Source organism: Pseudomonas sp. KCJK9058 (assembly GCF_046230975.1).
GTDB lineage: Bacteria > Pseudomonadota > Gammaproteobacteria > Pseudomonadales > Pseudomonadaceae > Aquipseudomonas > Aquipseudomonas alloputida.
The window spans coordinates 1-56,052 of the sequence record NZ_JBJJLR010000014.1; the positions used below are offsets into that span (position 1 = coordinate 1).

Genomic DNA, 56,052 nt, shown 5'->3' on the forward strand with positions numbered 1-56,052 from the left:
CGCGCTTGCTTGAATCCCTGTGGAGCGGAGATGGCACCGGCGTTGCCGGTGTTCGCGGGTAAACCCGCTCCTACGGGGAAGGGGGCAACGCCAGGCAGGGGCGCACACTCTCCAGGCCACCAACGTCGCCTCCCCTATGGATCGGGAGTGCCACGCTGCGGATGGCACCGCGTTGAAGTGCCCGCTCCCACAGCCTGATGGCATTCGGCCGTTTCATGTGCGCGTGATATCGTTCCCCTCTCAGTCATCAGCGCCTCCAGAGACCTTCCGATGCCCAACACCGCCCATCTCCACCCAGGCTTCATGATCGTCCACGGCAACCGCCTCGACGACCTGCGTAGCCTGGTAGTGAGCTGGATGCGTCGCTACCCGCTGGCGCCTCTGGAAAACGAAATTGCCCTGGTGCAAAGCAATGGCATCGCCCAATGGCTCAAGCTGGCCCTGGCTGAAGATCCGCTGGAAGATGACCAAGGCGGCTGCGGCATCGCCGCTGCCATCGATGTGCAACTGCCCGGTAGCTTTATGTGGCAGCTCTACCGCAGCGTGCTTGGCCGTAGCGAAATTCCCGAAGTGTCTCTGCTCGACAAGGCACCACTGACCTGGCGGCTGATGCGTCTGTTGCCAGCGCTCATCGAGCGTCCGCATTTCGAGCCACTGCGGCGCTTCCTCACCGACGACAGTGACTTGCGCAAGCGCTACCAGCTAGCCGAGCGCCTGGCCGACCTGTTCGACCAGTACCAGGTCTACCGTGCCGATTGGCTCAAGGACTGGGCCACTGGTGAGCACGTCATCAACACGGCCCGCGGCGAGCGCAAAGTTCTGCCGCCAGGCAACCGCTGGCAAGCCGAGTTGTGGCGAGCATTGCTGGAGGATGTTGGCGAGCAAGGCATGGCGCAGAGCCGCGCCGGAGTACACCAACGTTTCATCGAGCGCATCAACAGCCTGGAGCAGGCACCTGCCGGGCTGCCACCGAGGGTGATCGTGTTCGGTATCTCTTCGCTGCCGGCCCAGGCCCTGGAAGCACTGGCAGGCCTGTCGCGTTTCAGTCAGGTATTGCTGTGCGTACACAACCCATGCCGCCACCACTGGGCCGATATCGTTGCCGACAAGGACCTGTTGCGCCACCAGTACAAACGCCAGCAACGCAAGCAAGGCATGCCCCTGCAACTGGACGACCAGACGCTGCACCAGCATGCCCACCCGTTGCTGGCAGCCTGGGGTAAACAAGGCCGCGACTACATCAACCTGCTCGACAGCTATGACGACCCGGGCAGCTACCAGGGCGTGTTCAGCGACGGCCGCATCGACCTGTTCAGCGACGGTTCGCCCACCACGCTGCTCAACGAACTGCAGGACGACATCCTGGAATTGCGCCCGCTCGCCGAGAGCCGCGAACGGTGGCCGGCAGTCGACACCACAAAAGACCGCTCGATCCGCTTCCATATCGCGCACAGCCCGCAACGTGAAGTGGAGATCCTCCACGACCAGCTGTTGGCCCGCTTCAGCGCCGACCCGACTTTGCGCCCGCGCGACGTAATCGTCATGCTGCCGGACATCGACACTTACGCGCCGCATATCCGCGCCGTCTTCGGCCAGTTGCAGCGTAACGATCCACGCTACATCCCGTTCACCCTGACAGACCAGGGCCAGCGTGGTCGCGAGCCTTTGCTGATCGCGCTTGAGCACCTGCTCAAACTGCCTGATAGCCGCTTCGCGGTCAGCGAAGTGCTCGACCTGCTGGACGTGCCGGCAGTCCGCGCCCGCTTCGGCATCCGCGAAAACGACCTGCCCACGCTGCACCGCTGGATCGAGGGCGCTGGCATCCGTTGGGGCCTTGACGCCGCGCAGCGGGCGAGCCTGGGCTTGCCCGCCGGGCTCGAACAGAACAGTTGGCGTTTCGGCCTGCGCCGCATGCTGTTGGGTTATGCCGTGGGGGTGGGTGAGGCCTGTGATGGCATTGAACCCTACGATGAAATCGGTGGCCTGGACGCGGCACTGATCGGCCCGCTGGTCGCGTTGCTCGATGCGCTCGAAGTCGCCTGCCAGGCTTTGTCCGAGCCTGCCACCGTCAGCCAGTGGGGCGAGCGACTGCATGCCTTGCTGCACGTGTTCTTCCTCGCCGAGGACGAGGGTGATGAGTTCCTGTTGATGCAGTTGCAGGATCTGCGTGATAGCTGGCTTGAGGTGTGCGAGACCGTCGGCCTGCACGACCCGCTACCGCTTACCGTGGTGCGTGAAGCCTGGTTGTCGGGCCTTGATCAGGGCAAGCTGTCACAACGTTTCCTCGCCGGCTCGGTCAACTTCTGCACACTCATGCCCATGCGCGCGATCCCGTTCAGGGTGGTTTGCCTGCTGGGCATGAATGATGGCGATTACCCGCGTGCGCAGCCACCGCTGGACTTCGACCTGATGGCCAGCGACTATCGCCCCGGCGACCGCTCACGCCGCGAAGACGACCGTTACCTGTTGCTTGAAGCGCTACTGTCAGCACGTGACCAACTGTATGTCAGCTGGGTCGGGCGCAGTATCCGCGACAATAGCGAACGCCCGGCCTCGGTGCTGATCGGCCAGTTGCGCGATCACATCGCTGCGGGCTGGCATTTGGCCGACGCGCAGCAGGGCCAGCTCGCGAAACCGGGCGAGCAACTGTTGCACGCACTGACCCAGGAGCACCCGCTGCAGCCGTTCAGCCCTCGGTACTTCCAGAAGGGCAGCCCATTGTTCAGCTATGCCCATGAATGGCAGGTGCTGCACCAGCAAGGTGAGGCAGACGAGCAGAGCGAGCCGGGCCTGCCGCCTTTTGAGGACGCTGAAGCCCTGAGTTTGCACCAGTTGAATGACTTCTTGCGCCACCCGGTACGGCACTTCTTCAGCCAGCGCTTGAAGGTGTACTTTGAGGCGCTGGAAGCGCCGACCCCGGACGAAGAGCCCTTCGTCCTCGATACCCTGCAACGTTACGGCGCCAGTGAAAGCCTGCTTGGCGCCGCCTTGGCCGAACCGGACAACGCTGAACAGGCCTTGCGCGCCCAGGCCCGACGCCTGCAGGCCTGCGGTTTGCTGCCGCTAGCCGGTTTCGGCGAACTGCTGCAAAACGAATTGATCGAACCGCTGCCGGACCTGCTGCAACGTCACCAACAATTGCTGCAACGCTGGCCACAGCTGGTCGAGGGCGCTTTACCGGTGCATTTCGAGCACGGTCAGCACCGTCTGGAGGGCTGGCTGGGCCGGGTGTTCCAGGCGGAAGATCAGAGCCTTCTCAGCATCACCACAGTACCCAACACCATCAGTGCCGGGCGCAACAACCTGAAGTGGCACCGCCTTATCGCGCCCTGGGTTACGCACCTGGCGGCCTGTGCAGCGGGCTACCCCTATAACAGTGCATTGGTAGCCAGTGACCTGACCCTGTTGCTTGCACCGCTGCCGCAAGCGCTGGCCGCGCAACTGCTGGGCGACCTGTTGGTGGCCCGTCAGGCGGCAATGAATGCGCCGTTGCCAGTCGCGGCCAAGACCGCGTTCGCCTGGTTGGCCCAGGACGATGCCGATAAAGCCATGGCCGCAGCAGCTCGCGCCTACGAAGGCGACGAACGCACCAGTTTTGGCGAGCGAAGTGAAAGCATTGCGCTGGCTCGCCAGTTCCGAGATTTTGCAGCACTCACCGCTGACGAAACGTTTGAAGGCTGGTGCGAGACCTTGTACCGCCCGTTGTTCACCGCCCCTTGGCAGACCTTGGGCAACCCGGAGAAAGGCGCATGACCCAGGACCGTCCTCTGGCACTGAGTTTCCCCCTGCACGGTAGCCAGCTGATCGAAGCCAGCGCCGGCACGGGCAAGACCTTTACCATTTCGGCGCTGTACCTGCGCCTGATCCTCGGTCACGGTGGCGAGCAGGGCTTCGAGCGCGAGCTGCTGCCACCGCAGATCCTCGTGGTGACTTTCACCGACGCCGCCACCAAAGAGCTGCGCGAGCGTATCCGCGCCCGCCTGGCTGAAGCCGCACGGTTCTTCCGTGGCGAACTGGAAGGGGCCGATCCGCTGTTGCACCAACTGCGTGACGATTACCCACAAGAGAACTGGCCGCGTTGCGCCGGCCGGTTGGAAATCGCCGTGCAGTGGATGGACGAGGCTGCGGTATCGACCATCCATGGCTGGTGCCAGCGCATGCTGCGCGAGCATGCCTTCGACAGCGGCAGCCTGTTCACCCAGACCCTGGAAACCGACCACAGCGAGTTGTTGGGCCAGGTCATGCGCGATTACTGGCGGCGCTTCTGCTATGGGATGCAAGGGGACGCACTGGCCTGGGTGCGCGGCAACTGGGGGAGCCCCGACGCTTTGCTGCCACGCATTCGCCCACTGTTCGGCCGTGTGCGCGCCCAGCAGGATGGGCCTGAGCCCGCCGCATTGATCCAGGCATCGCTGCAGCAACGTGGTGCACAGTTGGCCCGGATCAAGGCGCCATGGGCACAGTGGGCCGAGGAACTGCGGCAAATCTGCCGCGATGCGCTGGCCGCCAAACAGGTCGACGGCCGCAAGATGCAAGCCCGTTACTTCGAGCCCTGGTTCGACAAGCTCTGCGCTTGGGCCAGCGATGAGCAACTGGTAGAGCTCGACTTGGGCACCGGCTTTACCCGGCTGACCCCGGCGGGCATGGCCGAGGCCTGGAAGGGAGAACCTCCCGAACACCCAGCCCTCAACGCCATGCAGCACTTGCAGCAACAACTACAGGCCCTGGACAGCCCGGATGCCCCTCTGCTCGAGCACGCGGCCAGTTGGGTATCGGCACGTTTCGAAGTGGAGAAGCGCCGGCGTGCAGAAATGGGCTTCGACGACATGCTCGTGCGCTTGCAGCACGCACTCGCCAGCGAGGCCGGCGAGCGCCTGGCCAGCCTGATCCGTGAACAGTTCCCGGTTGCGCTGATCGACGAATTCCAGGACACCGACCCGGTTCAGTACGGCATTTTCGAGCGCATCTACCAGATCAGTGAAAACCGCGCCGAAACCGGTCTGTTCATGATCGGGGACCCCAAACAGGCGATCTACGCCTTCCGCGGTGCCGACATCTACACCTACCTTGCGGCGCGGCGCGCCACCAGCGGCCGTCTGCACAGCCTGGACACCAACTACCGCTCCAGCAAAGCCATGGTGGCGGCGGTCAACCAGGTGTTCCTGCAGGCCGAGGGGCGTGAAGCGGGGCGGGGTGCATTCCTGTTCCGCGAGGCCGATGACAACCCGCTGCCATTCATCGAGGTGCGCGCCAAGGGGCGTGGCGAACAGCTGCTGATTGACGGTGAAGTCAGTGCAGCCCTGCAATGCTGGCAGCTGGAAAGTGAAGAGCCAGTCTCCAGCAGCGTTTACCGCCAGCAACTGGCCGCCAGTTGCGCCAGCCATATTGTGGCCTTGCTCAATGGTGGCCAGCAGGGCACGGCGGGTTTCCAGAATGCCGAAGGCGAATTGCGCGCCTGCTTGCCCTCGGACATCGCCATCCTGGTGCGCGATGGCCATGAGGCGCAGATGGTCCGCGCCGAACTGGCCGCACGCGAGGTGCGCAGCGTCTACCTGTCCGACAAGGACTCGGTGTTTGCCGCCCAGGAAGCCCACGACCTGCTGGCCTGGCTGAAGGCCTGCGCCGAGCCTGACTCAGAGCGCCTGCTCAAGGCTGCTCTGGCCAGCCTTACACTGGGCCTGTCGCTGGCTGCGCTGGACCGGCTTAACCAGGACGAGCGGGTCTGGGAGAGCTGGGTGATGCGCTTTCGCCTTTACCGCGACACCTGGCAGCGCCAAGGGGTGTTGCCGATGTTGCGCCACCTGCTGCATGACTTCCAGCTACCGCGTACGCTGATCCGCCGCAGTGATGGCGAGCGGGTGCTGACCAACCTGCTGCACCTGGCCGAGCTGCTGCAGCAGGCCGCTGGCGAGCTGGACGGCGAACAGGCGCTTATCCGCCACCTGGCCGAGCACCTGGCCAGTTCCGGTCAGGCCGGTGAAGAGCAGATCCTGCGCCTGGAGAGCGACGAACAGTTGGTCAAGGTGGTGACCATCCACAAGTCCAAGGGCCTGGAATATCCCTTGGTCTACCTGCCATTCATCTGCACCAGCAAACCGGTGGATGGTAGCCGTCTACCGCTGGCCTGGCATGACAGCGAAGGTAACGCCCACCTCACCCTCACACCTGACGAGGAGCAGATCGAGCGCGCTGACGACGAGCGCCTGGCCGAAGACCTGCGCCTGCTCTACGTGGCCCTGACCCGTGCCCAGCATGCTTGCTGGCTGGGTGTCGCCGACCTCAAGCGCGGTAATCTGAAGAGCTCGCAGCTGCACCGCTCGGCGTTTGGCTACCTGCTGGGGGGCGGCCTGGCCCTGGCTGGCTCGGCGCAGCTGACGGACTGGTTGCAGGCTTTGGCGGCAAGTTGCCCGCACATCACTTGCCCAGGCCTGCCGCAGGCGGATGAGCAGATGTATCGCATGCCACACGCCGAGCGTGAACTGCTGCCGGCACGCAGGCCACGCCATGCGGCTGCCGAGCACTGGTGGATCGCTTCGTACAGTGCCCTTCGTGTTGGCGATCAGACCCTCGGCGCCGACAGCTCGCAGGCCCAGCAACTGCTGGATGACGAGGTGCCCGATGCCCAGGTGTTGCGCGAGGTCCCGGCCGACAGCGGCGATATCCATCGCTTCCCACGGGGGCCTAACCCCGGCACCTTCCTCCATGGTTTGCTGGAGTGGGCAGGCCGTGAGGGCTTCAGCGAGGTCAGCGGTAACCCTCAACTGATCGAGCGTACCGTTGGCCAGCGCTGCAATCGCCGTGACTGGGCCGGCTGGATCCCCACCCTGAGCCACTGGATGCAACGTTTGCTGGGCGAGGCGTTGCCGCTGCCGGGCAGCGACCAGAGCGTAACGCTGGGCCAACTGCGTCATTACCAGATCGAAATGGAATTCTGGTTCGCCAGCCACCGGGTCGACGCAGAACAACTCGATCGCCTGGTGGCACGCCACACCCACCCCGGTCTGGCGCGCCCAGCTGCGCAGCCGACCGTGCTAAACGGCATGTTCAAAGGGTTCATCGACCTGGCGTTCGAGCTGGACGGGCGTTACTACGTGACCGACTACAAGTCCAACTGGCTGGGTGCGGACATCCAGGCCTACGATCCCATGGCCATGGAAAAGGCGATTCTTGAGCACCGCTACGACCTGCAGTATGTGCTGTACCTGCTGGCCCTGCACCGCCAGTTGCGCGCGCGGCTGGCGGACTACGATTATGACCGCCATGTTGGCGGCGCCCTGTTCATCTTCCTGCGCGGTGCCAGCAGCGGCCACGGCGTGTACCACGCCAAGCCACCGCGTGAGCTGATCGAAAGCCTCGATGCACTGTTCCGTGGCGAGCACGCGCCGGTACAGCAGGACCTGTTTGCCGGAGTTGCGCCATGAGCCGAAGCCTTGTCGACCTGTTGCCCACCCCGTTGCACGCAGAGCACCTGCTGGCGCTGGCACCGCAGCACAACAGCGCTGACCTGCTGCAATTACTCGACCGTTGGGTTGAGCGGGGCTGGCTACGCGCCCTGGACCGCGCATTCGTGTCGTTCCTGGAAGAGCGTGCCCCCGGCAGTGATCCCTTGCTATTGCTGGCAGCGGCGCTGGCCAGCCACCAACTGGGGCACGGACATGTCTGCCTCGACCTGCAACAAACCTTGGCCGAGCCGGATTTCGCCCTGTCGTTGCCGCCGGAAGGTGACGCCCTTATCGGCCCTCTGCTACTGCCATCGCAACTGCTGGCCAACCTTGACTTGAATGCCTGGCTTCAGCGCATCAGCGCCAGCCCGCTGGTGGCCGCAGGTGATACGCCTGGCCAGCAAGCGCGGCCACTGGTACGCAGTGGCGAGCGCCTTTACCTGCGCCGTTACTGGCGTTACGAGCGGCGCATCGACCAGGCCCTGCGCCAGCGCCTGAGTCAGGCCGAAGCACCGCCTGCGGACCTGCCAGAGCGCCTGGCGCAACTGTTCGAGGGCGGCGCGCCAGCTGGCCAGGTGGACTGGCAGAAGCTTGCCTGCGCCTTGGCCACCCGGGCCGGTTTCAGCATCATCACTGGCGGCCCCGGCACCGGCAAGACGACCACCGTGGTGCGCCTGCTGGCGTTGCTGCAGGCGCCGGCAGTGGAGCAGGGCAGGCCACTGCGCATCCGCCTGGCTGCACCGACCGGCAAGGCCGCTGCGCGCCTGACCGAATCAATTGGCCAGCAAGTCGAGCGCCTGCAAGTCAGCGCCGAAGTACGCGGGCAAATCCCCACTGAAGTCAGCACCGTGCATCGCCTGCTAGGCAGCCGCCCTGGCTCGCGGCACTTCCGCCATCATGCTGGCAACCCGTTGCCGTTGGATGTGCTGGTGGTCGACGAAGCGTCGATGATCGACCTGGAAATGATGGCCAACCTGCTCGATGCCTTACCGCCGCGGGCGCGTCTGGTGCTGCTGGGCGACAAGGACCAGTTGGCTTCGGTCGAGGCCGGCGCGGTGCTGGGTGACCTGTGCCGGGATGCTGAGGAGGGCTTTTACTCGCCGGCGACTGCAGCGTGGCTTCAGCAGGTCAGTGGCGAGTCGCTGGCCGGCAGTGGTCTCAAGGTCGGCGATGAGCAGCGCCACCCGTTGGCTCAGCAGGTGGTGATGCTGCGTTTTTCACGGCGATTCGGTGAAGGCAGCGGTATTGGCCAGTTGGCCAGACTGGTCAATCGTCAGGATGCTCACGCGGCGCGCAACATGCTGGCCGCGCCGCCTGCTGACGTGCACAGCCTGTCGCTCAAGCACGAGCAGGATCGTGCTTTCGACCGCCTGTTACTGGACGGTCTGAACCGCGGTACCGATGGACCGCACGGCTACCGCAGCTACCTGCGCACCCTTGGGCGTTACCGGCCAGCACTTGATACCGCCTTTGACGACCCCGCCTGGGAGCAATGGGCGGGCAAGGTGTTGCGCAGTTTCGAGGATTTCCAGTTGCTGTGCGCGGTGCGCCGGGGCGCCTGGGGGGTCGAAGGCCTGAATGAACGGGTGGCGCGGGTGCTGCACAATGCCGGTCTGATCGACAGCCAGCAGCCTTGGTACGAAGGGCGCCCGGTGCTGGTGACCCGCAACGACTACGGCCTGGGCCTGATGAATGGTGACATCGGTATAGCCCTGCGCTTGCCGGATGAGCAGGGCCAGCCGCTGCTGCGTGTGGCCTTCCCGCGCAACGACGGCAGTGGTGGTGTGCGGTTCGTTCTGCCGAGCCGGCTCAACGAAGTGGAAACGGTATTCGCCATGACCGTGCACAAGTCCCAGGGCTCGGAGTTCAGCCACACTGCCCTGGTGCTGCCGGATGCGCTCAACCCGGTGCTGACCAAGGAACTGGTGTACACCGGCATCACTCGGGCCAAGCACTGCTTCAGCCTGGTCGAGCCACGCCAAGGCATTTTCGAAGAAGCGGTGGCGCGCAAAGTACGGCGTATTTCCGGGTTGATGCTCGAGCAGGTCTAGGGCCATGACACCCATTACACGTGGCTGCAGGCTCATACAATAAAGCGGCCATGTGCTATCGTTGCGCCGATATCGGAAGGGGCTTAAAGGGATTTCCCACATGAACGTGGCCGCAAGGCGAGTGACAAGCTGTGCGCTTTCGCTATTGCTGGCCGTCCTGCTCCTTTCTGCAGGCGCTGCCCGGGCAGACCCCGGCACAACCGCCGCCCAGGCACAGCAACGCGCCAAGGCAGTCACCCAGGTAGTACTGGGTATCTTCAGTTACGCCCGCTGGCCCGTCGAACCCTCTCCTTTGCGCCTGTGCCTGGTCGGCCCGACCGAGTACGCCGACGATCTCATCAAGGGCCATGTCCAAGAGTCCGGCCGGCCGCTGCAGGTGCGGCGCTTGCTGGCAGAAGACACCCAGGTCGCCCAGGCCTGCGATGCCCTCTACATTGGCAAGCTTGACCAGGGCCAGCGGGATCGGCTGTTCCAGCGTATCGGCGGCCACCCGGTGCTGAGCATCAGCGAGGCGGATGACCCCTGCACGGTCGGCAGCCTGTTCTGCCTGCGGGTCAGCGACCAGCAGGTGGCCTTTGAAGTCAATCTCGACTCGGTGGCACGCTCTGGCGTGCGTATTCACCCTAGCGTGCTGCAATTGTCGCGGCGCCGGGCGGAGCAGCCATGAAGCCGACCCGCAAGCGTACCGTGCGCCCGACCCTGCGCTCGGTGCTGGGCCGTGGCCACCTTAGCGTCGCCTTGCTTGCCGTTGGCCTGGCGGGTATCTCCCTCACCCTGCTGGGCGTGCTCGCACTGCGTGTCTATGCCAACCATAACCTGCAGTTGATCGCCCGCTCGATCAATTACACGGTAGAGGCGGCGGTGGTGTTCGATGACAGCGCCGCCGCCAATGAATCGCTGGCGTTGATTGCCAGTACCGAAGAAGTGGCCGAGGCCAAGGTCTTCAACAACGAGGGCGAGCAACTGGCGCACTGGCAACGCGACAATACCGGCATGCTCGCGCAGCTGGAGGTGCAGGTTGCCAGCGCCTTGCTGGATGAGCCGGTCATTCTGCCGATCGTGCACCAGCAACAGCAGGTCGGGCACATCGAGCTGGCAGGCCAGGGCAGGAGCCTGTTGCTGTTCCTGCTCAGTGGCTTGGCCGGTATCCTGTTCTGCACGGTCCTCAGCGCCTTGGCTGCCCAGTATCTGTCGCGGCGCCTGCTCAGCGATATCACCCGCCCGCTGCGTGGCCTGGCCAGTGTCGCCCATGCCGCCCGCCGCGAGCGCAGCTTCGACCGGCGCGTACCAGAAGCGCCGATTGCCGAGCTGAACGAGCTGGGTAACGACTTCAATGCCCTGCTGGATGAACTGGAGGTGTGGCATAGCCACCTGCAGAGCGAAAACCAGACCCTTGCCCATCAGGCCAGCCACGACAGCCTGACCGGCTTGCCCAACCGCGCCTTCTTTGAAGGGCGCCTGAGCCGCAGCGTGCGGAATGCGGCGCGTCAGCAGGACCACCTGGCACTGCTGTTCCTCGACAGCGACCACTTCAAGCAGATCAACGACACCCTCGGCCACGCCGTGGGTGACGAGGTGTTGATCAGCGTGGCCGAACGTGTGCGCGCCCAACTGCGCGAGCACGATCTGGTGGCGCGCCTGGGGGGCGACGAGTTTGCCGTGCTGTTGACGCCGTTGCATACGCGCAAGGACGCCGAACACATTGCCGAGAAGATCGTTGCCAGCATGAAGCTGCCGGTGCAACTGGACAGTGGCCGCAGTATCTCCACCTCGCTGAGTGTCGGTATTGCCTATTACCCGGACGACGGCGCTGACCCCGCCAGTCTTCTCAATGCCGCCGATGCGGCAATGTACCAGGCCAAGCGCGAACGCCGTGGCCATTGGCAACTGGCGCAGACGGAACGGTCCGCCAACGAAATCAGGAACAGGAGTTGAACCCGTGATGCAAGCTTTACGTTTTCCGCTTTGGGCCTTGTTGCTCGCCATGCTGGCGCTGACGGGTTGCCAGAGCGCGCCCCCGAAAGGCCTTACCCCAGAACAGATTGCCGTGCTCAAGCGCGAAGGTTTCACCCCGACCGATGAAGGTTGGGCCTACGACTTGTCTGGCAAAGTGTTGTTCGGCAGCGATCTGGACAGCCTCAATGGCCAGAGCCAGGCGATTGTCGAGCGCATCGGCAAGGCGCTGCTCGGCGTTGGCATCCAGGGCGTGCGGGTGGACGGGCATGCCGACTCGTCGGGCAAGGCGGCGTATAACCAGCAGCTGTCCGAGCGCCGCGCGCAAAGCGTGACCAAGGCGCTGGTGGGGATTGGCATGCAGGCGCAGAACATTCAGAGCCGTGGCCTGGGCAGCAGCCAGCCGGTGGCGGACAACCGCACCAGCGCTGGGCGTACCGAGAACCGTCGGGTGTCCATCGTGGTAGCGTCCTACTGATCGTTGACGCTCGGGCTGTCACATATCCCCTGTAGGCGTGGGCAACGCGGCCCGGCACCGGCTTTGCCGGTGTTCGCGGGCAAGCCCGCTCCTACAGGGGCTGTGTTGCCTTCGGAAATGCGCAGGCCCATCAGTCCTGGGCAAAGCGCATCTCGCGGGTTTGCCCCATCAACAATGGCGCATTCGCCTCGGTCACCGCCCGGATGTAATCCCACAGCAGGGTAATGCGCTTCAACTTGCGCAAATCCTCCCGGCAATACATCCAGAACTGCCGCGTCACCTCGATCTCCTCCGGCAACACCGTGACCAATCGCGGGTCCTGCGCGGCGAGGAAGCACGGCAATATTGCCAGCCCACGCCCCTGCAGTGCTGCCGTGTACTGCGCGATCACGCTGGTACTGCGCAAATGTGCGCTGGCGTTGGGGATCAGGTTGGCCAGGTACAGCAGCTCGGAGCTGAACGCCAGGTCATCCACGTAACTGATGAAGGGGTGTTTGGCCAGGTCCGTCACCTGGCGGATCGGCGCGTGGCTGTCCAGGTAGCCCTGGGTGGCATACAGCCGCAGGCGGTAGTCGCACAGCTTGCAGCACACATAAGGCCCGTGCTCGGGCCGCTCCAGCGCGATGACGATGTCCGCCTCACGCTTGGACAGGCTGATGAAGTGCGGCAGCGGCAGGATGTCCACCGAAATCGCCGGGTAGGCGTCGACGAAGTGGCTTAGCTGCGGCGTGATGAAAAAGCTGCCAAAGCCCTCCGTGCAGCCCATGCGCACATGGCCCGACAACGCCACCCCCGACCCGGACACCTGCTCGCACGCCATGTGCAGCGTGCTCTCGATCGATTCGGCATAGCCCAGCAGGCGCTGGCCTTCGGCGGTCAGCACAAAGCCGTTGGTGCGCGACTTTTCGAACAGCAAGGTGCCCAGCGCACCCTCCAGCGAGCTGATGCGTCGCGACACGGTGGTGTAGTCCACGCTCAGCCGTTTGGCGGCACTGCTGGCCTTGCGGGTGCGAGCCACTTCGAGGAAGAACTTCAAATCGTCCCAGTTGAGCGCGCTCAGGGATGTGAGGTCTTTTTGCATGATGATCCGGTTTTTTTGTGCGTTCTTGTTGGATGTTTGCACATCTATACTCGAAACAAGCCTCAGGACGCCACCCCGCGTTTGCCCGGCGCTGGCGATCTCGTCCCGACAACAATTCCAAGGAGAACGCAGATGAACGCACCGCAATCCCCTAACAGCACCAAGGTCGAGCAGGTCAAGCTGCTGATCGACGGCCAGTGGGTCGAGTCCAAAACCACCGAATGGCGTGACATCGTCAACCCGGCCACCCAAGAGGTGCTGGCGCGCGTACCGTTCGCCACCGTCGAGGAAGTCGATGCAGCCGTGGCCGCTGCTCACCGCGCTTTCCAGACGTGGCGTAACACCCCGATCGGCGCGCGCATGCGCATCATGCTCAAGCTGCAGGCGCTGATCCGCGAACACACCAAACGCATTGCCCAGGTGCTCAGCGCCGAGCAGGGCAAGACCCTGGCCGACGCTGAAGGCGATATCTTCCGCGGCCTGGAAGTGGTCGAGCACGCGGCGTCCATTGGTACCCTGCAGATGGGCGAATTTGCCGAGAACGTCGCCGGCGGTGTCGATACCTACACCCTGCGCCAGCCGATCGGCGTATGCGCTGGCATCACCCCGTTCAACTTCCCGGCAATGATCCCGCTGTGGATGTTCCCCATGGCCATCGTCTGCGGCAACACCTTCGTGCTCAAACCGTCCGAGCAGGACCCGCTGTCGACCATGCTTCTGGTCGAGCTGGCGCTGGAAGCCGGCGTACCGGCCGGTGTGCTGAACGTGGTGCACGGCGGCAAGCAGGTGGTGGATGCCATTTGCACCCACCAGGACATCAAGGCGATTTCCTTCGTGGGCTCTACTGAAGTCGGCACGCACGTTTACAACCTTGGCAGCCAGCATGGCAAGCGTGTGCAATCAATGATGGGCGCCAAGAACCACGCGGTGGTGTTGCCTGATGCCAACCGCACGCAAACCATCAATGCGCTGGTCGGTGCTGCCTTTGGCGCGGCGGGCCAGCGCTGCATGGCGACCTCGGTGGCAGTGTTGGTGGGCAAGGCCCGCGAATGGTTGCCGGATATCAAGGAGGCTGCCAGCAAGCTCAAGGTCAATGCTGGCTGCGAGCCGGGCACCGACGTTGGCCCGGTGGTTTCCAAGCGTGCCAAGGAGCGTGTGCTGGGCCTGATCGAAAGCGGTATCAAGGAAGGCGCCAAGCTGGAACTTGACGGCCGTGACGTCAAGGTGCCGGGCTACGAGCAAGGCAACTTCGTCGGCCCAACCCTGTTCTCGGGCGTGAAGACCGACATGCAGGTGTATACCCAGGAAATCTTCGGCCCGGTGCTGGTGACCCTGGAAGTCGATACGCTCGACGAGGCCATCGCCCTGGTCAACGCCAACCCGTTCGGCAACGGCACCGGCCTGTTCACCCAGAGCGGCGCTGCGGCCCGCAAGTTCCAGAGCGAAATCGATATTGGCCAGGTCGGCATCAACATCCCGATCCCGGTACCCGTACCGTTCTTCAGCTTCACCGGCTCGCGTGGCTCCAAACTCGGTGACCTCGGGCCGTACGGCAAGCAAGTGGTGCAGTTCTACACTCAGACCAAGACCGTCACGGCTCGCTGGTTCGATGACGACAGCGTCAACGACGGTGTGAACACCACCATTAGCCTGCGCTAAGGAGTACGTCATGCGTATCGCATTCATCGGCCTGGGCAACATGGGCGCGCCCATGGCCCGCAACCTGATCAAGGCCGGACATCAGCTGAACCTGTTCGACCTGAACAAGGCCGTGCTGGCCGAGCTGGCAGAACTGGGCGGGCAGATCAGCCCCTCACCCAAGGACGCGGCGGCCAACAGCGAGCTGGTGATCACCATGCTGCCGGCCGCAGCCCATGTGCGTAGCGTGTATTTGAACGAGGACGGCGTACTGGCTGGCATTCGCCCTGGCACGCCGACCGTTGACTGCAGCACCATCGACCCGCAGACCGCACGTGATGTGTCCAAGGCCGCAGCGGCCAAGGGCGTGGACATGGGTGATGCGCCGGTTTCCGGTGGTACTGGCGGCGCGGCGGCCGGCACCCTGACGTTCATGGTCGGCGCCAGTACCGAGTTGTTCGCCAGCCTCAAGCCGGTACTGGAGCAGATGGGCCGCAACATCGTGCACTGCGGGGAAGTCGGTACCGGCCAGATCGCCAAGATCTGCAATAACCTGCTACTCGGCATTTCGATGATCGGCGTGTCCGAGGCCATGGCCCTGGGTAACGCGTTGGGTATCGATACCAAGGTGCTGGCCGGCATCATCAACAGTTCGACCGGGCGTTGCTGGAGTTCGGACACCTACAACCCGTGGCCGGGCGTCATCGAAACCGCACCGGCATCGCGTGGCTACACCGGTGGCTTTGGCGCCGAACTCATGCTCAAGGACCTCGGTCTGGCTACCGAAGCGGCACGCCAGGCACACCAACCGGTGATTCTCGGTGCCGTGGCCCAGCAGTTGTACCAGGCCATGAGCCTGCGAGGCGAGGGTGGCAAGGACTTCTCGGCCATCGTCGAGGGTTATCGCAAGAAGGATTGATGCAAGAGGTGGACTTCATCGCGGGCCAGGTGGCCTTCCCTCTGTAACTGCGCACCAGAGGGAAGGGCGTCTGCTCCGCGATTTTTTTGTCCACGCTTACAGGTATTGCGCGGCCGTTGTAGGCGCGGGTTCACCCGCGAATGCTGCAGAAGCCTCACCGCCGTATTCGCAGCTAAATCCGCGCCTGCAGGTCAGGCGAAGACGAAATACTTACGTACAGTCTCGACCACTTCCCACGTACCTTTCATGCCCGGTTCGATCACGAACACATCACCCGCCTTCAGGTGCTTGGGCTCTTCGCCTTCCGGGGTGATGATGCAATAGCCATCGAGGAAGTGGCAGAACTCCCATTTATCGTAGTTGACCTCGAACTTGCCCGGGGTGCAGATCCAGGTGCCCATGATCTTGCTGCCGTCGGCCGACAGGTAGGCATTGAGGTTGACGGTGTGCGGATCGCCGCCGATGCGCTTCCACTTGGTGGCGTCCACGACCGGCGTCGGGCAGGTTTCGCGCAGGACGGTGATGAAATCGGACATGGCACAACTCCTGGTGACTGGCTGAATGACGGGTCACCATAGGCCCAACGGCCGCGCAGCAGTTGCCTGGGCTCGACGTCCAGGTGTCTGGTCGCGCTATGGCAGGCGGTTTACCTCGACAGTGATGTGCGCCAACTCTTCGTGCACGGCCAGGGCCTGGCGCACGCCGTCGGCATTCAGTGTGGCCTGGGTGGCCAGGCCAAGAATGCAGGCGTACTGGTCCCTGCCCACCCGCCAGACATGCAGGTCGGTGATACTGGCCGGCGCCGGCAATTGCGCGACCACTTCGCGGATTTCCGCCACAACCGGGGCGTCCATCTCGGCGTCCAGTAACACTCGCCCGGTATCGCGCAGCAGGCCACGGGCCCACAGCGCGACCAGCAGCGCACCGACGAGGCCCATCGCTGGGTCGAGCCAACTGGCGCCCCAGAACTTGCCGGCCAGCAAGGCAGCAATGGCCAGCACCGAAGTGGCGGCATCAGCCATCACATGCAGGTAGGCCGAGCGCAGGTTCAGGTCGTGGTGGTGATGATGGTGATGGTGATGGTGATGATCGTGGCTGTGAGGGTGATGGTCATGATGATGGTCATCGCGTAGCAGCCAGGCGCAGATGAGGTTGACGGCGAGGCCCGCCACGGCAATGAAGATCGCCTCGTCATAGTGGATCTGTCCCGGCACCAACAGCCGTTCCACCGACTGGAACGCCATCAGTCCGGCCACGCCCAGCAATAGCAATGCGCTGGAGTAGCCGCCGAGAATTTCGATCTTCCAGGTGCCGAAGGCAAAGCGCCGGTCACCTGCATAGCGCCGAGCGGCAGCGTAGGCCAGCAAGGACAGGCCAAGTGCCAGGGCGTGGGAGCTCATGTGCCAGCCGTCGGCCAGCAGCGCCATGGAGTTGAAGTACCAGCCTCCGGCAACCTCCGCCACCATCATCACTGCGGTCAGCCAAACCGCCAGGCGGGTTTTGCGCTCAGCGCCCAGGTTGCTGGTGTGGAACTGGTGGCTGTGCTGCCAGCGGTCTGAGGTTTGTGTCGCCATGGTTTATCATGCTCCCGGAAGATCGAGAAAAATACTATACCCCAGTATACCTAGCATGGCGTGAAACCCAATGGCACATACCCTGAAGAGCAAGAAGCAGCTGTTGACCCGGGTGCGCAAGATCAAAGGCCAAGCCGCCGCCCTGGAGACGGCGCTGGAGCAGGACAAGGACTGCCTGGCGATCCTGCAGCAGATCGCTGCCGTGCGCGGCGCGGTGAACGGGCTGATGGCCGAGGTGATGGAAGGGCACATCCGCGATCACCTCGTGGCGGACGGCCTGAGTGCCGAGGAACGGCAGGACGAGGCAGACAAGGTGGCGGTGTTGCTGCGTTCTTATCTGAAGTAGGAGGTCGCCGTACCCTTTCACGAATACCCCAGGGGGGTATCAATACCTTCACGGTCCGAGCGGTACGCGAACGAGTTTGTGGAAGCAGGCGTGCCAGCGAAGGCTGTCAGTGGGTAAGGGTGGATACCAGTCCGGCGGCATAGCCTGGTAATGCCGCGAAATCCCGTGCGCACACCAGCAACCGGCGGTTGGCCCATGGCTCCTGCAGCGCCACCCAGTGCAACGGCAGCATCCCTTGCCAGCGCTGCACCGCTGCCAGCGGCACCACCCCGATTCCGGCCCCGCCCGCGACCATGCGGATTACCCCATCAAACCCCTCTGCTCGTACCCGAACCTGCATGCGCTGCCCCTCGTGCAGCGCTTGCTCTTCCAGGTACAACCCCAGTGCACTGCCGGCCCCCAGGCCGACATAGCCATGGGCCAGGCTGTCGACGAAACTTGGCGCCAGCGCACTGGCCAGGGGGTGGCGCTGTGGCGTCACTAGCACCAGCGGGTCGTCTCGAAACGGCCGGGTCTGCAGGTGCTCGTTGGGGGCGGCTGTGGACACGATGCCCAGGTCGGCCATGCCTTGGGTAATTGCCTGCACGATGCGCAAACTTGGCAGTTCTTGCACATCCACGCTGACTCCAGGGTTTTCAGCCAGATAGCTGGCCAGCAGTTCGGGCAAGTATTCGGTCAGCGCTGCGGTGTTGCACAGCAGGCGCACTTGGCCTTGCTGCCCTTGCGCGTACAGGCCCAGGTCGAACTGCAGGCGTTCGACTTGCTGCGTTATCAGCCGTGCATGCTGTAGGAGTGCCTGGCCAGCCGGCGTTGGTTGTACGCCACGGCGGTTACGTTCCAGCAAGGGAATGCCCAGCGATGCTTCCATGGCGCGGATGCGCGCACTGGCTGCTGGCAGTGACAGATGGCTGCGGCTGGCGCCGGCGGTGATGTTGCCGCACTCCAGGGTGTGCTGGAACAGCTTGAGGTCGATCAGGTCGAAATGCATGTGGCTCTGTCCTGGCAAGAGGCTGGCTGAGTATATGGCAGATTCTCACGTTGCCCGGGGCACGGCATCATCGGCCCATGACTACCTTGCTCGCGTTTTACCAGAACATTGGCCCGGCACTGTCGTTGCTGGTTGTACTGACCTTTCTGCTGGCGGGCGCAGTGAAGGGGGTCATCGGCCTGGGCCTGCCCACCATTGCCATGGGCCTGTTGGGCCTGGCTATGCCACCTGCGCAGGCTGCCGCGTTGTTGATCGTGCCCTCGACACTCACCAACCTGTGGCAGCTGGCCAGCGGCGGGCATCTGCGAGGGTTGTTGGTCCGCCTGGGGCCAATGCTGGCATTGATCTTTGTCGGCACCTTGCTGGGCAGCGCCTGGCTGGGAATCAACAGTGGCCCCTGGGCTGTGCACGCGCTGGGGGCCGCCTTGCTGGTCTACGCGTTGTATGGGGTGGTCGGCCCGGGCCTGCAGGTGGGCCCGGGACACGAGCGCTGGCTGGGACCGCTTTGCGGGCTGGTCACGGGTGTGGTCACGGCGTCGACCGGAGTGTTCGTGATGCCAGCGGTACCTTACCTGCAGAGCCTGGGCTTGAGCCGCGAGCAGTTGATCCAGGCCCTGGGCCTGTCGTTTACGGTGTCGACCCTAGCCTTGGCCCTAGGCCTGGCCGGGCAGGATGCCTTGGGGGGCCAGGCGTTGGGGGCGTCGCTGCTGATGCTGGCGCCGGCTTTGCTCGGCATGCTGGCGGGCCAGTGGCTGCGTCAGCGGATCAGCGCGCTGCTGTTCAAGCGTTGCTTTTTCATCGGGTTGGCCGCACTCGGCGTCCATCTGCTGATCAACGGCTAGCGGACGAAGCGCTGAGCATGTCGACCCTCTGGATATCGAAATCGCGCTCCAGGTAATCCATGCGTTTTTCGAAGAAGGCAGCCATGTGCGGGAGGGCCGAGTGCATGTCCAGCGCAGCTTTGTCGGCCCACACTTCGAAGAACACAAACAGGCTCGGGTCCTGCTGGTCGCGCAGCATGTGGTATTCGATGCAGCCGGGTTCCTGGCGGCTTGGCTCGACGTAGGGACGGAACAGGTTTTCGAACGCATCAGCCATTTCCGGGCGGGTCTTGGCTTTGAGGATAAAGGCGAACGGCTCACTCATGGGGCGCTACTCGGTGATGGGGGGTGACGCTATTCTACGGCAATAATGTATTGCTCATTCGTGACTTCTGGTCAATTGTATTTTGCCCCGTCACCGCTGTATCCCGCCCCCGCGAGCCTCTAACCTGCCGGCATCAATTTTTGATTCGGCCGTGGAGGCCAGCATGAAAAAGATCCTTCTGCTCAATGGTGGTAAACAGTTCGCTCACTCCGAAGGCCGTCTCAACGCGACCTTGCACGAAGCGGCCATCGCTCACCTGGACCGCGCCGGTTTCGATGTGCGCCAGACGTTCATCGATGGCGGCTACGATGCCCAGGAAGAGGTGGAGAAATTCCTCTGGGCCGATGTGGTGATCTATCAGATGCCCGGCTGGTGGATGGGCGCGCCGTGGACCGTCAAGAAGTACATCGACGACGTGTTCACTGCCGGCCACGGCAGCCTGTATGCCAATGATGGCCGTACCCGTTCGGACCACTCGCAGAAATACGGCAGCGGTGGTTTGGTGCACGGCAAGCAATACATGTTGTCGCTGACCTGGAACGCGCCGCAGCAGGCGTTCGATGACCCCAGCGATTTCTTTGAAGGCAAAGGGGTGGATGCCGTGTACTTCCCGTTCCACAAGGCCAACCAGTTCCTGGGTATGACCGGCCTGCCGACCTTCCTGGCTGTGGATGTGATGAAGCGCCCGGATGTGCCGGCGGCACTGGCGGCCTACGAGGCGCATCTGGACAAGGTGTTCGGCAAGGCGATCTAATCCGGATTGATATCAGCCGCAGGCCTGAATGTGAAAACCCGATCCGAAGAACTCCAGGTATTCGTCGCCGTCATCGACTGCGGCTCGATTTCCGCTGCTGCCGAGCAGATGGGCCAGACCCCGTCTGCCGTCAGCCGCACCCTGTCGCGCCTGGAGGGCAAGCTGGGCACCACGCTGGTCAACCGCACCACCCGACGCATGGACCTTACCGAAGAGGGGCGCTACTTTCTTGAGCGCTCGCGGTTGATCCTGCAGCAGATGGACGAGATGGAAGAGCGTCTGTCGATGAACCGCCAGACCCCGACCGGGCGATTGCGCATCAATGCCGCTGCGCCGTTCATGCTGCATGCCATCCTGCCGTGGATTGGCGAGTTCCGCCGCCAGTACCCGGGCATCGAACTGGAGCTCAACACCGACGACCTGATCATCGACCTGCTGGAGCAGAGCACTGATGTGGCGATCCGCATCGGAGAGCTGGCCGACTCCAGCCTGCACGCGCGCAGCCTGGGTTGTAGTCCGGTGCAGGTGCTGGCCAGTCCGGCCTACCTGGAGCAGCACGGCACGCCACGGCAGGTCGAGGAGCTGGCCAACCACTGTCTGCTCGGCTTCAGCCAACCGGAGTCGCTCAATCATTGGCCGCTACGTCACGCTCAGGGCGATCGCTGGAGCATCCGCCCGGCGTTGGTTGCTTCCAGCGGCGAAACCCTGCGCCAGCTGGCGTTGGCCGGGGAGGGCATCGTCAGCCTGTCGCACTTCATGACCCACGAAGATATCCGCACAGGGCGCCTACAGGTGCTGCTGAGCGAGGCCAACAATGGCTACCGTCAGCCGATCCACGCGGTGTATTACCGCAACACCCAGTTGGCACTGCGCATCCAGTGCTTCCTGGATTTCATCCAGCGCAAGCTGGCGATGTACGCCTGCTGAGTTGCCTGATCGCGACAAATCCTGTCCACAGGCGGCGAAACTTCCGGCGGTTGATTGCACAGACGAAGCGCTTCGGCCTTACTGACTGCTCAACAAAAACAACACCAAGGAAGTGTCATGCGTATTGTCCCTTTCCAGTATCTGGCTCTCGCAGCCGCGATCCTGAGCTGTTCCTCGGTTTACGCCGCCACCCTGGAGGGCGGCGCGGTGGCCGCCCCCGATCAATATGGTGCACAGGTGGCCGCCGATATTCTGAAAAAGGGCGGCAACGCGGTGGACGCGGCAGTAGCGACCGCCTTCACCCTGGCGGTGACTTACCCAGAGGCCGGTAATATCGGCGGTGGCGGCTTCATGACCCTGTTTGTCGATGGCAAGCCTTACTTCCTCGACTACCGCGAAGTCGCGCCCAAGGCCGCCACGCGCAACATGTACCTGGACGACAAGGGCGAGGTCATCGAGAACCTCAGCCTGGTCGGGGCACGCGCCGCAGGCGTACCCGGTACGGTAATGGGCCTGTGGGAGGCGCACCAGAAGTTCGGCAAGCTGCCCTGGAGCGAGTTGCTGACCCCGGCCATCGGCTATGCGAAAAATGGCTTCAAGGTGGCGGAAAAGCAGTACCAGTACCGCAACGATGCCCAAGGCATGTTCAAGACGGCGACCAACTTCAACGATTACTTCGGCAACATGAAGGTCGGCGAGCTGTTCAAGCAGCCGGAAATGGCCCAGACCCTGGAGCGTATAGCCGCCAAGGGCGTGAGCGAGTTCTATCAAGGCAAGACGGCCGATTTGCTGGTGGCGCAGATGCAGGCTGACAAAGGCCTGATTACCAAAGATGACCTCAAGGATTACAAAGCGGTATGGCGTGAACCGATGGCCGTGAGCTGGCGTGGCAATGTGGTGTATACCGCGCCACCGCCGAGCTCAGGCGGTGTGGCGCTTGCCCAGTTGCTGGGCATCAAGGAAGACCGCGCGGCCGACTTCAAAGGGGTGGCGCATAACTCGGCGCAGTACATCCACCTGTTGGCCGAGATCGAGAAGCGGGTGTTCGCCGACCGCGCCGATTACCTGGGCGACCCGGCCTTCACCAAGGTGCCGGTGGACCAGTTGGTGGCCAAGGATTACCTGGCCAAGCGCGCAGCCCAGGTCAACCCGAAGGCCATTTCCGACACCGACAAGGTCAAGCCGGGCCTTGAACCGCACCAGACCACGCATTTCTCGATCGTCGACAAGCAGGGCAACGCGGTCAGCAATACCTACACCCTCAACCTCGACTATGGCAGTGGTGTGGTGGTGAAGGGCGCTGGTTTCCTGCTCAACGACGAGATGGATGATTTCAGCGCCAAACCGGGGGCGGCGAATGCCTTTGGCGTGGTCGGCGGTGATGCCAACGCGATCGAACCAGGCAAGCGCATGCTGTCGTCGATGAGTCCCAGCCTGATGACCCGCGATGGCAAGGTCGAGCTGGTTATCGGTACCCCGGGTGGTTCACGGATCTTTACCTCGATCTTCCAGGTGATGAACAACCTGTACGACTACGGCATGCCGCTGGACAAGGCGGTGGCGGCGCAGCGCGTGCACCATCAGTTGCTGCCCAAGGACACCATCTACTTCGACAGCTATGCGCCACTGACCGGGCCGGTAGCTGATGAGCTGAAGAAGATGGGCTATGTGCTGGAGGACCAGGGCTGGGAGATGGGCGACATCCAGGCGATCCGCGTCGATGGGGCGAAGCTTGAGACCGCTTCCGACCCACGTGGGCGTGGGGTAGGGATGATCGTCAAGTAGTACCTGTCAGAACGCCGGGAGGGCTTTGCCCTCCTATCGCGACACAAGGCCGCTCCCACGAGGACTTGCGTACGTCGATCAATGTGGGGTGCGGCCTTGAATCGCGAAAGGGCCGCAAAGCGGCCCCAGGTTCCAAAGGTCAGACGCGAAACTGGCTGACCAGTGTCTGCAACTGCCCACCCAGCCGCGCCAGCTCCACACTCGACGCTGCCGTCTCGTCACTGGCTGCTGCGGTTTGCTCTGACACATCACGCACATTCAGGATACTTCGGCTGATCTCTTCAGCCACCGCACTCTGCTGCTCTGCCGCCGCAGCAATCTGCTGGTTCATCGACTGGATGCTCGATACCGTACTGGTAATGCTCTCCAGCGATGACCCGGCCTTTCGCGCCAGTTCGACGCTGCTGTCGGTCAGGGCACGGCTGCCCTGCATGGCATTCGCCACTTGCTGAGTACCGTGCTGCAGGCTGGCAATCAGCTCTTCGATTTCTTCGGTAGACTTCTGCGTGCGCTGGGCCAGGCCGCGCACTTCGTCGGCAACCACGGCAAAGCCACGGCCTGCCTCGCCGGCACGCGCCGCCTCGATCGCTGCGTTGAGCGCCAGCAGGTTGGTCTGTTCGGCCACCGACTTGATCACGTCCATCACGCTACCAATTTTCTGGCTTTCCTGCTGCAGCAGGTTCATGGCCTCGGTGGAGCGGTGCATGTCTTCGGCCAGGCGTTCGATCTGGCCAATCGCTTCGCCCACCACGCGGTCGCCGGCACGGGCTTCGTCATCGGCACCGGTGGCTGCATGTGAGGCCTGCTCGGCATTGCGCGCCACTTCCTGAACGGTAGCGGCCATTTCGTGCATGGCGGTGGCCACCTGGTCGGTCTCGACTTTCTGGCTGTTGGCGCCTGCGCTTGTCTGTTCGGTGACTGCCGACAGCTCTTCGGCGGCGCTGGCAATCTGGGTGACGCCATCGCGGATGCCGCTGATCAGCTCGCGCAGGGTGGTGCCCATGCGCGCGATGCCTTGCTGCAGCACGCCCAGTTCGTCACGGCGGGTGACGCGCATGTGCTGGGTAAGGTCGCCACTGGCGATTTTTTCCACGGCCACCAGGGTGTCTTGCAACGGGCGCGTGATCTGGCGGGTGATCAGCACCGCCGCCAGCACGCCGACCAGCAGCGCCAGCAGTGTGGCGATGGCCTGCAGGCTGCGGGCCTGGGTACTCTCGATGTCACGGCGCTCTAGCTGGATCTGGTACAACGCGTCGCTGCGCTTGACGATGTCGGCACCCTGCACGGTCATTTCGGCGCGCGAGGTGGTGATGTTGGCAACCGCGTCGCGGAACTGGCGTACGGCGTCACGATAGGCCAGTACTGCGTTTTCGAACTGTTGCAGGCGCGCGTCTTCGCTGGGCAGCTGGCGCTTGAGGTTGTCGATATCGGCCAGTGCCGCATCAAGCTGGCGCAGGGCGGCCTGCTCGTTGGCGCTGCTGTTCTCGGCGATGTAGCCACGCACATCAATGCGTACCTGCAGCAATTGCTGGCGGGCCTTGCTGATCAGCTGGTACTGGGCCAGGCGCACGCTGTCAGCCTCGGGGCGAGCCATCACCTCCTGGCTGAGCGCATCCATGGCCTGGTCGGCGCGGGTGGCCGAGATGTTCATGGAAACGCGCGCTGCGCGGGTGGCGTCGTAGCCCTGGCGCATCTTGTTCAGCGACACCTTGTAGGCGCTGATGGTATCGCCAAGCTCACCCAGCAGCTTGACGTTCTCCGGGCTTTTGAAGGTGGTGGCCAGGTAGGCCTGCTGCTTGCTGAATGCATCCAGCTTGGCCAGGGTGTTGGCGGCGGCGGTATCGTCGCCGTTGGCGATCATGTACTGCAGGCGCGCAATGCGCAGATCGGTGAGGTCCTTGTTCAACTGGCCAATATCGCCCATCCAGTTGCTACGGTCGATCAGGCTGCCCAGGCTGGTCCAGCCGGTGAGGGCCAGCAGGCCAGTGAGGACCAGCACCAGGCCGAAGCCCAGGCCGAGTTTAAGGTTGACGCTGATGTTGGCGAACCAGCTGTTCATGCACGCTCTCCAGAAGTTGATTTCGCTCTCTTGATCTTCGATCGCCAGGCGTTTTTGTTCTGGATGCCCGCTGATTCGTGCAGGGGTTATCGGCCATGATTGGGGAAGCTGAAACGCTTTTTCAGCAAAATGTCAGCAAGCGGTCTCACTCGGTCCCTGTTGCACCGGGTATCAGAGGGTGCGTGCACTGAAGGTGTCGCAGCGGTTCACTTCACCTTCGGCAAACCCGGCCTTGAACCAGCGTACCCGCTGCGCCGAGGTACCGTGGGTGAACGAGTCTGGCACTACGCGCCCGCGGCTTTGCTGCTGCAGGCGGTCGTCGCCGATTGCATTGGCCGCATTCAGCGCTTCCTCGACATCGCCTGGCTCCAGCCAGTTCAGGCGTTTCTGCGCCTGGTATGCCCATACCCCGGCCAGACAGTCGGCCTGCAACTCCTGGCGCACCAACAAGCCGTTGTCGCCCTCCATGCGCTGGCCGGCGCGTCGTGCGGCGTCGACCTTGGCCGAAACGCCCAGCAGTGTCTGCACATGGTGACCGATTTCATGGGCGATCACGTAGGCCTGGGCGAAGTCGCCAGCTGCAGCGAAGCGGGTTTCCATTTCACGGAAGAACGACATGTCCAGGTACACCCGCTGGTCCGCCGGGCAATAGAACGGCCCAACCGCTGCCGAGGCAAATCCGCAGGCCGAATTGACCTGGCCGCTGAACAGGACCAGTTTGGGGTCACGGTATTGTTTGCCGGCCTCGGCGAACAGGGCTTTCCAGGTGTCTTCGGTGTCACCCAGAACCGAGGCGACGAACTCGGCTTGCTGGTCGTTGGCCGGTGGCGCCTTGCCGCCCGCACCACTGGGTGCCGGCTGCTGTTGTTGCTGCTCCATCTGCCCGGCAAGCTGGCCAAGAATCTGCAACGGGTCCTGCCCGGTGAGCCAGCCGATGCCGACGATCAGCAGGATTGCCCCAAGCCCCAGCCCTTTGCCGCCGCCGAAACGCATGCCGCCGCCGCCACCTTCGCCTCGGGCATCGACCACGTTGTCGCTGCGTCGGCCTTTTCGCCATTCCATGAATGCTCTCCGAGCGTGAAACAAGAAGACAAAGATTAGTTCACGAAGGTGGAACCTGTCAGGCCGAGGTGTTTATCCATAACCATTTGGTTATGTATCAAGGGGTCGATTTCAATGTTCATCGCCCGCGACCTGCCGGAAACTGTAAGTCCGCCTGCCACACTCAGGCGTTCTCATAATTCCAAGAGAGGAAACCGGCATGCCCGCCCAGGACAACAGCCGCTTCGTGATCCGTGATCGCAACTGGCACCCCAAAGCCCTTACGCCTGACTACAAGACGTCCATTGCCCGCTCGCCGCGCCAGGCACTGGTCAGTATTCCGCAGTCGATCAGCGAAACCACTGGTCCGGATTTTTCCCACCTGGGCTTCGGCGCCCATGACCATGACCTGCTGCTGAACTTCAATAACGGTGGCCTGCCAATCGGCGAGCGCATCATCGTTGCCGGCCGTGTCGTCGACCAGTACGGCAAGCCTGTGCCGAACACCTTGGTGGAGATGTGGCAAGCCAACGCCGGCGGCCGCTATCGCCACAAGAACGACCGCTACCTGGCGCCGCTGGACCCGAACTTCGGTGGTGTTGGCCGGTGCCTGACCGACCGTGACGGCTACTACAGCTTCCGCACCATCAAGCCGGGCCCGTACCCATGGCGCAACGGCCCGAACGACTGGCGCCCGGCGCATATCCACTTCGCCATCAGCGGCCCATCGATCGCCACCAAGTTGATCACCCAGCTGTACTTCGAAGGTGACCCGCTGATTCCGATGTGCCCGATCGTCAAGTCGATCGCCAACCCGCAAGCCGTGCAGCAGTTGATCGCCAAGCTCGACATGAGCAACGCCAACCCGATGGACTGCCTGGCCTATCGCTTCGACATCGTGCTGCGCGGCCAGCGCAAGACCCACTTCGAAAACTGCTGAGGACCCCGCCATGCCTATCGAACTGCTGCCGGAAACCCCTTCGCAGACTGCCGGCCCCTACGTGCACATCGGCCTGGCCCTGGAAGCGGCCGGCAACCCGACCCGCGATCAGGAAATCTGGAACCGCCTGGCCAAGCCAGACGCGCCAGGCGAGCACATTCTGCTGCTCGGCCAGGTGTATGACGGTAATGGCCACCTGGTGCGCGACTCGTTCCTGGAAGTGTGGCAGGCCGACGCCAACGGCGAGTACCAGGATGCCTACAACCTGGAAAACGCCTTCAACAGCTTCGGCCGCACCGCCACGACCTTCGATGCCGGTGAGTGGACGCTGCACACGGTCAAGCCGGGTGTGGTGAACAACGCTGCGGGCGTGCCGATGGCGCCGCACATCAACATCAGCCTGTTTGCCCGTGGCATCAACATCCACCTGCACACGCGCCTGTATTTCGATGATGAGGCCCAGGCCAATGCCAAGTGCCCGGTGCTCAACCTGATCGAGCAGCCGCAGCGGCGTGAAACCTTGATTGCCAAGCGTTGCGAAGTGGATGGGAAGACGGCGTACCGCTTTGATATCCGTATTCAGGGGGAAGGGGAGACCGTTTTCTTCGACTTCTGAGGTGAAGCTTGGGGCCGCTCTGCGGCCCATTCGCGGGCAAGCCCGCTCCTACAACGATCTGCGTACTCCGAGCAATGGCTGTGCACCGAGCAATCGGCTGTACGCTGAGCAACGGGCTGTACGCCGATCAATGTAGGAGCGGGCCTGCCCGCGAATGGGCTGCAAAGCAGCCCCGGCAATACAACGATCAGCGCCGAACCAGCAGAACCCCACTCTCCATATGGTGGGTATACGGGAACTGGTCAAACAATGCACAGCGCTCGATGCGATGGGTGTCCTGCAACTGGGCGATGTTCGCTGCCAGCGTTTCCGGGTTGCACGAGATGTACAGGATGCGTTCGAAACGCCGGGTCAGCTCGCAGGTATCCGGGTCCATCCCGGCCCGCGGTGGGTCGACGAACACGGTACCGAACTGATAACTCTTCAGGTCGATGCCTTCCAGGCGACGGAACGGCCGCACCTCATTCAGTGCCTGGGTCAGCTCCTCTGCCGACAAGCGTACCAGCCGCACGTTATCCACAGCGTTTTCGTCAAGGTTGCTCAGTGCGGCATTGACCGACGTCTTGCTGATTTCGGTGGCCAGCACCTGGCGTACACGCGTGGCCAGCGGCAGGGTGAAGTTGCCGTTGCCGCAATACAGCTCCAGCAAGTCATCCTCACGCTCGCCCATGGCCTCGAAGGCCCAGCTGAGCATCTTCTGGTTCACTGCGCCGTTGGGCTGAGTGAACGCACCCTCCGGCTGGCGGTAACTGAACACGCGGCCAGCCACATCGAGTTTTTCCACCGCGTAGTCGCGGCCGATAACCAGGCGCTTGCCCTTGGAACGGCCGATGACGCTCACCCCCAGCGCTTCAGCCAGTTGCCGTGCTTCCACTTCCCAGGCCTCGTCCAGCGGGCGGTGATAGCACATCGTGATCATCGCATCGCCAGCCAGGGTGGTGAGGAACTCCACCTGGAACAGGCGGTTGCCCAGTTCTTCGCTGGCCTGCCAGGCTGCCTTCAGGCGTGGCATCAACGCGTTGATGCGTTCGCTGGCAATGGGGAAATCGTCGATCAGGATTGCCTTGTGCTTCTCGCCCGGGGCGAACATGGCATAGTGGCGCTGGCCATCCTCGCGCCACAGGCGGAACTCGGCGCGCAGGCGGTAATGCTCGCGTGGCGAGTCGAAAACAGCCGGTTCCGGCGCACCGAACGGCGCCAGCAGCTCGCGCAGCCGGGCCACCTTGGCGTCCAGTTGGGTGGCGTAGGAGGAGGGGTCGAAAGCAGCACTCATGCGTTGAACCAGCCTAGCTTGATGACGAACAGGATGGAAAGGATCACCAGGGCCGGGTTCAGGTCGCGACGGCGGCCGGAAATCAGTTTGACGGCGGTCCAGGCGATGAAGCCGAAGGCGATACCATTGGCGATCGAGTACGTCAGCGGCATGGCCAAGGCAGTTACCACCACCGGTGCGGCTTCGGTGACGTCGTCCCAGTTTATTTCCGCCAGGCCCGAGGCCATCAGCACCGCGACGAACAGCAGCGCCGGAGCGGTGGCGAACGCCGGCACGCTGCCGGCCAGGGGGGCGAAGAACAGCGCCAGCAGGAACAGCACGGCAACCACGATGGCCGTCAGGCCGGTGCGGCCACCGGCGCTCACACCCGCAGCGGACTCGATATAGCTGGTGGTGGTCGAGGTGCCCAGCAGGGAGCCGGCCATGGCGGCGGTGCTGTCGGCGATCAGGGCGCGGCCCATCTTCGGCATGTGGCCGTCCTTGCCCATCAGGCCTGCGCGCTTGGCCACGGCGATCAGGGTGCCGGAGTTGTCGAACAGGTCGACGAACAGGAACGCGAAGATCACGCTGATCAGGCCCACATCGAGGGCACCGGCGATGTCCAGCTGCAGGAAGGTGGGTGCCAGCGAAGGTGGCATCGACACGATCCCGCCGAACGGCGTGACGCCCATGGCGATCGACGCGACGGTGACGGCCAGGATGCCGATCAGCACCGCGCCGCGCACTTTCAGCGACTCAAGGCCGACGATCAGGAAGAAGCCCAATGTGGCGAGAATCACCGACGGCTGCTTGAGGTCGCCCATGCCCACCAAAGTGGCTGGGTTATCGACGACGATGCCGGCGTTATGCAGGGCGATCAATGCCAGGAACAGGCCGATGCCGGCGGCAATCGCCGAACGCAGCGGCAGCGGAATGCTGTTCACGATCCACTCGCGGATGCGGAAGATCGACAGCAGGAAGAACATCACCGCCGACAGGAACACGGCACCCAGTGCCACCTGCCAGGTGTGGCCCATGTGCAGCACTACGGTGTAGGTGAAGAACGCGTTCAGGCCCATGCCCGGTGCCAGGGCGATCGGGTAGTTGGCAATCAGGCCCATGGTGGCGGAGCCGATGGCTGCTGCCAGGCAGGTGGCGACGAAGATCGCGCCCTTGTCCATGCCGGTCTCGCCGAGGATGCTCGGGTTGACGAACAGGATGTAGGCCATGGCCAGGAAGGTGGTGACGCCCGCGAGAATCTCGGTGCGCACGTTGGTGTTGTGTGCTCTTAGTTGAAACAGCCTTTCCAGCATGCCCGCTCCCCAAGGCGCCCCCGGCGCCATGAATGTATCGACCCCATCAGCAAAGCACAGACCGTACCGGATGCTGTGGTTTTGTGTGGGGAGGAAAAAAGCCGCGCATCATACCAGCATGCATGGCGGGGGCCTATGGCCGTTGGGGAATGGGTTTTTCTGGCCCTGTGCGTGGAAGTTCCCCCGTAGGCGCGGGCTTGCCCGCGAAGCGGCGGGCACAGGTGACCCATCACCCGTTATGCAACCGATCCCGCTTGGCCAGGGTAGGGAACAGTTTTATCCACACCCCGGTCACCACCAAAGTGCCCACCCCGCCCAGCACCACCGCCCGCACTGTACCAAACCAGTGCGCGGTCACCCCCGATTCGAACTCACCGAGCTGGTTCGAGGCACCGATGAACAAACCGTTCACCGCGCTGACCCGCCCACGCATTTCATCCGGTGTCTCCAGCTGCACGAACGAACTGCGAATGACCATGCTGATCATGTCTGCCGCACCCAGTACCACCAGTACCGCCAGCGAGAACCAGAACGAGGTCGACAGGCCGAAGGCGATGGTCGCCACGCCGAACACCCCGACCGCAGTGAACATCGTCCGCCCGACGTTGCGCTGGAACGGGAAGCGCGCCAGCCAGAGCGACATCAGCAACGCCCCCACCGCTGGCGCCGAGCGCAACAGGCCAAGGCCCATCGGCCCGGTCAGCAGGATGTCTTTGGCAAATACCGGCAGCAACGCGGTGGCTCCGCCCAACAATACGGCGAACAGGTCCAGCGAGATGGCGCCGAGGATGTCGGGCCGGCTGCGAATGAAGCGGATGCCGGCCAGCAACGATTCGATGCTGGCGCGCCCGCGCTGTGCGACCTGGCCGCGCGCCTGCAGGCTCAGGGTCAGCACGCAGGCAATGGCGTACAAGGCCACCGTCGGGCCGTACACCCACATGCTGCCAAAGGCATACAGGAAGCCGCCCACCGCCGGCGCCACGATGGTTGCCGACTGGGTGGCCGAGGCCGACGCCGCCACTGCCCGCGGGAACAGCCCGGCCGGTACCACATTGGGCAACAACGCCTGGGTTGCCGGCATTTCGAATGAGCGGCTGGCGCCGAGCAGGAAGGCCAGGGCAAAGATCAGTTCGCGGGTGACGTTGTCGGTGGCACTGCCCACCGCCAGCGCCAGGGCAATCAGCCCCTGAAGGCTCTGGCACAGGGCGGCGACCTTGCGCCTGTCATAGCGGTCGGCGACATGGCCGGTGTGCAGCATGAACAGCACCCGTGGGGCGAACTCGACCAGGCCGACCAGGCCCAGGTCCAGTACGTTGCCGGTCAATTGGTAGAGGTGCCAGCCGATGGCCACGGTGAGCATCTGGAAGCCGCTGGCGGTGAACACGCGGGCCAGCCAGAAGGCCAGAAAAGGACGATGGTGACGCAACAACTGCGGTGCGGAATCGGACATCGGAAACCAGGGGCCTCGGCGCAGTAGAGGGGTGCGCAGCGTATCATCTGTTTGTAACAAACGGTTACTGTTTGCTCAGGTCGGCACTTTTCGACTGTTAATCAAAGAGGGTGAGGCAACAGGTCACGCGGCAATCCACCACACGGCCCACCGGGCCATTCGGGACTATGCTTCCTAGCATTAATTGATCTGGGTCAATCGTTCCAGATCGATGAAATGGCCGTCTGGCCGGAATCCCTGCGATCGAACAGAACAATTCCAACACGCCGTACTCGACCCAGTGGGGGCAGTGGGCGACTGGGGCCACAAGCCCGGACGCCGGATTATCTGAAGAGGAAGCACCATGTTCGGAATAGAAGCCTTAGAGCTCGCCCGAATGCAGTTTGCCTTTACCGTGTCGTTCCACATCCTGTTCCCGGCCATCACCATTGGCCTGGCCAGTTACCTGGCAGTCCTCGAAGGCCTATGGCTGCGGACCCACAACCAGGTCTACCGTGACCTCTATCACTTCTGGTCGAAGATCTTCGCCGTCAACTTCGGCATGGGCGTCGTCTCCGGCCTGGTCATGGCCTACCAGTTCGGCACCAACTGGAGCCGCTTCTCCGACTTTGCCGGCGCCGTCACCGGCCCGCTGCTCACCTACGAAGTACTGACTGCGTTCTTCCTTGAGGCCGGCTTCCTGGGCGTCATGCTGTTTGGTTGGAACCGCGTCGGCCGTGGTCTGCACTTCTTCTCTACGGTGATGGTAGCGCTCGGTACGTTGGTCTCGACCTTCTGGATTCTCGCCTCGAACAGCTGGATGCAAACCCCGCAAGGTCACGAGATCATCGATGGTCGGGTGGTGCCGGTGGACTGGTTTGCGGTGGTGTTCAACCCCTCCTTCCCCTACCGCCTGATGCACATGGCCACTGCCGCGTTCGTGTCCACCGCGTTCTTCGTCGGTGCCTCGGCGGCCTGGCACCTGCTGCGCGGGCGTGACAACCCGGCCGTGCGCAAGATGCTGTCGATGGCCATGTGGATGGCACTGATCGTCGCCCCGATTCAGGCAGTGATCGGCGATTTCCACGGCCTCAATACCCTCAAGCACCAGCCGGTGAAAATTGCCGCGATCGAAGGCCACTGGGAGAACGTGCCCGGTGAGCCGACGCCGCTGATCCTGTTCGGCATTCCCGACATGGAGGCCGAGACTACCCGGTTCAAGATCGAGATCCCGGCGCTCGGCAGCCTGATCCTGACTCACAGCCTGGACAAGCAGGTGCCGGCGATGAAGGAGTTCCCGCCCGAGGACCGGCCTAATTCGACCATTGTGTTCTGGTCGTTCCGGATCATGGTCGGGCTTGGTTTCCTGATGATCTTCGTTGGCCTGTGGAGCCTGTGGTTGCGCAAACGCGGCACGCTGTACAGTTCGCGCCCGTTCCTGCATGTGGCCCTGTGGATGGGCCCATCCGGGCTGGTCGCGCTGCTGGCCGGCTGGTTCACCACCGAAATTGGCCGCCAGCCCTGGGTGGTGTACGGCCTGATGCGCACGGCGGACGGTGTTTCCAACCACAGCTACGCCCAGCTCGGCTTCACCCTTGTGGCGTTCGTGGTGGTGTACTTCGCCCTGTTTGGCACCGGCCTTGGCTACATGATGCGCCTGGTACGCAAAGGGCCGCAGACCGGCGAGGGTGACGAGCACACACCGGGAGGCCCAGGCCAGAAACGCACGCCGGCACGGCCTTTGTCCGCCGCCGATGATGGCCGCGAGGCCACCTCTGCCAGCCTGAACGAGGGGAACTGAACCATGGGTATCGACCTTCCACTGATCTGGGCCGTGATCATCATCTTCGGCGTCATGATGTACGTGGTGATGGACGGATTCGACCTGGGGATCGGCATGCTCTTCCCCTTCGTCAAGGGCGAGCAGGACCGTGATGTCATGATGAACACTGTCGCGCCGGTATGGGATGGCAACGAAACCTGGTTGATCCTGGGCGGTGCCGGACTGTTCGGTGCCTTCCCGATGGCGTATGCCGTGGTCCTCGAGGCCCTGTACCTGCCCCTGATCCTGATGCTGATCGGCCTGATTTTCCGAGGCGTGGCCTTCGAGTTCCGCTTCAAGGCCAAGGCCGACAAACGGCACATCTGGGACAAGGCTTTTATCTGGGGTTCGCTGATCGCCACCTTCTTCCAGGGCGTGGCGTTGGGCGCGTTCCTGGAGGGGTTCAAGGTTGTCGACCGGCATTTTGCCGGTGGCACCCTGGACTGGCTGACACCATTCAGCCTGTTCTGCGGGCTGGGGTTGATCGTGGCCTACACCTTGCTGGGTTGCACCTGGCTGATCATGAAGACCGAAGGGCCGTTGCAGCAGAAGATGCACGATATGGCCCGGCCGCTGGCGCTGGTGCTGCTGGTGGTGATCGGTATCGTCAGCCTGTGGACGCCCATCGCCTACCCGCAGATTGCCGACCGCTGGTTCAGCATGCCCAACCTGATCTGGTTCATGCCGGTACCGCTACTGGTGCTGGTGACCTTCTACGGGTTGCTCAAAGCGGTGGCACGCAACGCGCACTACACGCCGTTCCTGCTCACGCTGGTACTGATCTTCCTTGGCTACAGCGGTTTGGGAATCAGCCTGTGGCCTAACATCATCCCGCCGTCGATTTCGATCTGGGATGCCGCAGCGCCACCGCAAAGCCAGGGCTTCATGCTGGTGGGTACTCTGTTCATCCTGCCGTTTATCCTCATGTATACCTTCTGGAGCTACTACGTGTTCCGCGGCAAGGTGACCCACGAAGACGGCTACCACTAGGAGGGCCGCATGATGGCTGGCAAGCATGGTTTGGAAGACAAGAAACCGTTGTGGCAGCGACTGGGTTGGCTGTTGCTGATCTGGGCGATGAGCGTCGCAGCGCTGGGTGTGGCGGCCTGGGTGATGCGGCTGTTCATGGGGGCGGCGGGCCTGACCACACATTGATAAAGAGCGGCAGCGGGCTTGCCCGCGAAGCAGGCAACGCGCTAGATGACACCGGCGTTGCCGGTGTTCGCGGGCAAGCCCGCTCCTACGGGGGCGGTGGCGCGCCTACTTGCGGGCTTTCAGAATGACGAACTTGGGCGTTGCCGCCACCTGCTCCACCCCCCGGAACAACCGCGCCAGCTTGCTGTGATAGCCCAGGTGGCGGTTACCCACGATGTACAGCGCCCCACCTACCACCAGCGCTTCACGCGCCTGCTGGAACATGCGCCAGGCGAGGAAATCGCCCACTACCTGCTGTTGATGGAACGGCGGGTTGCACAGCACCACGTCCAGCGACTGCTTCTCCAGCCCGGCCAGGCCATCGGCCGCGAAGAAGGTCGCCGGGCGCTCGCCCAACGCTGCCAGCCAGTTCTCCTGCGCCGATTGCACTGCCATGTACGACTCGTCGACCAGGGTGTACTCGGCATCCGGGTTGGCCAGGGCGCTGGCGATCGCGAGTACGCCGTTGCCGCAGCCCAGGTCTGCCACCCGCGCACGGCCAAGGTCGCGTGGTAGATGCGGGAGGAACGCCCGCGTCCCGATATCCAGGCCTTCACGGCAGAACACGTTGGCGTGGTTGACCAAGTCAAGTGCCGGCGCGTCGAGGCGGTAGCAGCTGGGATAGGGGGACTTGGCGAGCGGCCGCTCGGCAACTGTTGCTGTCAGCAAACGGGCCTTTTTCAGTGCCAGCGAAGCCTGTACGGGGCCGATGTACTTCTCCATCAGGTCGCCGGCCGCCCGTGGCAGGTGCTTGATCATTGCCCCAGCAATCACCTGCGCACCGGGTGCCAGCTGGCCTTGCAGGCGGATCAGTTGTTCTTCGAGCAGGGCCAAGGTCTTGGGTACACGCACCAGCACCCGGTCGAACGGGCCTTGCCAGTGTTCGCTGGCCGGTACGAACGGCACACTGTCGAACGGCAGGCCATTGCGCACCAGGTTCTTTTCCAGGGCCAGGTGCCCCAGGTGCGAGTCACCGCTGCTGACCACCTGCAGCTGGCCCGCAAGGCTTGCGGCCAAGGCACCGAAGCTGTCATTGAGCACCAGTACCCGGCAATTGGCGTCGGGTGCCTGATCGTGTAGCTGCGCAAGCAGGTACTCGTCGGCGGCATCGAAGGCCTGCAACGGGTCGTTGGCCTGCTCCGGCTGGCGGATCAGGTCGAGTTCGGCGTAGGGGGTGGTCAACAGGGGCATGGCGTCTGGCTCGGGTACGAAACTGCCCGTTGCGGTTCGCGCCGGGCTTTGCCGGGCGATTCTACAGGGCTTTGCCCGAGGTCGCAGGTTCGAAGATCAGATCCAGCCACGCAAGGCGGCAATGGCAATGGCTCCGGCCTTGTTGGCTGCGTTGGTCTTGGTGATCACGCTGCGGATATGGAAATTGACCGTGCTTTGCGACAGCGAGAGGATGGAGGCAACATCGGCAGCGGTCTTGCCGGCGGCAGACCATTTCAGCACTTCCAGTTCACGCTCGCTCATTTTCGGCTGGGGTGGGCATAGCGCGTTCAGGTGGTGCTCGCCCAGTACCGCGTGAAGGGTGTGGCACAGCCACTGCACACTGCCGGCTTTGTCGTACAGTTCGAGCATATCGATGTGGCCGTTTGGCCGAGCGACACTGATCTGGCTCTCGTTGTGCTGCTGATCGTGAAGCGACTGTGTCCAGCCGTGGCGCAAGCCATGCTGGCAGGCCGTTTCGCGAAATTGCGGGGCTTCCTTGTACAGGTCATCGGTCCACAGCACCGGCATCGTCGAGCTGTGGCTCAGGTTCGCTGCCGGGTCCTGCTTGTAGAAGTCGTCGCGCTGGTAGCGCTCGATCCACTCAATTGGGTAGTTGCTGTAGAGGTACAGCCTTGGCGTTTGCGTAGCGATCTGAATGCGGATGTTCAGCCCAAGGTAATCCATGTCCAGGTCCTGAGCCAGATGGACTGCGATATCGAATAGCTTCTGCGGGCTGCGTTCGCTGACGAACGCATGAAGATACTCGGGTTTCCAGTGAAGCATTTGAAACACTCCTTGGGGCGCGCAGGATCCAATCCGTTTGAGTACCCGGATGATTGTAGGAAAAGACCTACCATCCTGTTGGGATTTTTTTGTTATAGCGAACAGGATTTTCTGCGAGTTCGGCACGTTCACCCTGGATGAGGCCCTACAAAGCGGTGGTTTTTATCCTGGCCACTTTAGGCGACACTGTGCACACGCCAACCCTGGAGCCCGATATGACCGCTAGCGCCGAAAAGTTCACTCGCCAGACACTGCTTGACGTTCAGCCACTGACGCCGAACCTCTTCAGCCTGCGGGTTACGCGCGATGCGGGGTTCCGCTTCCGTTCCGGCCAATTCGCCCGGCTAGGTGTGACCAAGGCCGATGGGAGTGTGGTGTGGCGCGCCTATTCCATGGTCAGCGCCCCCCATGACGAGCACCTGGATTTCTTTTCCATCGTGGTGCCAGGTGGTGAGTTCACCAGTGAGCTGAGCCGTTTGGGTGCAGGCGATACGTTGCTGATCGACCGACAGGCGTTCGGTTTCCTCACCCTCGACCGCTTCGTCGGTGGTCGTGACCTGTGGCTGCTGGCTACCGGTACCGGCATTGCGCCATTCATGTCAATCCTCCAGGACTTCGAGGCCTGGGAGCGCTTCGACAGCATCAAGCTGGTGTATTCAGTGCGCGAAGCGAAGGAGCTGGCCTATGTGGATGAAATTGCCGGGCTGGAACAGCGCGATTATCTGGCCGAGTACGCGGGCAAGTTGCAGTTCATTCCCGTGGTGACCCGTGAACAACACCCTGGGGCGTTGAATCAGCGCATTACCACGTTGATCGAGAATGGCGAGCTTGAGAAGGAGGCAGGGCTTGAGCTGTCGCCGGAGCATTCGCGGGTGATGCTGTGCGGTAACCCGGAAATGATCGACGAAACCCGCAAGGTCCTCAAGGCGCGCGACCTGCAATTGAGCCTGAGCAAGCGGCCGGGGCAGGTGGCAGTCGAGAACTACTGGTAAGTCCATTGCGGCCGTTGCGGGCCTGTAGGCGCGGGTTCACCCGCGAAGAGGCCGGCCCTGCTGGCCAATCTCCACCCGCCGTTCACCGTTGCCGCCGCTACCGTATTCGCGGGTAAACCCGCTCCTACACCGGATTGGTGGTGGACACACATCGGAGGTTTAACACAGGCCGCCGTGTAGGAGCGGGTTTACCCGCGAAGAGGCCGGCCCTGCTGGCCAATCTCCACCCGCCGTTCACCGTTGCCGCCGCCACCGTATTCGCGGGTAAACCCGCTCCTACGCAGATTGGTGGTGGACACACATCGGAGGTTTAACACAGGCCGCCGTGTAGGAGCGGGTTTACCCGCGAACACTGGCGAAGCCGGTGCCATCCACCGCACTGGATTCTTCGCCAGCATGCCCGCTCCTACAGCACCCCCGGCAATTTCAAGGCAAGCGGTTCTGGTTCTGCGTCTTGAGCAAATCGCGAATCTCGGTCAGCAGCGTCTCTTCAGCCGAAGGCACAGGCGGCGTAGTCGGCGCCACGGCTTCTTCACGTTTGAGCTTGTTGATCGCCTTCACGCCCATGAAAATGGCAAAGGCCACGATCACGAAGTCGATCACGGTCTGGATGAACTTGCCATACGCCAGCACCACCGCTGGTACGTCACCTTCGGCAGCCTTCAAAGTAATGGCCAGGTCGCTGAAGTCCACACCACCGATCAGCAGGCCCAGTGGCGGCATAATCACGTCGCCGACGAAGGACGAGACGATCTTGCCGAAGGCCGCGCCGATGATGATACCGACCGCCATGTCGACGACATTGCCTTTGACTGCGAAAGCCTTGAACTCGTTGAGCACGCCCATGTTTGGTTCCTTGTAACAAAAGGTGAGGTTAACGCAGTGTAAGCCACTTAAACGCTTCATGCGTTGTGTTCAGGGCTACAGACTGCAGTTAGAACGAATAGTTTTGTCGCATCTCGAAGCGTTCGAGACACGTCCTGCTCAGTTATCATGGCGAATTTTTCCAGGAGACCCCACCCATGGCCAAGGCCAAGCGCTTGTATGGCTGCACCGAATGCGGCGCGACCTTCCCCAAATGGGCCGGCCAGTGCGGCGAATGCGGGGCCTGGAACACCCTGGTCGAAACCATGATCGAAAGCGGCGGCGCTGCTGCACCCAGTAGCGGCCGCGCTGGCTGGACAGGACAGCAAGCGCAGATCAAGACCCTGGCCGAAGTCAGTGTCGAGGAAATCCCGCGTTTCACGACCAGCAGCACCGAACTGGACCGCGTGCTGGGTGGCGGCCTGGTGGATGGCTCGGTGGTGCTGATTGGCGGTGACCCCGGCATCGGCAAGTCGACCATTTTGCTACAGACCTTGTGCAACATCGCCGTGGGCATGCCGGCACTGTATGTCACGGGGGAGGAGTCGCAGCAGCAGGTGGCCATGCGCTCGCGGCGGCTGGGCCTACCTCAGGACCAGCTCAAGGTGATGACCGAAACCTGCATCGAGACGATCATTGCCACGGCGCGGGTCGAGAAGCCGCGGGTAATGGTGATCGACTCGATCCAGACCATTTTCACCGAGCAGTTGCAATCGGCCCCGGGCGGCGTGGCCCAGGTGCGCGAAAGCACAGCGTTGCTGGTGCGCTATGCCAAGCAAAGCGGTACGGCAATCTTTCTGGTCGGCCACGTGACCAAGGAAGGCTCGCTGGCTGGCCCAAGGGTGCTGGAGCACATGGTCGACACGGTGCTGTATTTCGAAGGTGAGTCCGATGGCCGGCTGCGCTTGCTGCGGGCGGTCAAGAACCGCTTTGGCGCGGTCAACGAGCTGGGCGTGTTCGGCATGACCGATCGTGGCCTCAAGGAGGTATCCAACCCGTCGGCGATCTTCCTCAACCGTACTCAGGAAGAGGTGCCGGGTAGCGTGGTGATGGCAACCTGGGAGGGTACCCGGCCAATGCTGGTCGAGGTGCAGGCGCTGGTCGACGATAGCCATCTGGCCAACCCGCGGCGGGTAACCTTGGGCCTGGACCAGAACCGCCTGGCCATGTTGTTGGCGGTGCTCCACCGCCATGGCGGTATCCCGACCCATGACCAGGATGTGTTTCTCAACGTGGTCGGCGGGGTGAAGGTGCTGGAAACGGCTTCGGACCTGGCGCTGCTGGCGGCGGTGATGTCCAGCTTGCGTAACCGGCCACTGGCCCATGGTTTGCTGGTGTTTGGCGAGATCGGCTTGTCGGGCGAGGTACGGCCGGTGCCCAGTGGCCAGGAACGCCTGAAGGAAGCGGCCAAGCACGGTTTCAAGCGTGCCATCGTACCCAAGGGCAATGCGCCGAAAGAAGCGCCTGCGGGGTTGCAGGTGATTGCCGTTACCCGCCTGGAACAGGCGCTGGATGCATTGTTCGAATAGTGTGCAGGAGCGAGCAAGCTCGCTCCTGCAATCAGTCAGTGCTCGGCAACGACCGTGCGCCTGACCGTTTCATTGCCATGCTCGTCCAGTTCCAGCATCGGCACTTCGTTACCTTCGGCATCGAACAGCTTGCCATCTTTGAAGTAGTCCCCATCACGCAGCGCGGAAATGTCCGAATACTGGATGGTGCGCTCATAGGCTGCAGCGAACACTGACTGGTTTTCTGAGTTGCCGGTGGTGAAATGGTTGAATATCAGGTTCAGCAGGATGGCCATGATCGCCGCCGAGCTGATGCCGGAGTGGAAGATGGTCTCGAACCAGTTCGGGAAGTGGTGGTAGAAGGTCGGCGCGGCAATCGGGATCATGCCGAAGCCCAGCGAGGCCGCGACGATGATCAGGTTGACGTTGTTCTTGTAGCTGACCTTGGACAGGGTGCGGATACCGCTGGCCGCCACGGTGCCGAACAGCACGATACCGGCGCCGCCCAGTACCGGGGTAGGCACGGCGGCAATCACCCGGCCCATGACTGGCAGCAGGCCGAGTACCACCAGAATCACGCCGCCGGTAGCCACCACGTAGCGGCTCTTGACCCCGGTCACGGCCACCAGGCCAACGTTCTGGGCGAACGCGCTCTGGGTGAACGAACCGAAAATCGGCGCCAGGATGCTCGATGCCATGTCGGCGCGCAGGCCGTTGCCCAGGCGCTTGGAGTCCACCTTGGTGTCGATGATCTCACCCACGGCGAGGATATCGGCCGACGTTTCCACCAGGGTGACCATGATCACGATACACATCGACAGGATCGCGGCGATGTGAAACTCCGGCATGCCAAAGTGGAAAGGCGTGGGGAAGGCGAACATCGGGCCTTCGCTGACCTTGCTGAAATCGGTCATGCCCAATGCCCAGGCGATCAGCGTGCCGACCACCATGGCCAGCAGGATCGACAGGCGTGAGATGGTGGCGCTGCCAAGCTTGCTCAGCAGCAGCACGATGGCGAAGGTCAGCCCGGCCAGGCCGATGTTGGCCACGCTGCCGAACTCCGGCGAGGCGCTGTTGCCACCCATTACCCAGCGTGCGGCAACCGGCATCAGGGTCAGGCCGATGGTGGTGATCACGATACCGGTCACCAGCGGCGGGAAGAACTTGGTGATGCGCGAGAACACCGGTGTGATCAGAAAGCCGATCAGCGACGCAGCCATGACCGCGCCGAGCACCCCTGGCAGGCCACCACCCCCCTCGCTGCTCAGGATCGCACCCATGGTCGCCACACCGGCGAACGACACGCCTTGGACGAGTGGCAACTGGCAACCGAAGAACGGCAGGCCAAGGGTCTGCAGCAGGGTGGCAAGGCCACCGGCGAACAGCGAGGCGGCGATCAGCATGCCGATTTCGGCACCATTCAGGCCCGCGGCCTGCCCCAGGATCAGGGGTACTGCGACGATCCCACCATACATGGTCAGCACATGCTGCAGACCATAGGCCAGGTTGGCACCAAGACCGAGGTTTTCATCCTCGGGTCGCTTGGCGGGAGACGTGCTAGGGGACGTAGTCATGGAGCAGGCTCTCTGTTTATTGTTGTGCCGCTACTGTAGACACTTCCTACAAATGATTGCCACAAGAATTGTATACAATATTTTGATTGGAGCGCGAACAGATCCGGCTGCAGGGTGTGTTAAAACCCAATGCAGAAGGCGTACCAACTTGGCAGAAGCTGTATTAGAAGGGTGTGTACAAAGCAACGCTACCCAGGCTTAAAGCTGTCTGGGTAGACAAGAAACACCAGGCGGGAAGGCTATTAGCTAGCTAAGAGATTTTATTATTCGATGAGTTCGCGCAGCTCACGCATCATTTCGGTGCTGTCAGCCACGTTCAATTCCACAAGACGGTGCAAATGGCTCATCGAGTCGAGGTCGATGTACAGGCAGATGAAGCCCAGGCGGTCGGGTTCTTCGTGGCGCAGTTCGACCTGCATCTGCACACGGACATCCTCGTCCAGGTCGATGATGGCGTCGAAGTCCTGGGTCAGGTCGGCATCCCAGCCTGCGGGGCGTTCGATCAGCAAGCCTTTGAGTGAAAGGTCCAGCAGTTTTGCAGGCCAGCGTTTCAGCCCCTGGCGCAGCTCGATGGGGGCATCGAAGTCGATGCGTTGAAAGCGGCGGCGTTCGTCATGATCGCTCATGGCTTGGATCCTCGAATAGGTCATCAGGTGTCATCCTGACTATAGTTAGAGTTGCATGTGCATCAGGTACTGCAATCAGGCCGCAGAGGCTCTAGAACAAAGCAAGTGTGGCAATGCCGCTTGACTGGCCCTAGACTCGGTGGGCGGTCTTTCCAATCCACCAGCTGGAAGCTAACCATGAACAACAATAATAGCCTGCTACGCCATATTCCGTGGCTGGCGCTGGCAGTCATAGGTGCCTGCGCACTGGGTGTGGTTGCCCTGCGGCGCGGCGAGGCGATCAACGCCTTGTGGATCGTGGTCGCGGCAGTGGCCATCTACCTGGTCGCCTATCGTTACTACAGCCTGTTCATCGCCACCAAGGTGATGCAACTCGACCCGCGCCGTGCCACCCCGGCGGTGCTCAACAATGATGGCCTGGACTACGTCCCGACCAACAAACACATTCTTTTCGGTCACCACTTCGCCGCCATCGCCGGCGCTGGCCCACTGGTGGGTCCGGTGCTCGCCGCGCAAATGGGTTACCTGCCCGGCACGCTGTGGCTGATTGCCGGCGTGGTGCTGGCCGGTGCGGTGCAGGACTTCATGGTCCTGTTCCTGTCTACCCGCCGCAATGGGCGCTCGCTGGGCGACATGGTGCGCGAGGAAATGGGCAGAATCCCGGGCACCATCGCCCTGTTTGGCTGCTTCCTGATCATGATCATCATCCTCGCGGTGCTGGCACTGATCGTGGTCAAGGCCCTGGCCGAAAGCCCATGGGGCATGTTCACGGTGATGGCGACCATCCCGATCGCGATGTTCATGGGCATCTACATGCGCTACATCCGTCCGGGCCGTATTGGCGAAATCTCGGTCGTTGGCGTGGTACTGCTGCTGGCCTCGATCTGGCTGGGGGGCGTGATCGCTGCGGACCCGGTGTGGGGCCCGGCGTTCACGTTCACCGGCGTGCAGATCACCTGGATGCTGGTGGGCTACGGTTTTGTCGCCGCCGTGCTGCCAGTGTGGCTGGTGCTGGCGCCGCGTGACTACCTGTCGACCTTCCTCAAGATCGGCACGATCCTTGGCCTGGCCATCGGTATCCTGATCATCGCTCCCGAGCTGAAAATGCCGGCGCTGACCCAGTTCACCGACGGTACGGGCCCGGTGTGGAAGGGTACCCTGTTCCCGTTCCTGTTCATCACCATTGCCTGTGGTGCGGTGTCCGGCTTCCACGCGCTGATTTCCTCGGGGACCACCCCCAAGCTGCTGGATAACGAAACCAACGCCCGCTATATCGGCTACGGCGGCATGCTGATGGAATCGTTCGTCGCCATCATGGCCATGGTTGCGGCCTCGGTGATCGAACCGGGCGTGTACTTCGCCATGAACAGCCCGGCTGCAGTGGTCGGTACCGATGTCGCGTCGGTGGCGCAGACCGTCAGCAGTTGGGGCTTCCTGATTACACCCGAGCAGCTCGAAGCCGTTGCCCGTGACATCGGCGAGCACACCATTCTGGCCCGTGCCGGCGGTGCGCCAACCCTGGCGGTCGGTATCGCGCAGATCCTGCACCAGGTGTTGCCAGGTGAGAACACCATGGCCTTCTGGTACCACTTCGCAATCTTGTTCGAGGCGCTGTTCATCCTCACTGCGGTAGACGCTGGTACCCGTGCCGGGCGCTTCATGTTGCAGGACCTGCTGGGCAGCTTCGTGCCTGCACTCAAACGCACTGAATCGTGGGGGGCCAACCTGCTTGCCACTGCTGGCTGCGTGGCACTCTGGGGCTATCTGCTGTACCAGGGCGTCATCGACCCGCTGGGTGGCATCAACACCCTGTGGCCGCTGTTTGGTATCTCCAACCAGATGCTGGCCGGTATCGCCTTGATGCTCGGTACTGTGGTGCTGATCAAGATGAAGCGTCAGCGCTACATCTGGGTCACCCTGCTGCCGGCCGTATGGCTGCTGATCTGCACCACGGCTGCAGGCCTGATCAAGCTGTTCGACCCCAACCCGGCTGTCGGCTTCCTGGCCCTGGCCAAGAAGTACAGCACTGCGCTGGACGCCGGCCAGGTACTGGCCCCGGCCAAGGACATTGGGCAGATGCAGCACGTGATCTTCAACGCCTACACCAACGCGGGCCTGACGATCTTGTTCCTGCTGGTGGTCTTCAGCATTCTGTTCTTCGCCATCAAGGTCGGCTACGCCGCCTTGGGCCGCAAAGAACGCAGCGACAAGGAAACCCCGTTCCAGGCGTTGCCTGACGCGTAATCGAGAGGACTGCAATCATGTTCAACGACTTGGGTCGACTGGGCAAATACCTGGGGCAGGCAGCCCGCCTGATGGTCGGCATGCCCGACTACGACAACTATGTCGAACACATGCAGAAAACGCATCCGGACAAGCCGGTGATGAGCTACGAGGCGTTCTTCCGCGAACGCCAGGAAGCACGCTACGGTGGCAAGTCCGGGCCCAAGTGCTGTTGAGCCTGCGGTACGTGTAAACCTGTGGGAGCCTGGGTAACCGGCTCCCACAGTCATTTTCAGATTCAGGAGTATTTTGCGTGCAGACGCCCATTCCCGTAACCGTCCTCACGGGCTTCCTCGGTGCCGGCAAGACCACCTTGCTCAGGCACATGCTCAAGGTCGAGCATGGCCTGAAGCTCGCCGTGATCGAAAATGAATTCAGCGAGGCCGGCATCGACAGCCAACTGCTGGGTGACCAGCCGGTGCAAGTCATGACCTTGGCCAACGGTTGTGTATGCTGCAGCATCCATGGCGACCTGACTCGCGCGCTTTACCTGCTGCTTGAACGCCTGGATGCAGGGGAAATCGCCTTCGATCGCCTGGTGATCGAATGCACCGGCCTGGCCGACCCGGCGCCGGTAGCGCAAACGTTCTTCATCGACGAGGAGCTGCGTGAGCGCTACATCCTCGACGGCATCATCACCCTTGTCGATGCCGCGCATGCCGAACTGCACCTGACCCAGACCATCGCTCAGGCCCAGGTCGGCTTTGCCGATCGTCTGCTGCTGAGCAAGACCGACCTGGTCGAGCCAACTGCGGTTGAAGCCCTGCGCCAACGCCTGGCCCGCATCAATAGCAGGGCGGCGATCCGTGTGGTCGAACACGGCTGCATCGACCTGGCTGAACTACTGGATGTGCGCGGTTTCAACCTCAACCCCGACCTTGGGGTGAACCTGAAACCGATGTTGCAACCCGTGCTCAAGCCTGCCACCCCGGACCGTATCTCCACGATGGTACTGCGTACCGAAACCCCGCTGGATATCGACCGCCTCAGCAGCTTCATGAACGAGCTGCTGGAAACCCACGGCAAACAGCTGCTGCGCTACAAGGGCGTGCTGAACATTGCCGGCGAGGAACGCAAGCTGGTGTTTCAGGGCGTGCTCAAGCTGTATGGCTTCGACTGGGACGCCGAGTGGGCCGCAGGCGAAGCGCGCGAGAGCGTGATGGTGTTCATTGCCGACGAACTGCCCGAAGCTACGATTCGGGCTGGCTTCGAGGCAATGGCTGAGGGCTGAGCCGCTGCGGCGCCTGCCCCGCGAACCACTGCGGCCATGAGCTGCGGTGGCGGGTTTCGACCTCGATGCACGGGATCAGGCGTTCGGTCAGCACAGCAGTTTGCCGCACGGCTTTGGCGGTGCGGTACTTGACGCTGTGGATGCACTCGCGGTCGCCGAACTCGCAGCGGTTCAGGGCGGTTCCGCCGCAAGGGCCATTGGCCAGGCCTTTAGGGCAAGTTTCCGGGCAGATATACAAGGTGTCTTCCAGGCGGCAACGGCCGCAGGTGTCGCAACCCACCAGCGGGCGCTTCACACTGCGCTCCAGCGTGTGCAGCACGTGTGCGCCAGCGCGTGTTGCCCACATAGGCTGGCGCACTGCCCAGCCGAAGGCCTTGCTCAGGCTGTTGCGCCGGCTGAACAGCAGTGAATGCATGCCATGCATCAGGTGATAGCGGGCTTTTTCCTTGAATGAGGCATCGACCCGTGACTCGCCCAGGCGCCAGCCCGCCTGTGGCGGATGGAAGGTTACCGCTGGCAGGCCGGGCATCTGCCAGCTGGCGTGCCAGGCCGGTGTCCATTGCTCCAGGGACTGAACCTGGGATTGCCAGTGCTCGATACGGGTCTCAAGGGCCAGCAACTGTTCGAGTGTGTGAACCCCTGACAGGTGCACACCGGCGTAACCCATCAGCTTTGTACCGATGATCTGCAAGGCCAGGCGGTCAACACTGCGCGCCTGGGCAAAGGCCTTGGACTGCGCCGTTTCCGCTTCGAGCATGTCGCGCATGGAGGGCGTGACAGTCACGCCGGCCACGTGGTCGAGCATCGCCGCGCGCCCGTGGGTGAGGCTCATAAGGCAGGCCAGCATGGGCTTGGGTGAGGCCTGACGGCGCATCCAGTGTATGGCTTCCTGATGCTTGGCGGCATCGAAGCCCAGCTGCAAGGTGAGGAAGTCAGCCCCCGCCGCCAGCTTTTTCTCAGCCTTGAAGTACTGGGCGCCGCCTTCTTCCTCGTGGTACTTGAACGGGTTCAGCGCCGCGCCCAGCAGCCAGTGCGGGCAGGCCTGGCGAGCAATCTGCAGGGCGGCGACCGATTCCAGATAACGCACTGGGCGCTGGCCAGGTTCATGGCCGGGCAGGCGGTCGCCAGTCAGCAGTAACAGCTGGTCGAGGCCGGCGGCGTCCATGCGCTGCAGTTGGGCGAGCAGGTGGTGGCGTTCGCGATCCTTGCCTGAAAAATGCGGCAGGGCAGGCACCGGGTTGCTGAACGAGGCGAGGGCGTCCAGCGGTGACATGTCCAGCGGGCTGCCGACACGATCACCGATGGCCACGGTCATCGGCCAGCCGCACAGGTGCGCACGGGCCATGATCGCTTCCATGGCGGCAAAGCGTTCTGCGGAAGGCTTGGGGACGAACTCCATGACACAGACGAAGTTCTGTTCGCGCAGGGCGGTTTTCAGCAGGCTCATGTTGGCCGGGCACCTGGTGTGGTCAGGGTGGCATTGTGCGGCAGAAGGCGAGCCGGGTCATGTCCGGATGCGCAGGATGGTGATCTGAATGAGACATGGGGGCGCGAAGACCATGACAGCATGATCATGAAGATTTCTTGGGTTCATCTCAAATTTAATGAGTTTGTCTCAATACCCCGTCAGCCGGAGAATCCCCCTTATTCATTCAAGCATGCTGAAGGGACAAGACATGGCACTGGCACATAACCTGGGCTTTCCACACATCGGCCGTGACCGCGAGCTGCGTGCCCGCCACTGGCAGGTGCAGAAAGACGCCGGCATCGAGCTGGTGCCGGTCGGCGACTTCGCCTGGGACAGCCACGTGCTTAGCGCAGGCGATCAGCCGTTGGTTCTGAACTGGGAACCACTGTTCGAAGAAGTGGAGCACGCCAAGGCCCTGGGCCTTGCAGTCAAGCCGGTGGTGATCGGCCCCTTGACCTACCTGTGGCAGGGCCAGACCCTGGGCGGTGACTTCGACAAGCTGGAGCTGCTTGACCGCCTGCTGCCCGTGTATGACCAGCTCCTCAACCGCCTGGCCGACCATGGCGTTGAATGGGTGCAGATCGATGAACCCATCCTCGCCCAGGACCTGCCCCAGGATTGGAAAAATGCCTATGAACGTGTCTACAACATCCTTCAGCGCGCACCGTTGAAGAAGCTGATCGCCACGTACTTCGGTGGCCTGGAAGGCAACCTCGGCCTGGCCGCCAACCTGCCGGTTGATGGCCTGCACGTCGATCTGGTCCAGGCCCCCGAGCAGTACCAGAGCATTCTCGACCGCCTGCCGGCCTACAAGGTACTGTCGCTGGGCCTGGTCGATGGTCGCAACGCCTCGCCTTGTGATCTGGGCAAGACCCTGGGGCTGCTGCACGAGGCCCATGAACGCCTGGGTGAGCGGCTGTGGTTGGCGCCGGCCTGTTCGTTGCTGGAAAGCCCAGTGGACCTGGCCGTGCAGAAGTGCCAGGAAGTGGCGGTGCTGGCCGCTTCGCTGGAGCAGGCCCGAGCCGCGGCTTGATCAGATGCTGCCTGTGCCGGCCTCTTCGCGGGTAAACCCGCTCCTACAACGGCCTGCGCCCGATCACCGATGTGTGTTCGTCACCGATCAGTGTAGGAGCGGGTTTACCCGCGAATACGATGGTGGCTGCGACATAGAACAGCGGGTGGAAATTGGCCAGCAGGCCCGGCCTTTTCGCGGGTAAACCCGCTCCTACGACGGCCTGCGCCCGATCACCGATGTGTGTCCGTCACCGATCAGTGTAGGAGCGGGTTTACCCGCGAATACGATGGCGGCTGCAACGGTGAACGGCTGGTGGAAACTGGCCAGCAGGCCCGGCCCTTTCGCGGGTAAACCCGCTCCTACAACGGCCTGCGCCCGATCACCGATGTGTGTTCGTCACCGATCAGTGTAGGAGCGGTTTTACCCGCGAATACGATGGTGGCTGCGACATAGAACAGCGGGTGGAAATTGGCCAGCAGGCCCGGCCTTTTCGCGGGTAAACCCGCTCCTACGACGGCCTGCGCCCGATCACCGATGTGTGTCCGTCACCGATCAGTGTAGGCGCGGGTTTCCCCGCGAAGAGGCCGGGCCTGCTTGAATCAATCAGCGTTCGATGGCCAGCGCCACCCCTTGCCCACCACCAATGCACAAGGTCGCCAGGCCTTTTTTGGCATCCCGTTTGATCATCTCGTGCAGCAGGGTCACCAGCACCCTGCACCCGGAAGCACCAATCGGGTGGCCCAGGGCAATCGCCCCTCCATTGACGTTAACCCGCGCGGCATCCCATGCCAGCGCATTGCCCACGGCCAGCGCCTGGGCGGCAAAGGCCTCGTTGGCTTCGATCAGGTCCAGTTCGGCCAGTTGCCAACCGGCCTTGTCCAGGCAACGCTGGGTCGCCGAAACCGGACCAATACCCATGATCGCGGGGTCTACCCCGGCACTGGCATAGGCCGCGATCTTCGCCAGCACCGGCAGGCCCAACGCCTTGGCCTTCGCTGCGCTCATCAAAAGCACGGCGGCGGCGCCGTCGTTCAGGCTGGAGGCATTGCCTGCGGTGACGCTGCCGTCCTTCTTGAAGGCCGGGCGCAGTTTGGCCAGGGACTCGGCGGTGGTGTCCGGGCGTGGTTGCTCGTCACGGGCAAAAACCTTGGGCTCGCCCTTTTTCTGCGGCAGCACGATGGGGGTGATTTCAGCGTCGAAACGGCCAGCCTCGATCGCTGCCACTGCCTTGCGCTGCGATTCGGCAGCGAAGGCATCCTGCTGCTCACGGCTGAGGCCATACTTGTCCACCAGGTTTTCGGCAGTGATGCCCATGTGGTAGTCATTGAAGGCATCCCACAGGCCGTCCGTGATCATGCTGTCGATCAGTTGGCCATGGCCCATGCGTTGGCCGGTGCGGGCCGAGGGCATCACGTAGGGGGCAAGGCTCATGTTCTCCTGGCCACCGGCAATCACCACCTCGGCATCGCCGCAGCGGATCGCCTGGGCGGCCAGGTGCAGGGCCTTGAGGCCCGAGCCGCAGACCTTGTTCAGGGTCAGGGCCGGTACGCTGAAGGGCAGGCCAGCCTTGATAGCTGCCTGGCGTGCCGGGTTCTGACCGGCACCGGCAGTGAGCACTTGGCCGAGGATGACTTCGTCGACCTGTGCCGGGTCCAGCCCGGTTTGTTTGAGCAGATGCTTGATCACGGCGGCGCCGAGGTCGACCGCAGGCACAGTGGCCAAGGCGCCCTGGAAGCTGCCGATGGCGGTGCGGGTTGCGGCGACGATCACCACGTCGTTCATGTTGTTGTTCTCCGTGCAATGGGCGTAGTGCCGCCAGCATCGGCGGGTTTGGCTTATTTGTTAAGTTTGTTTTTCTTTCGGATTGATGTGAAAAGCAAATCAATGGGTGCCCGGCGTTCTAACCCGCCAATCTGGGTTTCAAGCAGCCATGACCCTCCTGCACAGAAGAACTCTGGTTTTGCATCCCTCTGATCACCCCGTAATATGTGTCGGATAACCTGCGGGGGTAGTCTCACCCTCTGATCAATCGGAATCGCCCCAAGCGGCGCTTTCCTGGCATAAACCTGACGAGGTACAGACATTGGCCATCATTCATCCTAAGGTTCGCGGTTTCATCTGCACCACGACTCATCCGAAGGGCTGCGAGCTCAACGTCCGTGACCAGATCGAAGCCACCCGCAAGCTGGGCGTACGCGAGGATGGCCCGAAGAAGGTCCTGGTCATCGGTGCTTCCAGCGGCTACGGCCTGGCTGCCCGCATCACGGCGGCCTTCGGCTTCAAGGCCGACACCCTGGGCGTGTTCTTCGAAAAACCAGGCACCGAGACCAAGGCCGGCACTGCTGGCTGGTACAACGCTGCCGCCTTCGACAAGTTCGCCAAGGCCGAGGGCCTGTACAGCAAGTCGATCAATGGTGACGCCTTCTCTGACGAAGCCCGCGCCAAGGTCATCGAGCTGATCAAGAACGAAATGGGTGGCAAGGTCGACCTGGTCATCTACTCGCTGGCTTCGCCCGTGCGCAAGCTGCCGCAGACCGGTGAAGTCATTCGCTCGGCACTCAAGCCGATCGGCCAGCCATACAAGTCGACCGCCATCGACACCAACAAGGACACCATCATCGAGGCCAGCATCGAGCCGGCCACCGAGCAGGAAATTGCCGACACCGTCACCGTCATGGGTGGCCAGGACTGGCAGCTGTGGATCGATGCGCTGGCTGGCGCCAATGTACTTGCCGAAGGCGCTCGCACCGTGGCCTTCAGCTATATCGGCAGCGATATCACCTGGCCGATCTACTGGCACGGTGCACTGGGCCAGGCCAAGCAGGACCTGGACGAAACTGCCCTGCGTCTGAACCAGAAGCTGGCCGGTGAAGTGAAAGGCGGCGCCAATGTGGCGGTGCTCAAGTCTGTGGTTACCCAAGCCAGCTCGGCCATCCCGGTGATGCCACTGTACCTGTCGATGGTCTTCAAGATCATGCAGGAGAAAGGTGTTCACGAAGGCACCCAGGACCAGCTCGACCGCATGTACCGCGACCGTATGTACCGCACCGACGGTGCGCCGGCAGAGGTCGACGAGAAGGGGCGCCTGCGCCTGGACGACTGGGAACTGCGTGACGACGTGCAAAACGCCTGCAAGGCCCTGTGGCCACAGGTGACCACCGAGAACCTGTTCGAGCTGACTGACTACGCCGGTTACAAGAAGCAGTTCCTCAACCTGTTCGGCTTCGAGCGCGCTGACGTCAACTACGACGAAGACGTGGCCACCGATGTGAAGTTCGACTGCGTCGAGCTGTAATCGGGTAAGCCTGTACCGGCCTCTTCGCGGGCAAGCCCGCTCCCACAGGTTCTCCCCCTGTAGGAGCGGGTTCACCCGCGAAGAGGCCAGTACAAGCTACAAAATCTTTGCTAGTTTTGGCGCACAACAACAGGAAATGCGCCATGAGTAGCCTCATCCAACCCGCTACCCCATTTCGCCACCCCGCGGCCGACGGATACAGCCTCGGCGGCTTCTGCTGGCGCCACGCCCAACCTGACCCCCAGCGCCCGCTGGTGATCATCAACGCTGCCACGTCGGTACGCTGCCGCTATTACGCCCGCTTTGCCGACTACCTGTTCGCCCACGGCTGCGATGTGCTGACCTACGACTACCGTGGCATCGGCGAATCCCGGCCGGCGTCGCTGCGTGGTTTCCAGGCCTCCTGGAGCGACTGGGGCCGGCTGGATTTTGAAGCCATGCTGGCGCATGCGGCAGCGCATTTCCCAGATCAGCCGGTGGACGTGGTGGGGCACAGTTTCGGCGGTTGTGCAGTAGGCCTGGCACCGTCGGCTGGCCAGATCCGTCGGGTCGTGATGGTTGGCGCGCAGTTCGCCTACTGGCGCGACTACGCGGCCAACCAGCGCTGGCAGCTGTTCGGCAAGTGGCATGTGGTCATGCCGCTGTTGACCCGGGTATTCGGCTACTTTCCCGGCAAGCGCCTGGGTTGGCTGGAAGACACGCCATCCGGCGTGGTGCACGACTGGACCACGCGTACCCCACGTTATGAGCACCGCCCCAGCGGGCGGGCGTTGGCGGCGCTACCGTTCGCCCAGGTGCGTGCGACGACGCTGGCCATCAGTCTGACTGACGACCCTTTCGGGACCGTGGCGGCGACCGAGCGTTTGTTGGGTTATCTACAGGGTGCCGAGCGAAAGCACCTGCGCATTGCACCTGTGGATATCTCGGCCGAGGAAATTGGCCATTTCGCGTTTTTCCATGACCGGTTTCGCGAAAGCCTGTGGCCGGTGGCCTTGCAGTGGTTGCGGCAGGGGAGGCTGGAAGGCGGGGGGCCTGGCACCATCATGGATTGAGGGTGGGCGCGGGATCGTGGGGCCGCAAAGCGGCCCCGGCTATCTCAAGCCTTGCGCGCAAGCGGCTGCGCAGCAAACTTCACGCCCGCCAGTCCGTGTTCGATCAGTGCACGGATGTTGCCATGGTCGCTGCCCTCAGGCGTGGCCACCACATCACGGTAGTGCTCGCCGAAGGCCAGCAGCGCTTCCTGGTCGCTCAGCCCTTCAAGCAAGGCCAGGCCCAGGGTTTTGCACGAACCTTCGTTCTGCCCTGCTGCATTCTCTACGCCGCCGTTGTTGAAGGCCTGCGGCTGGTAGCTGTAGTTGTCGGCAATGAACGCCAAGGTATCGGCAAATACATGTTGGCCGCTGGCCAGGCTTGCGCGCAGGGTATTCAGGTCTGTCACGAGGTTTTTCCTTTTTCGAACGCCGCTTGTTGTTCGGCGCTGGCTTCTTTCTGGTATTGGGCTTTCCACTCGGCGTAGGGCATGCCGTACACCGCTTCGCGGGCATCATCCAGGCTCAGGTCCAGCTGACGCTCATCAGCGGCGGCCTTGTACCACTTGGACAGGCAGTTGCGGCAGAAACCGGACAGGTTCATCAGGTCGATGTTCTGTACGTCGGTGCGCTTTTGCAGGTGTTCGACCAGGCGCCGGAACGCGGCGGCCTCGAGCTCGAGCTGTTGTTGTGGGGTCATGGTCTTCTCTCAAGTCATGCGGTTCTTCAGGTGGCGGCCACCGTTGATGACCACCTGGCTGCCGGTGCTGTACTGGCTGGCGAGCAGGTACTTGACGGTCTCGATCAGCGGGCCGGCGCCGGGTTCGAACTCCAGCAGGGCCTTTTTCAGGGTTTGCTGGCGGTAGGCGTCGTCACCCCCTTCCTTGAGGATCAGCAGCCCGGGCAGGATACCGTTCACACGCACCTTGGGCGCATATTTTTCGGCGAATGACAGCACCATGTTCTGCAGCGCGGCCTTGGTGGCGGCGTAGCCGATGTGGCTTTTACTGCCGCGCGAGGAGGTTTCGTCGCAGATGTGGATGATGTCGGCCTTTTCCACCTTGGCCAGCAGGTCGCCCAGGGCCAGGTTGAGGTGGTAGGGCGCTTCGACGTGCAGGCGGAACATGGTCTCGAGGTTGTCGAGGCCGTCGTCGAGCCATAGCGAGGCGTTGTGGATGATGGCGCGCAGTCCGTCGTAACGATCGTGCAGGTGATCGATCAGCGCCTGGCGGTCGCCCGCCTGGCACAGGTCGGCCTGAAACTGCACGATGTTGGGGTGGGCTGCCTGCGGCTGGATGCTGCGGCTGGCACTGACCACCGTATGGCCGGCCTGTGCCAGTTCGAGGGCCAGTGCCAGCCCGACACGCTGGCTGGCTCCGGTAACGAGAATGGGGCTGTTCATGTTCGGGGTGGTCAACTTGTCTGTCCTTTGATTGCCACCCAGCATACCCGAACTGTTTACCTGTTGTATGGCCTGGCCTCAGCGGCTGCGCAAGGCGCCAGCAGCGGGCGGGGAGGCCTGTAGCCAACTGGCCAGCAGGCGGGTGGACAGCGGGATGAACAGGTACACCATCACCGGCGTCAGGGCCAGGGTGCTGAGCAGTACCCGGGGCACGAGGTCGAGTGCCGTCAACCAGTGGCCGAACACCAGGTTGAAGGCCAGCGAGACTGGGAAAAACGCCAGCCAGATGGCCACGGCCTGCTTCCAGCGTGGCGGTTTTTGCACCCTGTTGGTGCCGAACCAGTCGTCGATACCGCTAACGCGCGCCTCTTTGGGGCGCTCGAACAGACCGTTGCCGCGTTGTAACCATGCGCGACGCGAGGCGGAGTGCTCCCAGGCATGCAGGGTCGGCTCGTCGCTGAAGCGGAAGATGATCTGAAATTCGTCGCCATCCCGGGGCGGGGCGAGGATGCCCGAGCCGAGGTAGCCAGGGAAGTCGGTGGCCAGCTGTTCGCCTTCATGCAGCCAGGCCAGCAGGTCCTGGTAGCGGCCATGGGCGGCGCGACGCGACACCATGAGGGTGACGGGTGGGGTAGACATTGTGTATCTCCTGGCAACGGGGCTGGCGGGTAGCTGGCCCCTTTGGCTGTGTGGCCCGGGGTGGTGGGCGACGCAGTCATGCATGCAAGAATCGGGCACGCATTATCGCGCAGTTGCGATCTTCGGCAACTATCAGCTGGCAAACGTTGGCATCAACAGACCGACGCAGTCGTAGTAAGCTATGTGCTCAGTTTTTTCGCACTGAGGGTACTTCGTGCAGATGAACGAACAGGGACGTAAACCGGTGATCGATGCGAGTTTCGAGCAGCAGGAGCTGTTTCCGATTCGTGAAGTGTCACGCTTGACCGGTGTCAACGCCGTGACCCTTCGCGCCTGGGAGCGCCGTTATGGGCTGATCCAGCCCATCCGTACCGACAGTGGTCACCGCCTGTATTCCCAGGCTGATATCGATGAAATCCGCCGTATCCTCGGCTGGCTGGAGCGTGGCGTGGCGGTCAGCAAGGTGGGCAGCATTCTCGCTCGCGGCCATGCCCTCTCCGGGCAGGCTGGCGGCGCGGTGGACCCCTGCTCGCGCTGGCAAAACCAGATTCGCCTGGCGGTACAGCACTTCGACGTGGCGGGCCTGGATCGCCTTTATGACGAGGTGTTCGCGGCCAGCACCCTGGACCAGGTTTTCGCCAATGTGTTCATGCCGGTGTGGCATGACATGGTAGTCCGGCAAGGCGGTTATGGGCAGGCCAGCGAATGGCTGTTCTATGATCAGTTCCTGCGCGGTCGGGTTTTCGCCCGCTTGCAGCTGGCCCGTGTGCCGAGTAGCCGCACCGTGCTGGTGGCGCCATTGCCGGGGCAGTGCCATGAGCTTGAGTTACTGGTAACCAGTCTGATCCTGGGTAGCGATGAAATACGCGTGATCCCGCTGGCGAACGGGCAGCCGCTGCAAGAGCTTGCGCTGGTCTGCGAACGGCTGAAGCCGGACGCCTTGGTGCTGTTTTCCCATCCGTCGCCCACAGTAGAACTCACCCGGCACCTCAAGCGCCTGGCGTCGATGCTGGAATGCCCGTTGTTACTGGCCGGTGAGGCGGCGGAAGCGGTACAGGACAGCCTGGCTGGCAGCCCTGTAGCCTGCCTGGGCGCGCAGGGCAGTGTGATGCGCCAGCGCTTGCGGCAGTTTCTGGCCCGTCAGCTCGATACTTGAGTGTGCAGCTCGGGGTGGGCGTGGCGGTGGGCCTGGAGGATGTAGTCGCGCAGGCGTTCGATTTCTTCGGCTGGGCTTGGGCCGAGGTCGTAGGCAGCCAGGTCCGTGCCGATGCGCCGGCCCAACACACCATGCAGTTCGATCGGGGTGATGCCGCCCGGGGCGAAGCGCAGCTCGAAGCGGGCGGGTGCCGTTGGCAAATCACGGACTTCCAGCAGCACGCCTTTG

Annotated in this window: 49 protein-coding genes (1 of these 49 only partly in view); 27 read left to right on the top strand and 22 right to left on the bottom strand. The window is 62.8% G+C overall.

The window, feature by feature from the left end; all coding sequences use genetic code 11:
- Positions 1 to 270: 270 nt before the first annotated feature.
- From recC to ACK59Z_RS10310, 6 genes are all read left to right on the top strand, one after another.
- Positions 271 to 3,753, top strand: a complete 3,483-nt coding sequence (gene recC, locus ACK59Z_RS10285; RefSeq protein ID WP_409292946.1) for an exodeoxyribonuclease V subunit gamma — start codon at positions 271 to 273, stop codon at positions 3,751 to 3,753.
- On the top strand, positions 3,750 to 7,421 hold the full coding sequence (recB, locus tag ACK59Z_RS10290; protein WP_409292948.1) for an exodeoxyribonuclease V subunit beta: 3,672 nt from the start codon (positions 3,750 to 3,752) through the stop codon (positions 7,419 to 7,421). Before recC ends, recB begins: the two co-directional genes overlap by 4 nt.
- Positions 7,418 to 9,493 carry an exodeoxyribonuclease V subunit alpha gene (gene recD, locus ACK59Z_RS10295; RefSeq protein ID WP_409292950.1) on the top strand — a complete coding sequence of 692 codons (2,076 nt, stop codon included), beginning with the start codon at positions 7,418 to 7,420 and terminating at the stop codon, positions 9,491 to 9,493. Before recB ends, recD begins: the two co-directional genes overlap by 4 nt.
- 100 nt (positions 9,494 to 9,593) lie before the next feature.
- Positions 9,594 to 10,160: a YfiR family protein gene (locus ACK59Z_RS10300; RefSeq protein WP_014859459.1), complete on the top strand. Its 567-nt coding sequence runs from the start codon at positions 9,594 to 9,596 to the stop codon at positions 10,158 to 10,160.
- Entirely contained in the window at positions 10,157 to 11,428 is a 1,272-nt protein-coding gene (locus ACK59Z_RS10305; RefSeq protein ID WP_003251568.1) for a diguanylate cyclase domain-containing protein, read from the top strand. Before ACK59Z_RS10300 ends, ACK59Z_RS10305 begins: the two co-directional genes overlap by 4 nt.
- Positions 11,429 to 11,432: 4 nt before the next feature.
- The gene (locus tag ACK59Z_RS10310; RefSeq protein ID WP_014754448.1) at positions 11,433 to 11,924 is read left to right on the top strand and encodes an OmpA family protein; all 492 of its coding nucleotides are present in this window, start codon (positions 11,433 to 11,435) and stop codon (positions 11,922 to 11,924) included.
- A 130-nt stretch (positions 11,925 to 12,054) separates the two neighbouring features.
- Here the strand turns inward: ACK59Z_RS10310 and ACK59Z_RS10315 are convergent, their stop codons facing one another.
- Entirely contained in the window at positions 12,055 to 13,005 is a 951-nt protein-coding gene (locus tag ACK59Z_RS10315; RefSeq protein WP_003251571.1) for a LysR family transcriptional regulator, read from the bottom strand.
- Positions 13,006 to 13,137: 132 nt separating this feature from the next.
- On the opposite strand from ACK59Z_RS10315, the gene ACK59Z_RS10320 reads away from it, so the two are divergent.
- Both ACK59Z_RS10320 and mmsB read left to right on the top strand, forming a co-directional pair.
- The gene (locus tag ACK59Z_RS10320) at positions 13,138 to 14,664 is read left to right on the top strand and encodes a CoA-acylating methylmalonate-semialdehyde dehydrogenase (RefSeq protein ID WP_003251574.1); all 1,527 of its coding nucleotides are present in this window, start codon (positions 13,138 to 13,140) and stop codon (positions 14,662 to 14,664) included.
- A gap of 10 nt (positions 14,665 to 14,674) precedes the next feature.
- Positions 14,675 to 15,562 (top strand): 3-hydroxyisobutyrate dehydrogenase, encoded by an 888-nt coding sequence (gene mmsB, locus ACK59Z_RS10325; RefSeq protein ID WP_054889659.1) that lies wholly within the window; start codon positions 14,675 to 14,677, stop codon positions 15,560 to 15,562.
- A gap of 191 nt (positions 15,563 to 15,753) precedes the next feature.
- On the opposite strand, the gene ACK59Z_RS10330 is transcribed toward mmsB, so the two are convergent.
- Both ACK59Z_RS10330 and dmeF read right to left on the bottom strand, forming a co-directional pair.
- On the bottom strand, positions 15,754 to 16,098 hold the full coding sequence (locus ACK59Z_RS10330; RefSeq protein WP_003251579.1) for a cupin domain-containing protein: 345 nt from the start codon (positions 16,096 to 16,098) through the stop codon (positions 15,754 to 15,756).
- 96 nt (positions 16,099 to 16,194) lie between these two features.
- A complete protein-coding gene (dmeF, locus tag ACK59Z_RS10335; RefSeq protein WP_409292953.1) occupies positions 16,195 to 17,136 on the bottom strand; it encodes a CDF family Co(II)/Ni(II) efflux transporter DmeF in 942 nt (313 codons plus the stop codon).
- Positions 17,137 to 17,206: 70 nt separating this feature from the next.
- Here dmeF and ACK59Z_RS10340 point away from each other — a divergent pair, with 70 nt between their 5' ends.
- The gene (locus ACK59Z_RS10340; RefSeq protein WP_108191308.1) at positions 17,207 to 17,482 is read left to right on the top strand and encodes a metal/formaldehyde-sensitive transcriptional repressor; all 276 of its coding nucleotides are present in this window, start codon (positions 17,207 to 17,209) and stop codon (positions 17,480 to 17,482) included.
- 106 nt (positions 17,483 to 17,588) lie between these two features.
- On the opposite strand, the gene ACK59Z_RS10345 is transcribed toward ACK59Z_RS10340, so the two are convergent.
- Positions 17,589 to 18,470, bottom strand: coding sequence for a LysR substrate-binding domain-containing protein (locus ACK59Z_RS10345; RefSeq protein WP_108191307.1), 882 nt, complete (start codon positions 18,468 to 18,470; stop codon positions 17,589 to 17,591).
- 77 nt (positions 18,471 to 18,547) lie between these two features.
- On the opposite strand from ACK59Z_RS10345, the gene ACK59Z_RS10350 reads away from it, so the two are divergent.
- On the top strand, positions 18,548 to 19,312 hold the full coding sequence (locus tag ACK59Z_RS10350) for a sulfite exporter TauE/SafE family protein (protein WP_047604341.1): 765 nt from the start codon (positions 18,548 to 18,550) through the stop codon (positions 19,310 to 19,312).
- Here ACK59Z_RS10350 and ACK59Z_RS10355 read toward each other — a convergent pair.
- Positions 19,302 to 19,616 carry a putative quinol monooxygenase gene (locus ACK59Z_RS10355; RefSeq protein ID WP_108191306.1) on the bottom strand — a complete coding sequence of 105 codons (315 nt, stop codon included), beginning with the start codon at positions 19,614 to 19,616 and terminating at the stop codon, positions 19,302 to 19,304. The genes ACK59Z_RS10350 and ACK59Z_RS10355 overlap by 11 nt on opposite strands.
- A gap of 163 nt (positions 19,617 to 19,779) precedes the next feature.
- Between ACK59Z_RS10355 and ACK59Z_RS10360 the strand changes: the two genes are divergently transcribed.
- From ACK59Z_RS10360 to ggt, 3 genes are all read left to right on the top strand, one after another.
- Positions 19,780 to 20,370 (top strand): NAD(P)H-dependent oxidoreductase, encoded by a 591-nt coding sequence (locus tag ACK59Z_RS10360; protein WP_003251592.1) that lies wholly within the window; start codon positions 19,780 to 19,782, stop codon positions 20,368 to 20,370.
- A 30-nt stretch (positions 20,371 to 20,400) separates the two neighbouring features.
- The gene (locus ACK59Z_RS10365; protein ID WP_003251593.1) at positions 20,401 to 21,297 is read left to right on the top strand and encodes a LysR family transcriptional regulator; all 897 of its coding nucleotides are present in this window, start codon (positions 20,401 to 20,403) and stop codon (positions 21,295 to 21,297) included.
- Positions 21,298 to 21,414: 117 nt separating this feature from the next.
- Positions 21,415 to 23,082 carry a gamma-glutamyltransferase gene (gene ggt, locus ACK59Z_RS10370; protein ID WP_019752545.1) on the top strand — a complete coding sequence of 556 codons (1,668 nt, stop codon included), beginning with the start codon at positions 21,415 to 21,417 and terminating at the stop codon, positions 23,080 to 23,082.
- Between the two features lie 139 nt (positions 23,083 to 23,221).
- On the opposite strand, the gene ACK59Z_RS10375 is transcribed toward ggt, so the two are convergent.
- Positions 23,222 to 25,189, bottom strand: coding sequence for a methyl-accepting chemotaxis protein (locus ACK59Z_RS10375; protein ID WP_375135887.1), 1,968 nt, complete (start codon positions 25,187 to 25,189; stop codon positions 23,222 to 23,224).
- 123 nt (positions 25,190 to 25,312) lie between these two features.
- Positions 25,313 to 26,203 (bottom strand): neutral zinc metallopeptidase, encoded by an 891-nt coding sequence (locus ACK59Z_RS10380; protein WP_108191304.1) that lies wholly within the window; start codon positions 26,201 to 26,203, stop codon positions 25,313 to 25,315.
- A 199-nt stretch (positions 26,204 to 26,402) separates the two neighbouring features.
- Here ACK59Z_RS10380 and pcaH point away from each other — a divergent pair, with 199 nt between their 5' ends.
- Both pcaH and pcaG read left to right on the top strand, forming a co-directional pair.
- Positions 26,403 to 27,122 carry a protocatechuate 3,4-dioxygenase subunit beta gene (gene pcaH / locus ACK59Z_RS10385; protein ID WP_003251597.1) on the top strand — a complete coding sequence of 240 codons (720 nt, stop codon included), beginning with the start codon at positions 26,403 to 26,405 and terminating at the stop codon, positions 27,120 to 27,122.
- A 10-nt stretch (positions 27,123 to 27,132) separates the two neighbouring features.
- A complete protein-coding gene (pcaG, locus tag ACK59Z_RS10390; RefSeq protein WP_003251601.1) occupies positions 27,133 to 27,738 on the top strand; it encodes a protocatechuate 3,4-dioxygenase subunit alpha in 606 nt (201 codons plus the stop codon).
- 187 nt (positions 27,739 to 27,925) lie between these two features.
- On the opposite strand, the gene trmA is transcribed toward pcaG, so the two are convergent.
- The 3 genes from trmA to ACK59Z_RS10405 form a co-directional block, all read right to left on the bottom strand.
- Positions 27,926 to 29,011 carry a tRNA (uridine(54)-C5)-methyltransferase TrmA gene (trmA, locus tag ACK59Z_RS10395; RefSeq protein WP_019752543.1) on the bottom strand — a complete coding sequence of 362 codons (1,086 nt, stop codon included), beginning with the start codon at positions 29,009 to 29,011 and terminating at the stop codon, positions 27,926 to 27,928.
- The gene (locus ACK59Z_RS10400; RefSeq protein ID WP_003251606.1) at positions 29,008 to 30,303 is read right to left on the bottom strand and encodes an NCS2 family permease; all 1,296 of its coding nucleotides are present in this window, start codon (positions 30,301 to 30,303) and stop codon (positions 29,008 to 29,010) included. The genes trmA and ACK59Z_RS10400 overlap by 4 nt, the downstream gene beginning before the upstream one ends.
- Positions 30,304 to 30,532: 229 nt before the next feature.
- Positions 30,533 to 31,753: an MFS transporter gene (locus ACK59Z_RS10405; RefSeq protein WP_409292957.1), complete on the bottom strand. Its 1,221-nt coding sequence runs from the start codon at positions 31,751 to 31,753 to the stop codon at positions 30,533 to 30,535.
- A 343-nt stretch (positions 31,754 to 32,096) separates the two neighbouring features.
- Between ACK59Z_RS10405 and ACK59Z_RS10410 the strand changes: the two genes are divergently transcribed.
- From ACK59Z_RS10410 to ACK59Z_RS10420, 3 genes are read left to right on the top strand one after another with little or no spacing between them, the layout of a single operon-like run.
- A complete protein-coding gene (locus ACK59Z_RS10410; protein WP_010955309.1) occupies positions 32,097 to 33,533 on the top strand; it encodes a cytochrome ubiquinol oxidase subunit I in 1,437 nt (478 codons plus the stop codon).
- 3 nt (positions 33,534 to 33,536) lie between these two features.
- A complete protein-coding gene (gene cydB / locus ACK59Z_RS10415; protein WP_003251612.1) occupies positions 33,537 to 34,544 on the top strand; it encodes a cytochrome d ubiquinol oxidase subunit II in 1,008 nt (335 codons plus the stop codon).
- Positions 34,545 to 34,553: 9 nt separating this feature from the next.
- Entirely contained in the window at positions 34,554 to 34,709 is a 156-nt protein-coding gene (locus ACK59Z_RS10420) for a DUF2474 domain-containing protein (RefSeq protein WP_003251614.1), read from the top strand.
- A gap of 105 nt (positions 34,710 to 34,814) precedes the next feature.
- Here the strand turns inward: ACK59Z_RS10420 and ACK59Z_RS10425 are convergent, their stop codons facing one another.
- Both ACK59Z_RS10425 and ACK59Z_RS10430 read right to left on the bottom strand, forming a co-directional pair.
- Positions 34,815 to 35,939, bottom strand: coding sequence for a methyltransferase (locus ACK59Z_RS10425; RefSeq protein WP_054889685.1), 1,125 nt, complete (start codon positions 35,937 to 35,939; stop codon positions 34,815 to 34,817).
- Positions 35,940 to 36,035: 96 nt separating this feature from the next.
- On the bottom strand, positions 36,036 to 36,743 hold the full coding sequence (locus tag ACK59Z_RS10430; protein ID WP_108191303.1) for an autoinducer binding domain-containing protein: 708 nt from the start codon (positions 36,741 to 36,743) through the stop codon (positions 36,036 to 36,038).
- A gap of 215 nt (positions 36,744 to 36,958) precedes the next feature.
- On the opposite strand from ACK59Z_RS10430, the gene ACK59Z_RS10435 reads away from it, so the two are divergent.
- Positions 36,959 to 37,735: a ferredoxin--NADP reductase gene (locus ACK59Z_RS10435; RefSeq protein ID WP_108191302.1), complete on the top strand. Its 777-nt coding sequence runs from the start codon at positions 36,959 to 36,961 to the stop codon at positions 37,733 to 37,735.
- 426 nt (positions 37,736 to 38,161) lie between these two features.
- Here ACK59Z_RS10435 and mscL read toward each other — a convergent pair whose 3' ends face one another.
- A complete protein-coding gene (mscL, locus tag ACK59Z_RS10440; protein WP_003251622.1) occupies positions 38,162 to 38,581 on the bottom strand; it encodes a large-conductance mechanosensitive channel protein MscL in 420 nt (139 codons plus the stop codon).
- Positions 38,582 to 38,757: 176 nt separating this feature from the next.
- Between mscL and radA the strand changes: the two genes are divergently transcribed.
- Complete coding sequence (gene radA, locus ACK59Z_RS10445) at positions 38,758 to 40,128, top strand: DNA repair protein RadA (RefSeq protein ID WP_003251626.1); 1,371 nt, start codon at positions 38,758 to 38,760, stop codon at positions 40,126 to 40,128.
- A gap of 35 nt (positions 40,129 to 40,163) precedes the next feature.
- On the opposite strand, the gene ACK59Z_RS10450 is transcribed toward radA, so the two are convergent.
- Both ACK59Z_RS10450 and ACK59Z_RS10455 read right to left on the bottom strand, forming a co-directional pair.
- Positions 40,164 to 41,681, bottom strand: a complete 1,518-nt coding sequence (locus ACK59Z_RS10450) for a nucleobase:cation symporter-2 family protein (RefSeq protein ID WP_108191300.1) — start codon at positions 41,679 to 41,681, stop codon at positions 40,164 to 40,166.
- Between the two features lie 263 nt (positions 41,682 to 41,944).
- On the bottom strand, positions 41,945 to 42,307 hold the full coding sequence (locus tag ACK59Z_RS10455; protein ID WP_108191317.1) for a PilZ domain-containing protein: 363 nt from the start codon (positions 42,305 to 42,307) through the stop codon (positions 41,945 to 41,947).
- A 177-nt stretch (positions 42,308 to 42,484) separates the two neighbouring features.
- Here ACK59Z_RS10455 and ACK59Z_RS10460 point away from each other — a divergent pair, with 177 nt between their 5' ends.
- The 3 genes from ACK59Z_RS10460 (at position 42,485) to yjiA (ending at position 45,821) form a co-directional block, all read left to right on the top strand.
- Positions 42,485 to 44,551 (top strand): carbon starvation CstA family protein, encoded by a 2,067-nt coding sequence (locus tag ACK59Z_RS10460; RefSeq protein WP_004577217.1) that lies wholly within the window; start codon positions 42,485 to 42,487, stop codon positions 44,549 to 44,551.
- 17 nt (positions 44,552 to 44,568) lie between these two features.
- Positions 44,569 to 44,766, top strand: a complete 198-nt coding sequence (locus ACK59Z_RS10465) for a YbdD/YjiX family protein (protein ID WP_003251633.1) — start codon at positions 44,569 to 44,571, stop codon at positions 44,764 to 44,766.
- A gap of 77 nt (positions 44,767 to 44,843) precedes the next feature.
- Positions 44,844 to 45,821, top strand: a complete 978-nt coding sequence (yjiA, locus tag ACK59Z_RS10470) for a GTPase (RefSeq protein WP_108191299.1) — start codon at positions 44,844 to 44,846, stop codon at positions 45,819 to 45,821.
- On the opposite strand, the gene ACK59Z_RS10475 is transcribed toward yjiA, so the two are convergent.
- A complete protein-coding gene (locus tag ACK59Z_RS10475; RefSeq protein ID WP_108191298.1) occupies positions 45,781 to 47,268 on the bottom strand; it encodes a methylenetetrahydrofolate reductase C-terminal domain-containing protein in 1,488 nt (495 codons plus the stop codon). The genes yjiA and ACK59Z_RS10475 overlap by 41 nt on opposite strands.
- Positions 47,269 to 47,497: 229 nt before the next feature.
- Here ACK59Z_RS10475 and ACK59Z_RS10480 point away from each other — a divergent pair, with 229 nt between their 5' ends.
- Complete coding sequence (locus ACK59Z_RS10480) at positions 47,498 to 48,322, top strand: 5-methyltetrahydropteroyltriglutamate--homocysteine methyltransferase (RefSeq protein WP_108191297.1); 825 nt, start codon at positions 47,498 to 47,500, stop codon at positions 48,320 to 48,322.
- 585 nt (positions 48,323 to 48,907) lie between these two features.
- On the opposite strand, the gene ACK59Z_RS10485 is transcribed toward ACK59Z_RS10480, so the two are convergent.
- Positions 48,908 to 50,086, bottom strand: coding sequence for an acetyl-CoA C-acetyltransferase (locus tag ACK59Z_RS10485; protein ID WP_409292962.1), 1,179 nt, complete (start codon positions 50,084 to 50,086; stop codon positions 48,908 to 48,910).
- Between the two features lie 301 nt (positions 50,087 to 50,387).
- Between ACK59Z_RS10485 and fabV the strand changes: the two genes are divergently transcribed.
- Entirely contained in the window at positions 50,388 to 51,599 is a 1,212-nt protein-coding gene (gene fabV, locus ACK59Z_RS10490; RefSeq protein WP_003251642.1) for an enoyl-ACP reductase FabV, read from the top strand.
- A 143-nt stretch (positions 51,600 to 51,742) separates the two neighbouring features.
- On the top strand, positions 51,743 to 52,651 hold the full coding sequence (locus ACK59Z_RS10495; RefSeq protein ID WP_087535449.1) for an alpha/beta fold hydrolase: 909 nt from the start codon (positions 51,743 to 51,745) through the stop codon (positions 52,649 to 52,651).
- A 44-nt stretch (positions 52,652 to 52,695) separates the two neighbouring features.
- Here ACK59Z_RS10495 and ACK59Z_RS10500 read toward each other — a convergent pair whose 3' ends face one another.
- Genes ACK59Z_RS10500 through ACK59Z_RS10515 form a run of 4 tightly spaced genes read right to left on the bottom strand, consistent with a single transcriptional unit; the run spans position 52,696 to position 54,668 of the window.
- A complete protein-coding gene (locus tag ACK59Z_RS10500; RefSeq protein WP_409292964.1) occupies positions 52,696 to 53,037 on the bottom strand; it encodes a HopJ type III effector protein in 342 nt (113 codons plus the stop codon).
- Positions 53,034 to 53,327 carry a DUF1244 domain-containing protein gene (locus tag ACK59Z_RS10505; RefSeq protein ID WP_003251648.1) on the bottom strand — a complete coding sequence of 98 codons (294 nt, stop codon included), beginning with the start codon at positions 53,325 to 53,327 and terminating at the stop codon, positions 53,034 to 53,036. Before ACK59Z_RS10505 ends, ACK59Z_RS10500 begins: the two co-directional genes overlap by 4 nt.
- Before the next feature lie 9 nt (positions 53,328 to 53,336).
- The gene (gene folM / locus ACK59Z_RS10510) at positions 53,337 to 54,074 is read right to left on the bottom strand and encodes a dihydromonapterin reductase (protein WP_010955293.1); all 738 of its coding nucleotides are present in this window, start codon (positions 54,072 to 54,074) and stop codon (positions 53,337 to 53,339) included.
- Positions 54,075 to 54,107: 33 nt separating this feature from the next.
- Positions 54,108 to 54,668 (bottom strand): hypothetical protein, encoded by a 561-nt coding sequence (locus ACK59Z_RS10515; protein WP_003251651.1) that lies wholly within the window; start codon positions 54,666 to 54,668, stop codon positions 54,108 to 54,110.
- A 220-nt stretch (positions 54,669 to 54,888) separates the two neighbouring features.
- Between ACK59Z_RS10515 and ACK59Z_RS10520 the strand changes: the two genes are divergently transcribed.
- Complete coding sequence (locus ACK59Z_RS10520; RefSeq protein ID WP_108191316.1) at positions 54,889 to 55,824, top strand: MerR family transcriptional regulator; 936 nt, start codon at positions 54,889 to 54,891, stop codon at positions 55,822 to 55,824.
- Here ACK59Z_RS10520 and ACK59Z_RS10525 read toward each other — a convergent pair.
- Positions 55,809 to 56,052, bottom strand: partial view of a hypothetical protein gene (locus ACK59Z_RS10525; protein WP_108191293.1) — the end only. 374 nt of this gene lie beyond the right edge of the window; the window shows 244 of its 618 coding nt (coding positions 375-618); its start codon lies beyond the right edge, outside the window; the stop codon is at positions 55,809 to 55,811. The genes ACK59Z_RS10520 and ACK59Z_RS10525 overlap by 16 nt on opposite strands.

Excerpts from the sequence above, each read along its gene's own strand:
- recC (WP_409292946.1), top strand. The coding sequence starts at position 271 with ATGCCCAACACCGCCCATCTCCACCCAGGCTTCATGATCGTCCACGGC.
- recB (WP_409292948.1), top strand. The coding sequence starts at position 3,750 with ATGACCCAGGACCGTCCTCTGGCACTGAGTTTCCCCCTGCACGGTAGC.
- recD (WP_409292950.1), top strand. The coding sequence starts at position 7,418 with ATGAGCCGAAGCCTTGTCGACCTGTTGCCCACCCCGTTGCACGCAGAG.
- ACK59Z_RS10300 (WP_014859459.1), top strand. The coding sequence starts at position 9,594 with ATGAACGTGGCCGCAAGGCGAGTGACAAGCTGTGCGCTTTCGCTATTG.
- ACK59Z_RS10305 (WP_003251568.1), top strand. The coding sequence starts at position 10,157 with ATGAAGCCGACCCGCAAGCGTACCGTGCGCCCGACCCTGCGCTCGGTG.
- ACK59Z_RS10315 (WP_003251571.1), bottom strand. The coding sequence starts at position 13,005 with ATGCAAAAAGACCTCACATCCCTGAGCGCGCTCAACTGGGACGATTTG.
- ACK59Z_RS10320 (WP_003251574.1), top strand. The coding sequence starts at position 13,138 with ATGAACGCACCGCAATCCCCTAACAGCACCAAGGTCGAGCAGGTCAAG.
- mmsB (WP_054889659.1), top strand. The coding sequence starts at position 14,675 with ATGCGTATCGCATTCATCGGCCTGGGCAACATGGGCGCGCCCATGGCC.
- ACK59Z_RS10330 (WP_003251579.1), bottom strand. The coding sequence starts at position 16,098 with ATGTCCGATTTCATCACCGTCCTGCGCGAAACCTGCCCGACGCCGGTC.
- dmeF (WP_409292953.1), bottom strand. The coding sequence starts at position 17,136 with ATGGCGACACAAACCTCAGACCGCTGGCAGCACAGCCACCAGTTCCAC.
- ACK59Z_RS10340 (WP_108191308.1), top strand. The coding sequence starts at position 17,207 with ATGGCACATACCCTGAAGAGCAAGAAGCAGCTGTTGACCCGGGTGCGC.
- ACK59Z_RS10345 (WP_108191307.1), bottom strand. The coding sequence starts at position 18,470 with ATGCATTTCGACCTGATCGACCTCAAGCTGTTCCAGCACACCCTGGAG.
- ACK59Z_RS10350 (WP_047604341.1), top strand. The coding sequence starts at position 18,548 with ATGACTACCTTGCTCGCGTTTTACCAGAACATTGGCCCGGCACTGTCG.
- ACK59Z_RS10355 (WP_108191306.1), bottom strand. The coding sequence starts at position 19,616 with ATGAGTGAGCCGTTCGCCTTTATCCTCAAAGCCAAGACCCGCCCGGAA.
- ACK59Z_RS10360 (WP_003251592.1), top strand. The coding sequence starts at position 19,780 with ATGAAAAAGATCCTTCTGCTCAATGGTGGTAAACAGTTCGCTCACTCC.
- ggt (WP_019752545.1), top strand. The coding sequence starts at position 21,415 with ATGCGTATTGTCCCTTTCCAGTATCTGGCTCTCGCAGCCGCGATCCTG.
- ACK59Z_RS10380 (WP_108191304.1), bottom strand. The coding sequence starts at position 26,203 with ATGGAATGGCGAAAAGGCCGACGCAGCGACAACGTGGTCGATGCCCGA.
- pcaH (WP_003251597.1), top strand. The coding sequence starts at position 26,403 with ATGCCCGCCCAGGACAACAGCCGCTTCGTGATCCGTGATCGCAACTGG.
- pcaG (WP_003251601.1), top strand. The coding sequence starts at position 27,133 with ATGCCTATCGAACTGCTGCCGGAAACCCCTTCGCAGACTGCCGGCCCC.
- trmA (WP_019752543.1), bottom strand. The coding sequence starts at position 29,011 with ATGAGTGCTGCTTTCGACCCCTCCTCCTACGCCACCCAACTGGACGCC.
- ACK59Z_RS10400 (WP_003251606.1), bottom strand. The coding sequence starts at position 30,303 with ATGCTGGAAAGGCTGTTTCAACTAAGAGCACACAACACCAACGTGCGC.
- ACK59Z_RS10405 (WP_409292957.1), bottom strand. The coding sequence starts at position 31,753 with ATGTCCGATTCCGCACCGCAGTTGTTGCGTCACCATCGTCCTTTTCTG.
- ACK59Z_RS10410 (WP_010955309.1), top strand. The coding sequence starts at position 32,097 with ATGTTCGGAATAGAAGCCTTAGAGCTCGCCCGAATGCAGTTTGCCTTT.
- cydB (WP_003251612.1), top strand. The coding sequence starts at position 33,537 with ATGGGTATCGACCTTCCACTGATCTGGGCCGTGATCATCATCTTCGGC.
- ACK59Z_RS10420 (WP_003251614.1), top strand. The coding sequence starts at position 34,554 with ATGATGGCTGGCAAGCATGGTTTGGAAGACAAGAAACCGTTGTGGCAG.
- ACK59Z_RS10425 (WP_054889685.1), bottom strand. The coding sequence starts at position 35,939 with ATGCCCCTGTTGACCACCCCCTACGCCGAACTCGACCTGATCCGCCAG.
- ACK59Z_RS10430 (WP_108191303.1), bottom strand. The coding sequence starts at position 36,743 with ATGCTTCACTGGAAACCCGAGTATCTTCATGCGTTCGTCAGCGAACGC.
- ACK59Z_RS10435 (WP_108191302.1), top strand. The coding sequence starts at position 36,959 with ATGACCGCTAGCGCCGAAAAGTTCACTCGCCAGACACTGCTTGACGTT.
- mscL (WP_003251622.1), bottom strand. The coding sequence starts at position 38,581 with ATGGGCGTGCTCAACGAGTTCAAGGCTTTCGCAGTCAAAGGCAATGTC.
- radA (WP_003251626.1), top strand. The coding sequence starts at position 38,758 with ATGGCCAAGGCCAAGCGCTTGTATGGCTGCACCGAATGCGGCGCGACC.
- ACK59Z_RS10450 (WP_108191300.1), bottom strand. The coding sequence starts at position 41,681 with ATGACTACGTCCCCTAGCACGTCTCCCGCCAAGCGACCCGAGGATGAA.
- ACK59Z_RS10455 (WP_108191317.1), bottom strand. The coding sequence starts at position 42,307 with ATGAGCGATCATGACGAACGCCGCCGCTTTCAACGCATCGACTTCGAT.
- ACK59Z_RS10460 (WP_004577217.1), top strand. The coding sequence starts at position 42,485 with ATGAACAACAATAATAGCCTGCTACGCCATATTCCGTGGCTGGCGCTG.
- ACK59Z_RS10465 (WP_003251633.1), top strand. The coding sequence starts at position 44,569 with ATGTTCAACGACTTGGGTCGACTGGGCAAATACCTGGGGCAGGCAGCC.
- ACK59Z_RS10475 (WP_108191298.1), bottom strand. The coding sequence starts at position 47,268 with ATGAGCCTGCTGAAAACCGCCCTGCGCGAACAGAACTTCGTCTGTGTC.
- ACK59Z_RS10480 (WP_108191297.1), top strand. The coding sequence starts at position 47,498 with ATGGCACTGGCACATAACCTGGGCTTTCCACACATCGGCCGTGACCGC.
- ACK59Z_RS10485 (WP_409292962.1), bottom strand. The coding sequence starts at position 50,086 with ATGAACGACGTGGTGATCGTCGCCGCAACCCGCACCGCCATCGGCAGC.
- ACK59Z_RS10495 (WP_087535449.1), top strand. The coding sequence starts at position 51,743 with ATGAGTAGCCTCATCCAACCCGCTACCCCATTTCGCCACCCCGCGGCC.
- ACK59Z_RS10505 (WP_003251648.1), bottom strand. The coding sequence starts at position 53,327 with ATGACCCCACAACAACAGCTCGAGCTCGAGGCCGCCGCGTTCCGGCGC.
- folM (WP_010955293.1), bottom strand. The coding sequence starts at position 54,074 with ATGCTGGGTGGCAATCAAAGGACAGACAAGTTGACCACCCCGAACATG.
- ACK59Z_RS10515 (WP_003251651.1), bottom strand. The coding sequence starts at position 54,668 with ATGTCTACCCCACCCGTCACCCTCATGGTGTCGCGTCGCGCCGCCCAT.
- ACK59Z_RS10520 (WP_108191316.1), top strand. The coding sequence starts at position 54,889 with ATGAACGAACAGGGACGTAAACCGGTGATCGATGCGAGTTTCGAGCAG.